We start from the raw sequence: 48,591 nt of genomic DNA on the forward strand, positions 1-48,591 counted from the left end.
CGCGCGCCGCCGCCCGCGGCCCGCGGCCGCCAGGCTGGCCGCGGGCGGCGCATATGCATAAGATGGGTCATGCCGTAACGGATTGAATTTATTCGACATGACCACTCCTCTCCTGATCACCGGAACCAGCAAGCGCGTCGGCTACGAATTGGCCCTGAGCCTGGCCGAGCGGGGTTACGACATCCTTTCGGTGAACCGCACCGACACCTCGCCGAAGCATCCGCGGATCGTCCATTTCCAGGCGGACCTGATGGACCGCACCCAGCGCGAGCGGCTTGTCGCCCATGTGCGAGCCCGCCACGAGGCGCTGCGCGGCATCGTCCACAACGCCTCGCAGTGGCTGGACGATAGCCTGGAAAACCTCGAGGCGATGTTGCGCCTGCACGTGGAGGCACCGTTCCAGCTGAACCTGGAGCTGGGCGACTGGCTGAAGAAGGCCGGCCGCGCCGACATCATCCATATCTGCGACGAGAGCGCCTCGCGTGGCAGCAAGAACCACGTCGCCTATGCCGCCAGCAAGGCCGCGCTGCAGAACATGACCCTCTCGTTCGCCGAGATGTACGCGCCGAACGTACGCGTTAACAGCATCTCGCCGGGCCTGCTGATCCTCAAGGAGGACAGCACCCCGGAATACGTCGAGAAAACCTTTCGCAAGGCGCTGCTGGAGTTCGAGCCCGGGGCCGAGCCGCTGATCCAGACCGTCGCGTACCTGCTCGAATCCAACTACACCACCGGCAGCAACGTCGTGATCAACGGCGGCCGGCACCTGAGGAAGGAAGCCCCGCTTGATTGATTCGAAGAAGATCATCTACCTGCCGCGCTGGATCAAGATCACCATCGTCACCGCGCTGTTCAGCTGCCTCGCCGCCTCCATCTACATCTCGCTGTCCTTCGTCGGCGTTCCCGACCGCAGCGACTGGATTCTGCTTTCGCTGTCGATGGCGCAGATCACCGCCACGGCGCTGGTAATCAGCATGGTGCTGATCTTCGGCGAGCGCGAAGCCAACCTGCAGTTCCTGGTGAGCAAGACCGAGCGCCTGCTGCTCAAGCAGCTGCCGTCGGTGCTGGAACGCATCGAGGACTCGAACGGCCACAAGCCGAAGGTGCAGGTCTCGAAGATGAACAACATCTTCGGCGCCAACTACCGCCTGGACACGCCGGGCGTCGCGACCAAGATGTGGATCGGCTTCAACGTGGACCGGATCATCATCGCCTACTTCCTGCCGGCCGCGCAGACCACCGACGAGGTGCGCGAAACCTTCCGCTACACCTTCGGCGGCGCCGAGTCGGTGGGCTACAAGGTCAATTACGAGGAAGCCACGATCAAGGACAGCGGCGAGCAGATCATCTCGATCTGGTGCACCTGGCCGGCGATCCAGGACAGTTCGCACCTCTCCACCGAGCTGTTGAGCAACCCGGAGAAGAAGCTGTTCATCATTCAGGACATCGCGATGATGACGCAGTCGTTCATCCGCACGGCCGAGCGCAACTCGGTCGGCATCCTCACCCGCTGCGACCCGGGCCCGCTCTAGACACTCATTCGGCGAACGCGACCGTGCTCATCAGGGCGATGCCGGCGCGGGCGTCCAGGCGGGTGTGCTGCACCACCACCGGCACGTCGGATTCGATCACGCTGGAGTAGTCGGTCTCGCGCGGCAGTGGCTGCGGGTCGTCGAGGTCGTCGTAGCGCACGTGCAGCGTGCGCCGCGCCGGCACTTTGAGGCGATACGGGCCAATGGGCTCGCGGTCGGCGAAGTACAGCGTGATGGCGACCTGCGCCGGCTGGTCGCCGGCATTCAGGATGCACGCCGCCTCGTGGCTGCGCAGGGTGCGGTCGTCGGGGTTCGGACCGAGTGGCGGCAGGTAGCCTTCGGCGATCACCCAGCGTTTCTTTCCAATGGACATGCGTACTCCCCATGGGATGCGATGCGCCCGCCCGAGCGGCAGGCACCTGATGTCCGGACCCGGCGGCGCGCGGCAAAGTTCCTCGCGAAGGCTGGCCGACGAGCCCGCCGAGCGAGGCTGGATGATCGTTCCGGGCCCGCGTTATCATCGCCACGCCTCACCGCCCGCCGCCTTGCGCCGGGCACCGATCAATCCGCCCGCGAGAATCGAGATGACCGAAGAACAACGCATCGAGCTCGAAGCCGCCGCTTTCCGTCAGTTGGTTCAGCACCTGCGCTCGCGCCCCGACGTGCAGAACATCGACCTGATGAACCTCGCCGGCTTCTGCCGCAACTGCCTGTCGAAATGGTACAAAGCCGCCGCCGACGACCTCTCCCTGGACGTCAGCCCGGAACAGGCACGCGAGGAGATCTACGGGATGCCTTACGCCGACTGGAAAGCTAAATACCAGAAGGAAGCCAGCGCCGAGCAGAAGGCCGCTTTCGACAAGGGAAACAAGGTATGACGCTGGACGACTTCCGCGCCGCCCTCGGCAGCGACGAACATCGCTTCGCCGACACCCTCGCCTTCATCGAGGCCAACTACCGGTTCAGCCCCAGCGCCTTCGTCAACGGCGCGGTAGAGAATGCCGAGGGGCAGAACGAGGGTTCCTGCAAGACCCTCGGCCTGGCGCAACTGGAAGCACTGAGCGACGAAGAAGCCCTGCGCGCGTTCGGCGAACACTACCGCAGCGTGCTGGCTAATCCGCAAGGCAGCGACCACGGCAACATCCGTGCGCTGATGAAAACCGGGCTGGCCGGCGTGCGTTTCGCCCGCCAGCCGTTGGCCCGTAAGGCCTGACGGTCCCGGCTCAGGCCTGGTCGAGGTAACGCTCTGCGTCCAGGGCGGCCATGCAACCGGCGCCGGCCGAGGTGATCGCCTGGCGATACACCGAATCGGCGACGTCGCCGGCGGCGAACACGCCCGGCAGGCTGGTCGCGGTGGCATTGCCGTCGCGCCCGCCGCCCACCACCAGATAGCCGTCGCGCAGCGCCAACTGGCCTTCGAACAGGCCGGTGTTGGGCGTATGGCCGATGGCGACGAACAGGCCGTCGACGGCAAGGTCTTCGCTGCCGCTGGCGGTTTTCAGACGCACGCCGGTGACGCCGCCGGCATCGCCCAGCACCTCTTCCACTTCCGCATGCAGCTTGAGCACGATGCGCCCTTCGGCGACACGGGCCTGCAATTTGTTCTGCAGGATCTTCTCGGCGCGGAAGCTGCCGCGCCGATGCACCAGGGTCACCTTGCTGGCGATGTTGGCCAGATACAGCGCTTCTTCCACGGCCGTGTTGCCGCCGCCGACCACCGCCACTTCGCGGTTGCGATAGAAGAAGCCGTCGCAGGTGGCGCAGGCCGACACGCCGCGGCCCATGAAGGCCTCTTCCGAGGGCAGGCCGAGGTAGCGCGCGCTGGCGCCGGTGGCGACGATCAGCGCATCGCAACTGTAGCTGCCATTGTCGCCGTGGAGGACGAAGGGCTTTCCAGCCAGGTCCACGCCATTGATGTGGTCGAAGACGATCTCGGTCTCGAAGCGCTCGGCGTGCTCCTGCATGCGCTGCATCAGCGCCGGGCCGGTGAGTCCGTGGGCATCGCCGGGCCAGTTGTCGACCTCGGTGGTGGTGGTCAGCTGCCCACCGGCCTGCAGGCCGGTGATCAGCAGCGGTTTGAGGTTGGCGCGGGCCGCGTAGACCGCCGCGGTGTAACCGGCGGGACCCGAGCCGAGAATGATCACCTTCGAATGACGATCGGCAGACATCACGGACTCCTCGAATAAAGCGGAGCCGCCAGGCAATAGGGGAAGACTCAACAGGCGGCTCCGAAAAAACACGCCGACCCGATGCACGTTTGCGCAGGGTTCGGCTCGAATGCGCTGGAGCCTATAGCCGCCTTCTGCTTGGGCAAAGTGGCGCTTTTCAATTTCCCCGATAGGCAGCGGCTATCGTATGTGGTGTCGCCGCTGTCCCAACAGGTCCGTCCCCTCCCATGAATCTGCGCAAGCGCCTGCTCTGGCTGTTCATCCCGACGCTCACCCTGACGCTGGTGGCCGTCGGCGCGCTCTCCGAACGGCTGTTGCTCAGCCATTTCGACCGCCAGGACAGCGCGCAACTGATGAGCAAGTCGCGCCACTTGCACGAACACATGGAGGCGGACATCTCCCGCCACCTGGACCTGCTGCGCAGCCTGGCCTGGTGGGACCTGACCTACACCTTCATCGAGCGACCGCGCGTCGACTACATCCGCAGCAACCTGCCGGCGGCGAGGCTGGCGAACCTCGACCTGGACTTCATGGTGTTCTTCGATCGCCAGCCGCGCATCGTCGCGCAGACCTGGCGCGCCCAGCAGTTGCTCGAAGTGACGGACCTGCTGCCCGAGGGCGGCAAAGGCCCGCGCAGCATGATCGGACTGCGCCAGGGCATCCTGCAGCGCAGCCGGCAGATGGGCAGCCTCGACTACGCCGGCGACGCCCAGCATGCGATGGGCCAGGTGATGGTCGTGCAGGGCGTGGCGCTGCTGCTGGTGAGTAGCCCGATCAGCGATAACCTGGGCAAGGCGCCGCCCAACGGGGTGGTGGTCGCCGGGCAGATCCTCGATCAGCGCCTTCTCGACGGTTTCCTCCAGGACGCGCCCGGCAGCCTGCGGGTGGTGCCGCTGGCCGGCGACACCACGGGCTGGCAGCAGCTGCGCCCGCGCAGTTCGCGCCAGGGCGAGATTCGCCTGAGCCCGCGGCGGGTGCTCGATGCGAGCACCCAGCAGGTAGACCTGCAGTTCTTCAATCCGCTGGGCGAGGCCGAGCTGCGTCTGCAGATCACCCAGCCACGTCTGCTCTACCAGCAGGGCCGCACGGCGGTGGGCTTCTTCCTTGGCCTGACGCTGCTGCTCCTGGTGGCTGCCCTGCTGCTCGCCTACACCGGCCTCGACCGCTGGGTGCTGCGGCGGGTACGCCGGCTCAACCAGGAAGTGGCGGCGATCGGCATCGACAGAGGCCGGCAGCGGCTGAGCGAACAGGGCGACGACGAACTGGGTCAGCTCGCCGGCGAACTCAACCACATGCTGGAGCGACTGGAACGCAGCGAGGAACGCGACAAGGCGATTCTCGACTCTATCCAGGAAGGCTATTTCGAGATCGCTCCGGGCGGCGAGATCCTCGCCGTCAACCGCAGCCTCGAGCGGCAGCTGGATTGCAGCCGCGAACAGCTGGTCGGCCATGCCATCGAGGAAATCCTCGATGCCGAGGTGGTCGAGCGCGCCCGCACCCTGATGCTCCAGAGCAAGGGCGAGCGCGCCAGCCTGATCTCGCCGTTCAAGCGCCGCGACGGCAGCCTGCGCTACTTCGAGACGCGCTTCTCCAACATCGAGGATGCCGACGGCCAGTACGCCGGCATCCGCGGCATCCTGCGCGATGTGAGTGATCTGGTGGCCTACCAGAACAGCCTGCTGGACATGGCCTACCGCGACCCGCTGACCGGCCTGGGCAACCGCAAGGCCTTCGACGAACACCTGCACGCGGCGCTGGAAAAGGCGCAGCAGGACGAGGCGCCGCTGGCGTTGCTGTTCATCGACCTGGACCGCTTCAAGGAAGTCAACGACCGTTTCGGCCATGACCTCGGCGACGCCCTGCTGACGGCCATCGCCGAACGCCTGCGCGGCGCGCTGCGCCACCCCGACCACTTCTACCGGCTGGGCGGCGACGAGTTCACCCTGCTGCTCGGTGGCGAGGACGCGAGCAGCGCGCTGGCGCTCGCCGAACGCCTGCTGCAGGTGCTCGAACCGGCCTTCGAACTCAACGGCCAGCGCGTGGACTTCGTCACGCCGAGCATCGGCATCGCGCTCTATCCGGACCACGCCCGCCAGCCGGACGAACTGATCAGGGCCGCCGACAGTGCCATGTATCAGGCCAAGCAACGGCGCAACCAGGTGTTCCTCTACCGGCCGCAGCCCGACGCGCGGTAACGCATCGTCGAAATTGCGCCGCAGCGGCCAGGCGGCGCCGCTGATAAGCTCGGCAGCCTTACCCTTGAGGAAGACGACATGGCGCTACCCGCCCTGAGTGGCCCGCAGTACCTGCGCGAAGGTTTGAGACTGGTGCTCAGCCCGGGCCTGCGGCTGTTCCTGCTGCTGCCGCTGACGATCAACGTGCTGCTGTTCGCCGGCCTGGTCGGCTTCGCCCTGACCCAGTTCAACGTCTGGGTCGAGACGCTGATGCCGAGCCTGCCGAGCTGGCTGGGCTTCCTCGAATACCTGCTCTGGCCGCTGTTCGTGACGCTCGTGCTGGTGATGATCTTCTTCAGCTTCACCCTGCTGGCGAACATCATCGCCGCGCCGTTCAACGGCTTCCTCGCGGAAAAGGTCGAAGTGGTGGTCCGCGGTCAGGACGACTTTCCACCGTTCCACTGGGGCGAGCTGGTGGCCATGCTGCCACGCACCCTGGGCCGCGAACTGCGCAAGCTGCGCTACTTCCTGCCGCGCGCGCTGGGCCTGCTGATCCTGTCCTTCATCCCGGTGCTGAACCTGGTGGCGACGCCGCTGTGGGTGCTGTTCGGCATCTGGATGATGGCCGTGCAATACATCGACTACCCGGCGGACAACAACAAGCTGGGCTTCGACGAAATGCTCGCCTGGCTGCGCGCCAAGCGCTGGCAGAGCCTGGGCTTCGGCGGCATCGTCTACGTCGCACTGCTGGTGCCGCTGCTCAACCTGCTGATCATGCCCGCCGCCGTGGCCGGCGCGACGCTGTTCTGGGTACGTGAGGGTGGCAAGGGCGAGATCGGCAACCCGGTCCGGCGCTAGACGCGGGCGTTCCGCGGCGTGTTGCGGCCGCCCCGCTTCAGCGGCGGGACGGCGCGAGGGGGCAGGAATCAGACCAGGCTGGTAAGGGCGTCGCGGCTGAACGGCAGGATGTCCTGCTGGCGGCCTTCGCGGACCTTCACCGCCCAGTCCGGGTCGACCAGCAGCGCGCGGCCGACGGCTACCAGATCGAACTCCTGATTGTTCAGGCGCTCCAGCAGGCTTTCGATACCGGCCGGCTGCGCGACCTTGTCGGTGTTGACCATGAACTGCAGGAACTCGCCGTCCAGGCCGACGCTGCCGACGGTGATGGTCGGCTTGCCGGTCAGCTTGCGGGTCCAGCCGGCGAGGTTGAGATCCGAACCCTCGAATTCAGGCTCCCAGAAACGCCGCGTAGAGCAGTGAAAGATGTCCACGCCGGTTTCGGACAGGGGCTTGAGGAACGCGCCCAGCTCCTCCGGCGTCTGCACCAGGCGGGCGTTGTAGTCCTGCTGCTTCCACTGCGAGAAACGGAAGATGATCGGGTAATCCGGGCCGACCGCGGCGCGCACCGCCTGGATCAGCTCGATGGCGAAACGCGAGCGCTGCGCGAGGTCGCCGCCGTACTCGTCGGTCCGCTGGTTGCTGCCTTCCCAGAAGAACTGGTCGACCAGATAGCCGTGGGCGCCATGGATTTCCACGCCATCCATGCCGATGGCCTTGGCGTCGCGCGCGGCCTGGGCGAAAGCGGCGATCACTTCGTCGATGTCGGCCTTGGTCATGCCGTGCACGATTTCCTGGCCGTCCTTGAGTTTTTCGCACGGGCCGTAGCCCGGCACGCTGGCGTCCGGTTCGGTGCCGAGCTTGCGCACGTTGCCCACGTGCCACAGTTGCGGAACGATCTTGCCGCCTTCGGCGTGCACCGCGTCGACCACCTGTTTCCAGCCGGCCAGGGCATCCTCGCCATAGAAGCGCGGCACGTGCGGATAGCCGTTGGCGGCCTTGTGCCCGACGGTGGTGCCCTCGGTGACGATCAGGCCGACGCCGGCGCCGGCACGACGGCGGTAATACTCGACGACCTTCGCATTGGGCACTCCGCCCGGCGAGAACGAGCGAGTCATCGGCGCCATCACCACGCGGGTGGGCAATTCGAGAGCGCCCAGGCGGAAGGGCTCGAACAGGGTGTGCAAGGGGGCGGACATGGGCGTTTCTCCTTCGGCCGGCCAGCTGACCGGTCGTCTCGTTTTCTGGGTTAAAAAATCAGGCCTGCAGCAGGCGCTCCAGGCGCACGATGAACGACTGGATCGGCTCGCCGCGGCTGCCGACCTTCAACTGCGTCAGCACGCCCTGCCAGGCATTGGCGATGAACGCGGCGAGGTTCTCGCAATCCTCGTCGGCCGGCAGTTCTCCGGCGGCCCGCGCCTGCTCCAGGCAGCCCTGGAGAATCTGCGCCGAGCGTTGCAGGATGGCGCCGACCTGGTTACCGATGGCTGGCGACAGCTCGGCCATCTCGAAACTCAGGCTGCCGATGAAGCAGTGGAACTGGAGTTTTTCCGGCCGGGCGAAATGCGCCAGCAACTCGCGGTAGTAACCGAGGATGCGCTCGCGCGGCGGCAGCGCCGGGTTCGCCAGCGCCTGGGCGTAGCGCTCCAGGCGCGGTAGGTAGAGGTACTCCAGCGCCTGCAGGGCGAAGTCTTCCTTGCTCGCGAAGTAGTGGTAGAACGATCCCTTGGGGATGCTCGCCGCCTGGACGATTTCCTGCACGCCGGTGCCGTGGTAGCCGCGACGCAGCATCACCTGCGCACCTTTGGCGAGGATCAGTTCACGCTTGTCGGAACGCGGGTTTGTGCTCATAGCGACGAGCATATGACCGGTCGTCTCGCGCGCCCATCACTATTGATGCAGATGATGAAGCGGGATCAGAGGTCATCGAGTGGCGGCCGTCGGCCGGCGCGAGGGAGGGTCAGGCCAGGGCTTTCTCGATGGCCTGGATCAGCGCCGGGTCATCCGGTGTGGTGCGCGGCGAGAAGCGCGCGAGCACGCGGCCATCCTTGCCGACGAGGAATTTCTCGAAGTTCCAGGTGATGTCGCCGGGAAACTCGGCGCCCTCGCCTGCCAGCAGGCCATACAGACGGTGCCGTCCCGGGCCGTTCACCTCGAGCTTGGCGCCCAGCGGGAAACTGACGTCGTAGTTGAGGCTGCAGAACGCGCGAATCTCGCTCTCGCTGTCCGGTTCCTGCCCGGCAAACTGGTTGCAGGGCAGGCCGAGCACGCTGAAGCCCTGGTCGCGGTACTGCCGATGGAGCTTCTCGAGGCCGGCGTATTGCGGCGTCAGCCCGCACCTGGAGGCGACGTTGACGACCAGCACGACTTTGCCTTTGAAGGGCGCCAGAGGCAGCGGACGACCTTCGAGGTCGAGCAGCTGCAGATCGTGGAAGACACTCATGACGAACTCCTGACGACGCCTTGCCGCCTTTTTCCGCGCCGAATAAAAAGGCGCCCGGAGGCGCCTTTCGATCGATGCCGATCAGTGATGATGACCGCCTTCGCCATGGATGTGGCCGTGGGCAATCTCCTCGGCGGAGGCGTCGCGAACGTCGACCACGGTAACATCGAAGTTCAGGCGCTGGCCGGCCAGAGGATGGTTGCCGTCGACGGTGACATCGTCGCCGTCGAGGTCACGGATGGTGACGATCTGCATGCCGCCGTCCGGGCCGGAGGCGTGGAACTGCATGCCGACTTCCAGCTCGTCGACGCCCTCGAACATGGCGCGGCTCAGGGTGGTGACCAGCTCGGCGCTGTACTCGCCATAGGCGTCTTCGGGTTCGATGGCGACCTTGACCTGGTCACCGATCTTCTTGCCTTCAAGGGCTTTTTCCAGACCGACTATGATGTTGCCTGCGCCTTGCAGGTAGGCGAGCGGCGCACCACCGGCGGAGCTGTCGATCACCTCGCCAGCGTCGTTTGTCAGGGTATAGTCGATGGAGACGGCCTTGTTGGCGGCGATCAGCATGGGGCGGGACCTTTGCAAAAGTATGATGAACGAACGAGTTTAACCGTCGCCCCGCGGGAAAGCGAACCCGGCGCTGACGGACGGGACCGCCCATACCTGCTTGATTTCCGTCAGGACGAGGACGGCCACTGGGTGGCAATCTTGTCCTGCGGTCACACCCAGCATCTGCGCCATCAACCGCCCTGGCAGTTGCGCGAATGGGTGCTCGACCCGGCACGACGCCTCGCTCAGCTAGGCCGTCCGTTTGCCTGCGGCTGGTGCCGCATCCAACAGACCGAACAGAGCAAGGATTCCTGAATGCCAGCACGCAATATCCTGGTCATCAACTGCGGCAGTTCCTCGATCAAGTTCGCCCTGGTCAACGAAGCACAGGAACATTTCCCCCTCAGTGGCCTGGCCGAACGCCTCGGCAGCGCGGATGCCGTGCTCCACTGGCAGCGTGATGGCGGCAAGGACAGCCTGGCGATCCCGAATGCCGACCACCGCATCGCCCTCGCCTATCTCCTGCCGATGGTGCAAGGCGCCGCTGGCGGACACCTGCACGGCATCGGCCATCGCGTGGTGCACGGCGGGGAATCCTTCACCCGTGCGCGCCGGCTGGACGACCAGGTGATCGCCACCATCGCCAGCATCGCGCCGCTGGCACCGCTGCACAATCCCGCCGCGCTGCAGGGAATCGAGGCGGCGCTGAAGCTGTTCCCGACCCTGCCGCAGGTCGCCGTGTTCGACACCGCGTTCCACCAGAGCATGCCCGAGCACGCCTACCGCTACGCCCTGCCGGAGGCGCTGTACCGCGAGCACGGCGTGCGCCGCTATGGCTTCCACGGCACCAGCCACCATTACGTCAGCCATCGCGGCGCGCAGATGGCCGGCCTGCCCTACGCCTCCAGCAGCTGGCTGGTGGCGCACCTGGGCAACGGCAGCTCGACCTGCGCCATCGTCAACGGCGAGAGCCGCGACACCAGCATGGGCCTGACGCCGCTCGAAGGCCTGGTGATGGGCACCCGCAGCGGCGACGTCGACCCCAACCTGCACAGCCACCTGGCGCGCAACCTGGGCTGGAACCTGGAAAAGATCGACCACATGCTGAACAACGACAGCGGCCTGCTCGGCCTGTCCGGCATGTCCAACGACATGCGCACGCTGGAGCAGGCCCGCGAACAGGGCCACCCCGGCGCGGCGCTGGCCATCGAGGTGTTCTGCTACCGCCTGGGCAAATCGCTGGCGAGCATGAGTTGCGCGCTGGAACGCCTCGACGGCGTGATTTTCACCGGCGGGATCGGCGAGAACTCGCCGCTGGTGCGCAGCAAGACCATCGCCCACCTCAAGCTGCTCGGCCTGGCCCTCGACGACGCGCAAAACGCACGCTGCGTGCGCGGCGTCGCCGGCCCGATCGAAGCCGCTGGCCACCCGCGGGTGCTGGTGGTGCCGACCAACGAGGAACGCCAGATCGCCCTGGAAACACTGGCTTCGCTCGGCTGATCAAGATGCTGCCGGCGAACCTCGCCTGCACGCTCCACCCGGTTTCAGGAGTACCGCCATGCACACCTTCTTCATCGCCCCGACCGGTTTTGGCGTCGGCCTCACCTCCATAAGCCTCGGGCTGGTCCGTGCGCTGGAGCGCGGCGGCCTCAAGGTCGGCTTCTTCAAGCCGATCGCCCAGCCGCATCCGGGCGACGAAGGCCCGGAGCGCTCCACGGAGCTCATCGCCCGCACCCACGGCCTGACGCCGCCGCAGCCGCTGGGCCAGGCGCACGTCGAGCACATGCTCGGCGACGGCCACCTCGACGAGCTGCTCGAGGAGATCGTCAGCCTCTATCAGCAGGCCGCGCAGGACAAGGACGTGGTGATCGTCGAAGGCATGGTGCCGACGCGCCAGGCCAGCTACGCGACGCGGGTCAACGCGCACCTGGCGCGCAGCCTCGATGCCGACGTGATCCTGGTTTCCGCGCCGGAGGATGAAACGCTGACCGAGATGTCCGACCGGATCGAGATCCAGGCCCAGCAGTTCGGCGGACCGAAGGACCCGAAGGTGCTCGGCGTGATCCTCAACAAGATCCGCAGCGACGACGGCATCGAGGGCTTCACCCGGCGCCTGCAGGAACACGCCCAGCTGTTGCGCAGCGAGGATTTCCGCCTGATCGGCTGCATCCCCTGGCAGGACGAACTGAACGCGCCGCGCACCCGCGACATCGCCGACCTGCTCGGCGCACGGGTGCTCAACGCCGGCGATTACGAGCAGCGGCGCATGCTCAAGATCGTGCTCTGCGCGCGTGCCGTGCCGAACACCGTGCAGTTGCTCAAACCGGGCGTGCTGGTGGTCACACCCGGCGATCGCGACGACATCATCCTCGCCGCCAGCCTCGCCAGCATGAACGGCGTACCGCTCGCCGGCCTGTTGCTGTGCAGCGATTTCCAGCCGGACCCGCGGATCATGGAGCTGTGCAAGAGCGCGCTGCATGGCGGCCTGCCGGTGCTCACGGTGTCCACCGGCTCCTACGACACCGCCACCAACCTCAACCGCATGAACAACGAGATTCCGGTGGATGATCGCGAGCGCGCGGAGAAGGTCACCGAGTTCGTCGCCGGGCACATCGAGCACGAGTTCCTCAAGCAGCGCTGCGGCGATCCGCGCGAGTTGCGCCTGTCGCCACCGGCGTTCCGCTATCAACTGGTCCGGCGCGCGCTGGCGGCGAACAAGCGCATCGTCCTGCCCGAAGGCGCCGAGCCGCGCACCGTGCAGGCGGCGGCGATCTGCCAGGCGCGCGGCATCGCCCGCTGCGTGCTGCTGGCCAAGCCCGAGGAAGTCCAGGCCGTCGCCCAGGCGCACGGCATCACGCTGCCGGCCGGGCTGGAGATTCTCGACCCGGACCTGATCCGCGGGCGCTACGTCGAACCGATGGTCGAACTGCGCAAGAACAAGGGCCTGAATGCGCCGATGGCCGAGCAGCAATTGGAAGACAGCGTGGTGCTGGCGACCATGATGCTGGCGCTGGACGAAGTCGACGGGCTGGTCTCCGGCGCCGTGCACACCACCGCCAGCACGATTCGCCCCGCGTTGCAGCTGATCAAGACCGCGCCGGGCTACAAGCTGGTGTCCTCGGTGTTCTTCATGCTGCTGCCCGACCAGGTAGTGGTCTACGGCGACTGCGCGGTGAATCCCGACCCGAGCGCCGCGGAGCTGGCCGAGATCGCCATCCAGAGCGCCGATTCGGCCGCTTCCTTCGGCATTTCGCCGCGGGTGGCGATGATCAGCTATTCCACCGGCGACTCCGGCAGTGGCGAGGAAGTGGAGAAAGTCCGCGAGGCGACCCGCATCGCCCGCGAGAACCGCCCCGACCTGCTGGTCGACGGCCCGCTGCAGTACGACGCCGCCGCCATCGAGAGCGTCGGCCGGCAGAAGGCGCCGAACAGCCAGGTCGCCGGTCGCGCCACCGTGTTCGTGTTCCCCGACCTGAACACCGGCAACACCACCTACAAGGCCGTGCAACGCAGCGCCGGGGTGATCAGCGTGGGGCCGATGCTGCAAGGCCTGCGCAAGCCGGTGAACGACCTTTCGCGCGGGGCGCTGGTGGACGACATCGTCTTCACCATCGCGCTTACCGCGATCCAGGCGGCCAGTCAGGAAGCCTGACAGCCGCCGCGAACGGCGCTGCAGGCCCGGCGCACCCACCGAAAGCCAGGCTTGCAGTTCACCCGGCAATCGTTACCCTTTACCGCCAACTGCCCGCCGGCGACCGATCGGCGGGCCCTTCGCCCCCTGCCGAGACGTGTCGGTTCCATGCTCAATTTTCTTCCTTCCTTCGTGCGCGGCATCCTCGCCGCGCTGCTGCTGGCCCTGAATACGCTGATCTGCTGCGTTCCGCTGTTCACCCTCACGCTGATCAAGCTGCTGTTGCCCTCCGAGGCGCTGCGCCGCGCGATGACCCCGGCGGTCAACTTCATCCACGAAGGGTGGATCAGCTGCAACAAGGGCTGGATGGCGCTGGTGCGGCGCACACGCTGGAACGTGGAGGGCCTCGACGGGCTGGATTACCAGCACTCCTACCTGGTCACCAGCAACCACCAGAGCTGGGTCGACATCCTGGTGCTGCAGCACCTGCTGAACCGGCGCATCCGCCCGATGAAGTTCTTCCTCAAGCAGGAGCTGATCTGGGTTCCGGTGATCGGAGCCTGCTGGTGGGCGCTGGATTTCCCGTTCATGAAGCGCTACAGCAAGGCCTACCTGGCCAAGCATCCGGAGAAGAAGGGCAAGGACCTGCAGACCACGCGGCGCACTTGCGCGAAATTCCGCCATACGCCGGTCGGCGTGTTCAACTTCCTCGAAGGCACGCGCTTTACCCGCGCCAAGCACGACGAGCAGGGATCGCCGTTCCGCTACCTGCTCAAGCCCAAGGCCGGTGGCATCGCCTTCGTACTGGATGCCATGGGCGAGCAACTGGAATCGATCGTCAACGTGACCATCCACTACCCCGAGGGCATTCCGGATTTCTGGACGCTGCTCAGCGGGCAGATCGGCGAAGTGGTGGTGCGCCTGCAGGAGCTGAAGATTCCCGCGGCCTTCATCGGCAGGAGCTACGACCAGGACGCAGCCTACCGCCTGGAGTTCCAGCAGTGGGTCAACGCGCTATGGGAAGAGAAGGACGAAGAGCTGGGGCGCCTGCACCAGCAGTTCGCCCCGGCAACACGCTGATCCGACCTAGTTGCTGATGCTGTGCGGCAGGTCGCGCCAGTCGATCTGCAGTGGAAACTCCCGGGCGGTGTCCACCGGCAGGCCGGGCGACACCAGGAAGCCTTGCATGATGTGACACTGGTGGTCGATCAGCCAGTCGCGTTGCGCGATGGTCTCGACGCCCTCGGCGATCACCTCGAGGCCGAGTTCGCGCCCCAGGTTGATGATCGTGCTGACCACCGCGGCGTCCTTCGGCGAGTCGAGCATGTTGGAGATGAAGAGCCGGTCGATCTTCAGCGTATCCAGTTCGAAATGGCGCAGGTAGGCGAGCGACGAGTAGCCGGTGCCGAAGTCGTCGATGGCGATCTTTACGCCCAGCAGGCGCAGCTGGCGCAACTGTTCGCGGGTGTTCTCCAGATCGGCCATCAACGCGCCTTCGGTCACCTCCACCTCGACCTGCGCCGGATTCAGCCCCTCCTGGTCGATCACTCGGCGAAGGTCGTCCACCAGCTGCGGCATGCCGAACTGCACCGGGCTGACGTTGAGGCTGACCACCAGTCCCTGGCTGAAGCTCGGCCAGGTCCGGCATTGCGATACACCCTGGCGGAAGATCCAGCCACCCAGGCGATTGATCAGCCGGGTTTCCTCAAGCAGCGGGATGAACACGCCGGGAGACACGCTGCCGGCGACCCGGTGCTGCCAGCGCAGCAACGCCTCGAAGCCGCGCAGGCGACCCGTATCGAGGTAGATCTGCGGCTGGTAGACCAGGGCGAACTCGTTCTGCTCGATGGCCACCCGCAGGCTTTCCTCGAGCATCAGCCGCGAACGCGCGCGGCCGTTCATTTCCGGTGAGAAAAAGCGGTACTGCTGGCGCCCCGCGCGCTTGGCCTCGTACATCGCCATGTCCGCTGCACGCAATATGGCGTCCACGCTGCGCCCACTGTCCGGGAAGCAGGCGATGCCGATGCTGGCGCCCAGGGTGACCTCCATGCCGTCGACCTTGTAGCGGATCGAGATGGCCTCGATCAGCTTCTCGGCGACCCGCGCGGCGTCCTCGGGGTGATCGAGGGAATCGAGCAAGGCCGTGAATTCGTCGCCGCCCATGCGCGCGAGGATGTCGTAGGGGCGCAGGCACTTCTGCAACTGGTCGGCGACGCGCTTGAGCACTTCATCGCCCGCCGCATGGCCGAGGGAGTCGTTGATGCGCTTGAAACCGTCGAGGTCGAGGTAGAGCACCGCCAAGTACTTGCCGTTGCGGTCGTTGCGAGCCAGGGCCGCTTCCAGCGCCTGGTCGAAGCCACGCCGGTTGGGCAACGCGGTCAGCGCATCGGTCACCGCCTGGGACTCGAGCTGCGCGTGCAGGCTGTGCACCACCGACATGTCGAGAACGATCACTACCATCGAGCGCTGCTGGCGCGACAGCGGCGAGCAGGACAAGGCGACCGGCAACAGCCCGTCGTTGACGATCCGCAGGAAGGCATCGTGGAGCCGGTAGACCATGCCGCGACGCCAGTGCTCGTAGATCTGCGACTCCTTCCAGTTGCCGTCCTGCAGCGCGGTGGTCTCGATATGATCGAGCAGGCGCGTGCCCTGCAGCTGGCTCACCTGGCAATGCAGCATCTGCGCGATGGCGGAATTGGCGAAGTCGATCATGCCTTCGTCGTTCACCACCAGGATGCCTTCGGCGGCGTTCTCCAGCACCGAAGCGTTGAAGGCGCGCTCGCTTTCCAGCTGTTGCGTGAGCAGTTGCAGGTCGCGGCGGCTGCGTTCGTGGTCCAGCAGCGAACTGACCTTGTGGCGCAGCACCTGGGGGTTGAAAGGCTTGTGGATGAAGTCCACGGCGCCGGTGGCGTAGCCGCGCATCACCGACTCGGAGGTGTGGTCCACCGCGGAGATGAAGATGATCGGGGTGAAGCGCGTGCGCGAGTTGCCGCGCATCAGCCGGGCGACCTCGAAGCCGTCCATTTCCGGCATCTGAACGTCCAGCAGCACCAGGCCGACGTCATCCTCCAGCAGGCATTGCAGCGCCTCGACGCCGGAAATGGCAGTACGCACATTCCAGTCGCCGTTCTGCAGCAGTGCCTTCATGGCTATCAGGTTGGCTTCGCGATCATCGACCACCAGCAGCGTCTGGGCTGCTGCGAAAGGAACCTTAGCGTGTGCCGAAGCCATTCTTCACTCCTTTGAAGACAAGGATTTACCAGTCGGCAGTCGATTTGGGCAAAGGGCGTGAACGGAGAACCAGGATCGTTGGCACATAAGGCACACCTGTTATCGAACTGCACTTTAGTTATCGGCGGTCGCGCTGACCGCACTTCTGAGGATAGCCGCTATTGTCTGACACAACGCTCTCGTCGACCGTTCCCGCGGGGCGGTCGACGGGCGGCTATTGGCCATTACGGTTGCGTGGTTATGGGACGCAGGTTGACTTCGACACGGCGGTTCTGCGCGCGGCCGCTGTCCGTCGCATTGCTCGCCACGGGCTGGTCCGGCCCGACGCCACGCGTGGTCAGGCGGGCCGCAGAGACGCCCTGGGCGGTCAGGTAGTCGGCGACGCTCTGCGCCCGGCGCTGCGAGAGGCTCATGTTGTAGGCATGCGAGCCGGTGCTGTCGGTATGGCCGACGATCTCGATGGTGTTCTGCTCGTACTGCTTGAACGAGGTCGCCAGGTTGTTCAACGGCGCGTAGAAGGCGCTGACGATCTCGGCCGAATCGGTGGCGAAGGTGATCGCCCCCGGCATGATCAGCTTGATGTCGTCGCCCTGGCGCTGCACTTCCACCCCGGTGCCTTCCATGCTGCGGCGCAGCTCGGCTTCCTGGCGATCAGCGTAGTAGCCGTAGCCGGCGCCTGCCGCGCCGGCCACTGCGGCACCGATCAGCGCGCCCTTGCCGCGGTGGTTATGGTCGATGGCGGCGCCCGCCACCGCACCGGCCAGCGCGCCGAGGCCGCCGTACTTGGCGGTGTGGTTGCTGCCGCCCGCGGAACCCTGGTTGTCGTAGGGGTTGGGCGAGGCGCAGCCGGCCATCAGGGCCAGAACTGTCGCACCGATTAACAGGCGGGGAACTTCGAACATGATTGCTCCTTCTTTACAGAACCAGGCCGGTTAGAGAGCCGGCCCCAGTGGAAATTCCCCCAGGGGACATCCCGAGGAGGATGCAACACGATGCCCATGACTACCGAGTATACAAATGTCGAGCCCACGCGCCGGGAGGTCGACGCCCTTCACGGAGCGACGCTGATCGAATTCGGCACCGGCTGGTGCGGTCACTGCCGCGCTGCCCAGCCTCTGCTCGCCGACGCCTTCACCGCGCACCCCGGCGTGCGCCACCTGAAGATCGAGGATGGCCAGGGCCGGCGCCTGGGTCGCTCGTTCAAGGTCAAGCTGTGGCCGACGCTGGTGTTCCTGCAGGACGGCGAGGAAGTCGCACGGCTGGTGCGCCCGACCGAGGCCGAGGAGATCGAGCGCGCGCTGACGCGCATCGAAGGCTGACTCAGCGCGGCGAGCGGTAGCTGCCCGGCGTGCGTCCGGTCCAGTTGCGGAAGGCGCGGCGAAAGTTGGACGGGTCGCTGAACCCCAGTAGGCCGGCGATCTCCTGCAACGGCAATTGCGTGGTGGTCAGGTATTGCAGCGCGAGACGCCTGCGCACGTCGTCGAGCACCGCCTGGTAGCGCGTTCCGCTGGCCGCGAGATGACGGCGCAGGCTGCGTCCGCTGATGTGCAGGGCCTTCGCGGCGCTTTCCAGATCGGGAAATTCGCCGGGGCGCGCCAGCAGCAGGCGCCGCAGGCGGGTCAGCAGCCCCTCGCCCAGATCCAGCGTCGCCAGCAGCGCCTCGCATTGCTCCTGGCACATGCGCAGCGCCGCCGGGTTGGCCAGCGCCATCGGCCGTTGTAGGTAGTGCAGCGGCAGCCTCAGGCAATGCTCGGCCTGGGCGAACGCCACGTCGGCGCCGCCGAACGCCGGGGCATAGCGTGCGGCGTAGTCCGGCGCGGCGTGGGCGAACCCGACCTGGACACCCTGCGGCGGCTCTCCCAGCAGGAAACAGGCGATGCGGTACAGACTGCTCAGCAGACTTTCCGCGGCGAATCGCGCCAGACCCGCCAGCGGCACGCCCTCGATGGCACTCAGCACCAGGTAGTCGCCCTCCTCGCGCACCTCCAGGTCGAAGGCCAGACCCAGCACCCGGTAATAGCGCAGGGCGAACTGGATCGCCGTGCCCAGGTCGGCGCTGGCCAGCACCGCATAGCCGAGGATGCCGTGGCTGGACAGGTTCAGCCGCTGCCCGAACAGCAGCCCCAGCGCCGGCTCGTCGCAGAGCTGCAACGCGGTGCTGGCCAGGCGGTAGAAATCGGCGAAGCCCAGCCTCCCGCTGACGCTGGCGAGCGCTTCGGCACGCAGCCCGGCGGCCGTCAGCAGGCGCTCGCGCGCCACACCCCGTTCGGCCGCGAGATCCAGCAGCGCTTCGGCGTAGGCCAGGGGCAACTGGTCGCTGCCCGCGTCGAGGGCGCGGCGCAGCGTCATGGGCGCGCCCTGGCCGGATATGACCGCTCGATTGGCAGGTAGCGACCTGTGCGCCACGCGCGCGCCTGGCGATAGTGAAGGCCCATCCCGTTCCAGGAGTACCGATCATGGCCAGCAGCACGCCGGAAGGACTGCAGATTCGCCCGCGGCACCTCGACTTCGACCTGCCCGACCCGTTGCCGCGCCACTGGCACAGTGGCGACGCGTTCAAGAGTCACCTGTTCGACGCCATGTCCGTGCTGTTTCCCGATGGCGAACGTTTCTTCATCGACTCGGTGAGGCAGTTTCGCGACCAGATCACCGATCCGACACTGAAGGAACAGATTCGCGGCTTCATCGGCCAGGAAGGTCATCACAGCCGCGAACACCTGCAGTACAGCCAGCGCCTGCGCGACCTGGGCTACGCCATCGAGCCGATCGAACGGCGTGCCCGCGGGCGCATTCGCTACGCGCAGAAACGCCTTTCGCCGCAGCGCCAACTGGCAGCCACCGCGGCCCTGGAGCACATCACCGCGATCATGGCGGACCAGGTGCTGCGCGAACCCGAGTGCCTGCGCGGCGCCGAGGCGAACATGGCACGGCTGTGGCGCTGGCACGCGCTGGAGGAAACCGAGCACAAGGCAGTGGCGTTCGACGTCTACCAGCAGGTCTGCGGCAGCCGCCGGCTGCTGCGCCGGGCGATGCGGCTGGCCACGCTGTTCTTCCTGCTCGACACCACCCGCGGCCTGGTGCACATGCTCAGGCGCGACGGCCTGCTGTGGAACTGGCAGGTATGGCGCGACGGCCTGCGGTGGATGTGGGGCAGGAACGGCGTGTTCAGGCCGCTGCTGCGCACCTACCGGGACTTCTTCGATAGCGGCTTCCACCCCTGGCAGCACGACAACCTCGAACTGCTGCAGCGGGTCCAGGAAGAATTCGATCCGCAACCTCACGCCGCCTGATCTCCCGGCCCTCATCCGCGCAGGAAGCGCAGTGCGTCCATCGCACTGCGCTCGGGCACTTCCTCCATGGGAATGTGCCCGACGCCTTCGTAGGTGATCACCTGCAACCCCGGCAGGTCGCGGCGCCAGAGGTCGACGTGGCGCGGCGAAATCCAGCGATCGCTTTCGCCCCACATCAGCAGCGTTGGCGCCTCGATCCTCGCCACCCGCGCCGGCGTGTCGTGCAGCTCATCGCGGTTGACCCGCAGCAGCAGGCGGAAGATCTCCACCATCGCACGCCGGTTGCCGGGGCGCCGGGTCAGGTCGTAATAACGATCGACCACACCGGGCGCGATGCGCTCGGGGTCGCCGTAGACTTCCTTGATGCCCTGTGCGATCAGCGCGCGCGGCATCCACAGCGGAATCGTCAGGTGGGCGCCGGGCAGCGCGGCGGAGGCAATCATCCACGGGACCTTCCTCATCGGGTAGCCGGCGCTGTCGATCAGCAGCAGCTTGTCCACCCGTTGCGGCGCCTGCAGGGCGAAGTTCCAGGCGACGTGACCGCCGAGCGAATTGCCGGCGATATGCGCGCGGCGGATGCCCAGGTGGTCCAGCAGCAGGCCGAGCACGCGCACCAGTCGCTCCGCGGAATAGCCACCGTCGCGGGGCGCCCCGGTGAGGCCGAAGCCGGGCAGGTCGAAGCGGACCAGGCGGTAGTGCGGAGCGAGCTCGGCGACCCAGCCGTCCCAGGTATGCAACGAGGACACCACGCCATGGATCAGCACCAGGACCGGCTTGTCGCGGCTGCCTTCGTCGCGGTAATGCACCTCGAAGCCGTCCAGCGCGACGAACCTCGAGCCGCTTTCCGCGCTGGCATAACGGGCTTTAAGACGCTCCAGCGACAAGGCGCCGAAACCCAGGCGGGACAAACCGGAGGCTACCGGAGGCAGTAGTGAGTAGGCGGACGCAGGCATGGCAGTTCCCTCTTGGCAGGCTCCATCACAGCACGCGGCACCGCGCGAACGTGCCCAACTTTGGTTCGGCAGGTCGCCGCCGGGCAAGCATGAAGGGGCGTTACGAAAACCGACGCGCGCGGATCAGCTCAGCAGGCCGAGCGTCTTCGCCTGGGCCACGGCCTGGGTACGCCGCTCGACGCCGAGCTTGGCGTTGATGTGGCGGGCGTGGGTCTTCACGGTGTGCAGCGAGATGAACAGCTGGTCGCTGATCTCCTGATTGGAGCAGCCCTGGGCGATCAGCTGGAGCACCGCCAGCTCGCGCGAGCTGAGCGCGTCGGCGAGCGCCGTCGCCACGCCGGCCACGGCTTCGCTGGGCGCCGGAATGGCCGCTGAAATCGCCCCGCGAATCGGGCAGCCCGGCCGCTCGCGGAGCCGTTCGCGAAGCCATTCCGGCCGCTGCACGAACAGCTCGTTGAAGGGCAGTAAGGCGCCGCCCGCCGCGCCGGCCAGGCTTTCGCCGAACTGCTGGCGTGCTTCGCCCTCACGGCCGCCGGCGAGCATCAGCAGGGTCAGCTGCACCTGGGCGATCACCGCCACCAGTTGCCCGCCCTCGGTCTGCGCCCGGGTGCACAGCGCGCGCAGGCGGCGTTCGGCGGCCTGCATCTGGCCCTGGTGACGCTCCAGCGCCGCGCATTGCAGCTCGATGAACAGCGGCAACTGCGGATGACACTCGGGGGCCGCCGCCGGCTGCTCGCCGCCGTAGGTTTCCGCCAGGCGCTCGAGCCAGGATTGCGCCAGCTCCAGTTGCCCCTGGGCCAGCCAGAGCTCGCACTTCACCAGGGTGATCATCGCCAGGTAGTACACCGGCGGAATGTCCCAGATGTGCATCAGCCGCTCGGCCTCGGCCAACTGGACGAAGGCCTCCGGCAGGTTGCCGTTGCGCCCCTCCAGGGTGGCCAGTACGCAATAGCCGATCAGCACGCTGACGTCGCGGCAGGCGCGCGCCTCGCCGATGCCGCCCACCAGCCGCGTGCGCGCCTGTTGCGGCTGCAGGCCCAGCGAGAGCAGGTGACCCTCGTAGATCGTCAGCCGCGCGCGCACCGCGTACAGCCGTTGCGCGGGCAGCCCGTGCAGACGTTGCAGGCCCTGGCGCACTTCATCCAGCGCGCGCACCACTTCCCCCCGCGCCTGCAGGATGCGCGCACGGTCGTAATGCGCCAGTGCCTCGAACAGCGGGTTGCCCACACGCTGGGCGATTTCCAGCGCCTCGCGATTGAGCCCGCGCGCGCGCCACAGGTCGCCCTTGACCACGGCGATGTTGGCCAGCGTCGACAGGCACATCAGGCGCTGCCCGTACCGTTGCTGCGGTAGCCCGCCGACCGCCTCGCTGCAATAGCGCTCGGCCAGCGCGATGTCGCCCCGGCCGCGCGCGATCACGCCTTTGAGCGCCTGCCATTGAGCCAGCAGCCCACGCTGGCTGGGCGCATCCGGCGCGGGCAGGAAGCGCGACAGGTTGTCGGCCAGCTCTTCCGCCGCGTCCAGCTGGCAGGCCAGCGCCAGCGCCCAGCCATACAGCAGGATCAGCCGCGAGGTACTCACCAGCAGGCTGTCCGGCAGGTCCATCTTCCAGCGCAGCAGCATGGCGACGTTCTGCTCGGCGAGCAGCCGCTCCTCGGAAAGGTTCTGCACCAGGTTCGCCGCAACGTCCGGCTGGCCGGCGCGTAGCGCCTGCTCCACCGCTTCGTCGAGCATGCCCTGGGCGTTGAACCAGCGGCAGGCGCGCAGGTGCAAGCCGGTCTGCGGCACATGAGTGGTCGCCTGCTGCACCCGCAGCAGGTCGGAGAACAGGTGGTGGTAGCGGAACCAGTGGCCGTTTTCGTCCAGCGGCACGAGGAACACCTGGTGCGCCTGCAGGTGCTGGAGGATCGCTGCGCTATCATGGCTTTCGCGCACCGCATCGCACAGCTCGGCGCAGAAGCGGTCCAGGCAGGCCGTCTCGTAGAGGAACGCCTGCACCTCCGCCGGCTGGCGCTCGATCACCTCTTCCAGCAAGTAATCGCGGATCAGGCTGTCGGCACCGTGCGGCCCCTGGCCGAGGTCCCTTGGCCCGCTGGCGTCCTGGCTGGCGAGCAGCCACAGACGCAGCCCGGCGACCCAGCCCTCGCTGCGCTGCAACAGGTTTTCCAGCACGACACCGTCGATACGCGCGCCCTGGCTGCCCAGCAGCGCGGCGGTTTCCTCGGCGGTCAGGCGCAGGTCCTGTTCGTTCAGCTCGAGCAACTGGCGCGACAGGCGCAGGCGCGCCAGGTGCCAGTCGGGACGCTGGCGGCTGGTGACCAGCAGCAGCAGCCCCGCGGGCTGATGATTGAGCAGGAACTGCAGGCAGCGATCGAGCACCGCACCCTTCGCCAGGTGATAGTCGTCCAGCGCCAGCAACACCGGTCGCGCCGGATCGAGACGCTCGGCCAGTTCGTCGAGCAGACCGTCGAGGCATTGCTCGAAGGCGAACGGCTGGTGCCGCTGGCGCGTCTTCAGCAGGGTCAGGGCCTCGTCGCCGAGCGCGGGAAAGAACTGTCGCAGCCCTTCGATCATCCGTTCGAGGAAACGGCCTGGATCACTGTCGCGGCGACTCAGCGCCAGCCACAGGCTGCGCCATTCGCGCGGCAACTCCTGGCAGAACTCGATCGCCAGCGAACTCTTGCCGAACCCGGCCGGCGCGCTGACCAGCAGCAGGCGGCCCCCCAGACCTTCGGCCAGGCGCTGGCAAAGCCGCGGGCGCGGCACGTAGCCGGCCGGCAACGGCGGACGAAAGAAACGGCCGTCGGTCGGAGCGCAGGAGTCGGTGCCGGGCAGAATGGGCGTTTGAAGGACAGTCATCGCGGGCGAAGCGCTATCTCGAATAATTGTGCATGCAGACTAGCCCCTTGGACCGGGCATTTGAAGCGGCCGGATAAATCACGCAAAAGAAAAAGCCGGCCCAGGGGCCGGCTTCATCGTTCACGCCCGCGCCTAGCGAACGCCCGCCTGGCGCAGGGCCGCCGGGGTGAAGTCGCTTTCCGACGCCGAGTAGCTGAAGTCGTAGGACTGCTTCTCTTCGTTCTTCATGCCCAGCGCCAGGTAGCGGCCGGACTGCAGGTCGTACAGGGTTTCCAGGGTGTACCAGGGCACCTGCACGTTGTAGTAGTACTGCGAGTGCGCCTCGGCGACACGCCACAGGCTGTCGCGACCGTCGTAGTGGTCGATCACCGCGGCTTGCCAGGTATCTTCGTCGATGAAGAAGTCACGCTTGGCATAGATGTGGCGCTCGCCTGATTTCAGGGTCGCGGTCACGTGCCATACGCGGTGCAGCTCGTAGCGGGTCAGGTCCTGGTTGATGTGGCCAGCCTTGATGATGTCGGCGTATTTCAACTCGGGCGAGTCCAGCTTGTAGCTGTTGTACGGAATGTACAGCTCCTGCTTGCCGACCAGTTTCCAGTCATAGCGGTCCGGCGCACCGTTGAACATGTCGAGGTTATCGGAGGTACGCAGGCCATCAGCGGCGGTGCCCGGACCGTCGTAGGACACCTGCGGCGCGCGACGCACGCGGCGCTGGCCGGCGTTGTACAGCCAGGCCAGACGCGGCTCCTTCACCTGGTCGAGAGTTTCGTGCACCAGCAGCACGTTGCCGGCCAGGCGCGACGGCGCGGTCACCCGCTGCTTGAAATAGAACAGCACGTTGCTCGGCTTGCTCGGATCGTAATCCTTGAGCTGGTCGCGGAAGACGAACTCGTCCTGGAAGTAGACCAGCGAGTAGGAGCCGTTCGGCTGCGGCGTGGCCTGGGTCACCAGACGGCGCACGCTGCCGCCGCGATAGCGGGTGATGTGGTTCCAGATGACTTCCAGACCGTTCTGCGGAATCGGGAAGGGGTTGGCGGTCTGGAAGTTCTCCAGGCCGTTGCCGCCCTGCACCAGGTTGGTCTTGGTGGCATTCGCCTTGGTCGCGGCCAGCACCTTCTCGGGCAGGGTCGCGCTGCGGTGGGTCGGGTAGACCGGCATCTTGAAGGTATCGGGGTAGCGCTTGAACATCGCCAACTGGCCGGGGCTGAGCTTGGCCTTGTACTGCTCGACGTTCTGCGCGGTGATGGTGAACAGCGGCTTCTCGTTGGCGTACGGATCGGCGAGGAAGCCTTTGGCGTCCACGGTACCGGCGTTGGTCGGCAGGCCACCGGTCCAGGCCGGGATCGATCCGTCGGCGTTGCCGGCGCGCTCGGCGCCCACTGGTGTCAGGGTGGTATCCAGCTTCGCCGCCTGGTCGGCGGAGACCGCCGCCATCACGCTGGTAGCCAGCAGCGACAACGCCAGAACGCCGGTTTGCAGGAGATTTCTAGTCGTTTTCATTGTTATGTACATCCTCTTCTTATTCTGTCGCTTAGAAGTTCATGCCAACGCTGAGCGAAACGAAGTCGCGGTCGGTCTGGGTGTTGTAGTCGCCACCGAAGAAGTTGGTGTAAGCCAGGCTGGCGGTGTAGGTGTTCTGGTATTCGGCATCGACCCCAAGGCTGACAGCCTTGCGGCCTTCCTCGAAGTTGCCGCCAGGGCCCGGGGAATAGCCCTTGACGTCATGCGACCAGGCCACATTGGGGCGCAGGTTCACACCCGCGAAGACATCGTTGTAGTCCCAGACGGCGCGAGCGCGGTAGCCCCAGGAGTTGGAAGTAGTAAAACCGTCGTCGTTGCAGTATTTACTCGCGTTTTTCTGCGAGCCACCTGCCAGCGTACCGGCGTTCAGAGATTCGCATCGGCCATTGGGCAGCTCGCCCGGACCGTAGATAGGATCACGTCCGTAGCGGACGTCAGACGTGCTTTCCAGACCGCCTACGTGCGTAAGGCCAATCTCACCTACCAACGTCAGCCGCTCTGCACCCATCACTTGATCGAAGAAGTGAGTGAAGGTCGTCTGCAACTGGGTTATTTCCTTGCGGTTGTAGCCGTGCGTCGTACCGCCTGGCGTCGCCTGGACCAGGGAAACGGTAGGGTCGACGATGGTCAGGCCGCCGTAGAGAATGTCCGTTGTATTGATCTGCACGGGGGCATTGGGGCGATAGCTGATTTCGCCGCTCCACGCGGTGCCAGTAGGCAGCGTGGTGGAGAAGCTCAGACCATAGAGGCGAATATCCTCCGGATACTCCATGAAGTAGCTGGAATTACCCGCGACGATCAGCGGAGCGATGGACGTAGCCACCCCAGGAATGGCGCCTACCGGGACACCAGCTCCGCCCAATTGCGCGCCCAGACCGCCGGGGTTGCCCGGACTGAGCAGCGCCAAAGTACTTAGCCCAGCCGCATTGCCGCTGAAAATCGGCGCGCGGCTATGATAGTTCATGAAATAGGCGCCGAATTCGGTATCGAGCGGTACAGAAAAGTAGCGGAATGCCGTACCCCACTGACCGCTGTCACGGGCGTCATCATCCGGGCCGCGACGAACGAGAACACCCTCCTGCGAAGAACCGAAGTCCACGCCATTGTTGCCCAGAACAGCCAGTACAGCAGGTGACAGCGCGCCCAGGCTTGCAGCCAGATCTTCCTGATTGCGAAGCAAGGCAAGATTGGTATCGCACCCATCGGCGACCACATCGGGCTGGGAGAAGAAAGTGCCGCAGTTGTCGACGACGGTCTGATCCCACTCCAGTTGGTAGAACGCTTCCATCGACAGGTTATCGGTCAGGCTCTGCGAGACGTAGAACATGTTGACCGGAATAAGGCCTTCCTTGACCTCCGCACCCGGCCGACGGAACGCGGAAACGTCGATGGGGTTGATCGAGTTGATGCCATTCTGGATGAAGGTGCTCTCACCCCAACTGACCACCTGCTTGCCGAGGCGAACGGAGCCCGGCAGTTCGGCGATGTTGTAGTTGTGGTAGATGAAGGCGTCGAGGATCTGACCGCCGGAGGACTTCGCGCCTTCCTTACGGTTGGAGTCGCTGATGTTCTTGAATTCGCGGTTCTCGTCCTTCAACTCGAAGTCGTACCAGTACTTGCCGCGCACGAACACGCCGGTATCGCCGTACTTGAGTTCGAGGTCGTGGATACCCTTGAAGATCTTCGAGAAGGTCTCGCCGCGCTTGAAGTTCAGGTGGCTGTCGTCGGAGGTTTGCGACAGGCCGCGACCCCCATTGTTGACACCGATCAGGTCGGCGTCGGGTTTGGCCGTGGACCAGCTGGCGCCCACCGAGAGGGACGAATCGAACTGGCCTTCGATTTCACCGATGTTGAACGAAACGCCGAATGCAGGAGCGGCGATTGTGGAAGCGAGGCTCACGGCCAGAGGCAGCTTGGCCAGACGCCAGGTCTGTTTGATCTTTTGCATCGACGCTACTCCATTGTGTTTTTGTTATGGATGGTGCGGAGTGACTATAGCCAGCGGGTAGTACTGCTTGATCCCTCGAAAGTGTGATTTGCAGGTCCCTCCACGTCCCCGTCCCGCCCGTTTTCAAAGGGTTCCTCGAGCCGGGGTGATGTCGAAGAGCAATTACCAAGCCAAACGCTTGTTTGACTGATCGGTCACGTTGCTACCCGCGGCTACATGCAGCCTACAAGGTCGATAAAAACTCGCTTCCGGCCGCCTGCCAGGTAGCGATGTCCAAGCGGATACGCTTCTTGTCCAGCTTTCCCACACTGGTCTTGGGAATATCGGTAACAAGGCCGATCTGTGAGGGAATCGCCCACTTGTTGATGTGTCCCTGCTCTACGAAAGGTTTGAGGTGGTCCTTCAGCGTCCGTGCGTCGAACGCGCACCCTTCGCGAACGACGATCAGCGCGAACGGGCGCTCGCCCCACTGCGGATCGGGCACGCCGACCACTGCCACTTCGCGTACCGCCGGATCACGGCTGATCAGATCCTCGAGGGTCAGGGAAGAAATCCATTCGCCACCGGTCTTGATCACGTCCTTTATGCGGTCGCGGATGTCGATCACGCCCATGCCGTCCACGGTCGCCACGTCGCCGGTGTGCATCCAGCCGCCTTCCCACAACGCTTCGCTCTTCTCGGCTTCGTTGAAGTAGCCCTGCGTCAGCCAGGGTGCGCGCAGCACCAGTTCGCCCTGGGATTCGCCATCGGCAGGAAGGAAAAGCCCGTCGCCATCGACCAATGCGGCCTCGACCAGGGGCACCGGGACACCGGCCTTGATCCGGTAGGTGATGCGCTCATCCTCGTTGCCAGCGCGCAGCTCTTCGTTGAGGTGGGCGCAGGAGATCAGCGGGCAGGTCTCGGACATGCCGTAGGCCGCGGTGAGCTGGATGCCTCGCGCCTGAGCACTGTCGTAGAGCGCCCGGGTTAGCGCGCTGCCGCCGATGATGATCTTCCACCCGGCGAAATCCACGCCCTTCGCCGCCCGGGCGTTGAGCACCATCTGCAGGATGGTCGGCACGCAGTGGGAGAAGGTCACCTTCTCGCGCTTCCACAACTCGACCAGCAGTTCCGGGTCGTAGCGCCCCGGATAGACCTGCTTCACCCCGAGCATGGTCGCCACGTAGGGCAAACCCCACGCATGCACGTGGAACATCGGCGTAATCGGCATATAGACGTCGTCCGTGCCCATCAGGCGAATACTGTCCAGCGCGCCGACGGTGGTGCCCAGCGCGAGGGTGTGCAGCACCAGTTGCCGGTGACTGAAATAGACCCCCTTGGGATTGCCCGTGGTGCCGGTGGTGTAGAAGGTCGTGGCTACCGAGTTCTCGTCGAAATCGGGGAAGTCGTAATGCGGCGCGGCCTGCGCGAGCAGCCCTTCGTACTCGCCGATCAGCCCGGGCAGCTCGGCCTCCTGCTCGTCGCCATCAGTGAGCAGCAGGGTGCGCTGCACTGTCGTCAGCTGCGCGGCGATGCTTTGGTAGAGCGGCACGAACTCGGCGTTGACCAGTACGAAGCGGTCCTCGGCGTGGTTCATGGTGTACAGGATCTGCTCGGCGGACAGGCGAATGTTGATGGTGTGCAGCACCGCCCCGATCATCGGGATGGCGAACATGCACTCGAGATAGCGATGACTGTCCCAGTCCATCACCGCGACGGTGTCGCCTGCCTTCACACCCGCCGCGCTGAGCACGTTGGCCAGCCGCGCGACGCGCTCGTTGAAGGTGGCATAGCTGTAGCGCAGTGTGTCGCGATAGACGATCTCGCGAGTCTTCTCGTAGCGGATGCCGGACAGCAGCAGGCTCTTGATCAGCAAGGGATAGGCGTGCGCGTTCTGCGCAGGAGGGATGATACGGGTCTGCAACATGAGGCACCTGTTCGCGAATTTTGTTGTTATGCCGTGCACTCTAGGGTGGCGATGCGCCGGACAAATCAGTCAAAAGAATGATTTCCGGCTCCCGGCGAGGACGAAAAAGCGGCGCCTGGCATCGCTCAGCCAGCCGCCCGGCCGTTACTGGTACATCCGCGTGCGCGGCAACAGCCATTCGGGTTTTCAGCTCTGGTAGGCTGGGCGTCTTTGTCCATCACACGCCAAAACCAAGGTACAAGCTGATGCAAAACAGCAGCGCCGTGTTCCTCGACCACACCTCCCTCGACCTGGGCGACCTCGACCTCGCACCGCTGCGTCAGGTTTTCGCCGGGCTGACCCTGCACGAGAAAACCACGCCCGCGCAGGTGATCGAGCGCCTGCAGGGCCACAGCGTGGCGATCAGCAACAAGGTGCCGCTGGATGCCGCTACCTTCGCCGCCTGCCCCGACCTGAAGCTGGTGCTGGTGGCCGCCACCGGAACCAACAACGTCGACCTCGCCGCCGCCCGCGCGCATGGCGTCACCGTGTGCAACTGCCAGGGTTACGGCACGCCGTCGGTGGCGCAGCACACGCTGTTGCTGCTGCTCGCCCTGGCGACCCGTCTGCAGGATTACCAGGCCGCCGTACGCGCCGGGCGCTGGCAGCAGTCGGAGCAGTTCTGCCTGCTGGATTTCCCGATCGTCGAACTGGCGGGCAAAACCCTCGGCCTGCTCGGCCATGGCGAACTCGGCAGCGCCGTCGCCCGCCTCGCCGAAGCCTTCGGCATGCGCGTGCTGATCGGCCAGTTGCCCGGGCGCCCGCTGCGCGAGGGTCGCCTGCCGCTGGATGAACTGCTGCCGCAGATCGATGCGCTGACCCTGCATTGCCCGCTGACCGAGCAGACCCGCGACCTGATCGGCGCCGAACAGATCGCCCTGATGAAACCGGGTGCCTTCCTCGTCAACACCGGGCGCGGCGGCCTGGTCAACGAGCCGGCCCTCGCCGCCGCGCTGCGCAGCGGCCATCTCGGCGGCGCCGCCACCGACGTGCTCACCGTGGAACCGCCGAAGAACGGTAACCCGCTGCTCGACGCGGACATTCCCCGGCTGATCGTCACCCCGCACAGCGCCTGGGGCAGCCGCGAAGCCCGCCAACGCATCGTCGGCCAGTTGGCGGAGAACGCCGAAGCATTCTTCAAGGGCGCCACCATGCGCGTGGTCGGCTAAGCTAGCCGCTTTTTCCCTGGGGGACGCATGGATCCGCGAAGTGAAGTACTGCTGCGCCAGGACGGGCTGTTCGGCGGGCGCGTGCTGCTAGCCGGTCTTCCGGCCGACGATCTGCTCGGCTCGCTGCCGGCTGCCCGCGGCTGGAGCTGGCATGCCGGCGACCAGTCGGCACTCGAGGCTCGGTTTGCCGGGCGCAGCCACTTCGGCGTCGAAGTGCCGGCGACGGACTTCGACAGCGCGGTGCTGTTCCTGCCGAAATCCCGTGAACTCGCCGACTACCTGCTGCAGGCACTGGCAGCCCGACTGCCAGGCGCCGCGCTCTATCTCGTCGGCGAGAAGCGCGGCGGCATCGAACGTGCCGGCAAGCAGCAACTGGCCGCCTACGGCAACCCGCGCAAGCTGGACAGCGCCCGTCACTGCCAGCTGTGGCAAGTCAGCGTGGAAACCCCGCCGCCTGCGCCGGACCTGAATGCCCTGGCGCAGACCTTCAGCCTGCCGCTGGCGGAGGGACCGCTGCAGGTGGTCAGCCTGCCGGGCGTGTTCAGCCACGGTCGCCTGGATCGCGGCAGCGCCCTGCTGCTGCAGCACCTGGACGGCCTGCCGAGCGGTCCGCTGCTGGATTTCGGCTGCGGTGCCGGGGTGATCGGCGCCACGCTGAAACGGCGCTATCCGGACAGCGCGGTGACGCTGCTGGACGTCGATGCCTTCGCCGTCGCCAGCAGCCGGCTCACGCTGGCGGCGAACGGGCTGGACGCCGAAGTGATCGCAGGCGACGGCATTCGCTGCGCGCCCCGCGAACTGGCGGCGATCATCAGCAATCCGCCCTTCCACCAGGGCGTGCACACCGACTACCAGGCCACCGAAACCCTGCTGCGCGAGGCGGCCAGCCACCTGCTCGGCAAGGGTCAGATGCGCCTCGTGGCGAACAGCTTCCTGCGCTATGCGCCGCTGATCGAGCAGCACCTGGGCGCCTGCCGCACGCTGGCCGAAGGCGACGGATTTCGCGTGTACCAGGCCAACCGCGGCTAGCCTCGCGTGCGCCGCGCGGGGCGTCGTGCGCAGAGGCTTCCTGCGGTACATCGAAACAGGCACCTGCGGCGCTTGCCCGGACGGCAACGCTTGGGCACAATGCGCCCCGTCCTAGGGGAGTAGTCTCCCGCGAGCCGCTGCTCGCCCGGCACGCATCAACATGCTTGGTCCACAGACCATGGTGCGTGCGACCCGGAATCCAGCCGCCCGGCTGCGTTTCCAGGTTCGACAAGACCTATGACACGTACACCTTACCCGGGGCGGGAAGGCGGTGCGTGTCATGGTGAATTTGTCGACCCGCCCCTCAGGAAGCTGCTTTGCTGGAATCCCTGTTGGTCCCCACCCTGATCGTTGCGCTGGCGGAAATCGGCGACAAGACGCAATTGCTCGCCTTGCTGCTCGCCGCACGTTTCCGCCGCCCCTGGCCGATCATCTGGGGCATGGTGGCGGCCACCCTGGCCAACCACTTCGTCGCCGGCTACGTCGGCAACCTGGTCGCCGGGTTCTTCTCCCCGGCAGTGCTGCACAGCATCCTCGCGCTGTCCTTCGCTGCAGTCGCGGTGTGGACGCTGATCCCCGACAAGCTGGACGACGACGAAGACTCCAAGCTCAAGCGCTACGGACCGTTCCTGACGACGCTGATCGCCTTCTTCCTCGCCGAGATGGGCGACAAGACGCAGATCGCCACGGTGATGCTGGCCGCGCAGTACCCACACTTCCTGCTGGTGGTGCTCGGCACCACGATGGGCATGCTGGTGGCCAATGTGCCGGTGGTGCTGGCCGGCAACTTCGCCGCCGATCGCCTGCCGCTGACTCTGATCCATCGCCTCGCCGCCGCCTGCTTCGCCGTTCTCGCGCTGTTCGCCGGCTACAAGGCGCTGCAATTGGCCGGGTGGCTGTAGCACAGCTTCCTCGGTTTAAAATGCCCGCGACAATTGCGCCAGGGAGTGCGCCATGCAGCGGGAAGAAATGAAACGGGTGGTTCGCCGGCACATCGAACTGAGCTGGAACAAGGGCCATCTGCACCTGATTGGCCACCTGCACAGTCCGAATTTCCTCTACAAGAGCTCCTTCGTCGGACACGCGCTGAACGGCGAAGGCTTCATCGCCATGGTGGAGCAGATTCGCGACGCCATGCCGGACCTTGAAGTGATCATCGAGGACTGCGTCGCGGAGGGCGACCAGGTGGCCACCTGGAGCACGCTGATCGGCTGCATCGCCAAACCGGCGCTCGGTTATCCGCCGAGCGACAAGGTCCTGGCGATTTCCGCGATGGCCTTCTGGCGCTTCGACCGCATGGGCCAGATCGAGGAAATCTGCACGATGTTCGACATGGAGAGCTTTCGCGCGCAGCTGGGGTTGGAAGTCCGCTCGTTCGCCGAGAAGGCATTGCCCTGAGAGCGGATCAGCGCGCCGTCCTGGCCAGTTCCGCGCGTAACGCCTCGACCAGCGTCTGCACGTCGTAGGGTTTCGACAGCACGGTGAAGCCGTAGTCGCTCGGCGCACGCTCGGTGTAGCCGGTGGCGAGGACGATCGGCAGGTTCGGCTCCTGTTCGCGCAGGGCCTGCGCCAGGCCGATGCCGTCCAGCGTGCCGGGCATGACGATGTCGGAGAAGACGATGTCGAAACGCGGCTTGCCCGCTCCGCCGCGCCGCTCGCGGTAGCGCTGCAGGGCCTCGTCGGCATTGCCGACCACCTCGACCCTGAACCCCAGCTCGCGCAACGCGGGAGCGACCACGTCGCGCACCAGCGGGTCGTCGTCGACCAGCAGCACGCGGGCCGAATGCACGTCGGGCCGGGGGCCGGCGCTCGCCTCTAGGGGCACGCCGCCCTCCTCCTGGCTCAATGGCAACAACACTCGGACCCGCGTGCCTTCACCCGGCGCGCTCTGCAGCAGCACCGTGCCGTGCGCCTGGCTGGCGAAGCCGTACACCTGCGCCAGGCCGAGCCCGGTGCCTTCGCCGACATTCTTGGTGGTGAAGAACGGCTCGAAGGCCTTGGACATCACCTCCTCGCTCATGCCCTCGCCGCTGTCGACGATGCACAGCTCGGCATAGGCGCCGGCGGCGAGACCCTCGATCTCGCCCTCAACGACCGCGCGCTGCGCCAGGGAAAGCGTGACCTTGCCGCCGCGTGGCATCGCATCGCGGGCGTTGAAGACCAGGTTGAGCACCGCCAGCTCGCACTGCAGCGGGTCGATGAACACCGGCCAGGGGCGCTCGGGCAGCTCGAGCGTCAGGCCGATGCGGCTCGGCAGCGCGCCGTCGAGCAGGTCGCCCATCTCGGTGATCAGTAGGCGCAGGTCGACGTGCCGGGTCTCTTCGACCTTGTGCCGACCGAACGCCATCAACTGGCGGGTCAGCTTGGTGCCGCGCACCACCGACTTGTTGCAGGCCTCGATGGCCTTCTTCGCCCGTGGGTCGGTGGAGGCCATGTCGGCCAGTTGCAGGCCGATGGTCAGGGTCTGCAGCAGGTTGTTGAAGTCATGGGCGATGCCGCCGGTGAGACGGCCGAGGGCCTCGAGCTTCTGCGTCTGCTGCATGGCCTTCTGCGATCGTTCGACCTGCTCCACCGCCGCCGCAACCCGCGCGCTCATTTCCGCGCTGGCGTTCTGGATGCGTTCGCTGGCCTGGGCCAGCACCACCGCCGTGCGGTCGATTTCGGACATCCCGGTGGACGCCGGATGCACCGCCTCGCCGCGGCCCATGGCCTGGGCGGTGGCGTCGAGCATGCGCAGCGGCCGGGTGATCCGCCGGCCGACCCAGAACGCCAGCAGCGTGGCGACGCCGATCAGCAACAGGGCGAAGACGCCGACGACGGTCATCGCCCGCACCGCGCTCTGGCGTACCTCGCTGATGGGCAGGCCGATGATCACCGACCAGCCGGATTCCGGCGAGCGGGCGTAGAAGGACAGCAGAGGGATGCCGTCCAGCGACACGGTTTCCCTGAACCCCTCCTCGCTGCCCCCCAGCGCCTCGGCGATCGGCCCGGTGGTGTGCTTGCCGATGAACTTCTCCGGGGAGATGTTGCGCGCCACTATCCGGCCGCTGCCATCCACCACTGTACCGAGCCAGCCCTTGGGCAGGTTCTGGTCCAACAGCACATCGTTGATCTGGCTGGCGAACGAGCCCATGGAGAGGAAATAGCGAAGGGTGCCGTCGATGTAGATCGGGCGGCGGACCGAAAAGCTGTACTGCTTGCCGATCGGCGCCATGTAAAGGTTGGTGACATCGAATTCCGCCGCCGGATCGTCCAGCGGAGCGGCGAGGAAGGGCGTGTGCGGCAGCTCGGCGCCGAACGGCATGCGCGTGTTGAGCAACTGCTGGCCCTGGGTATCGACGAGGATGATCGAGTTTTCCCACGAGTCGGCGACGTCGCGGGCGGTGGTGTAAAAGCGTTCCAGGTCGGCGAGCGACAGCGAGGGAACGCTGCTCAGGGTACGGATGATCGCATTGCGCTGGGCGATGTCGCGGTCCACCGCCAGCGCCAGCGCGCGGGTGGTCTCGCGCATGCTCTGAGCAACGCGAGCGCGCTGATCCTGATAGACATAGCCGATGGCGAGAAGCGAGGCGATCAGCGTGGGGGCGAGAACCGCCATCACCAGCAGAGTGAGTTTGAAGCGAATCGACACGATAGGGTGACCGCAGCAGGCGGCCCCAGGTTCAACGTGGCCGAATGCGCCAAGCATAGAGGCGAACCCGCGCCCGGCGGAAGCTCCCAGCGCCCAATCATTGGTTTTTATTCTCGCCGGAGCTCGCCAGCAGGCGCTTGTGCGGGCCGGTCCGGCTGAGTAACGTGGCGGCACTTCGAGGAGACCCGCATGCCCGCCCGCTACTGGATCTACGCCCTGCTGCCGCTGTTCGCCGGCTGCGTCTACAACCCCGCCAACGATGGCGCGCCGAAGCCGCCGGTGCGCCTGCAGGGCGAACTCAACCTGGTCGATGGCCAGATGCTGCTGCGCCCGTGCCAGGAACAGCGCCACTTCGCCGTAACGGACGCCGCCGGCATCGGCCTGCTGGAGGACGCCCGCGAGCTGCTCGGCGGCGGCAGTGGGCCGCTGTTCGCCGATCTGAGCGGGTTCTACGGTGCGTCACGGGTCGACGGTACAGACGGCGAGTTCAAAGTCGAGCAGCGCTATCGCCTGCAGAACGACGCGCACGGCTGCGAAAACCCCAACTACCCGCGCCTGCTGCTGCACGCCGGCGGCCAGCAGCCGGACTGGAGCGTCGAGGTCGGCGAGCGCGGGCTGATGCTCGAACGCAGCGGCCAGCCGGCACAGGCGCTGCCGTATCTGGAGGAGCAGCTTCCCGAGGGCCGCCTCAACCTGACCAGCGAGGCCAACGGTCAGCGCCTCGAACTGTGGATCGCCCCGCAACGCTGCGTGGATGCGAAGACCGGCGCGGTGCAGAGCCTCTCCGCCGAATTGCGCGTGGACGGGCAGGTCCAGCGCGGCTGCGCCTACTTCGGCGGCGCCCGCACGCAGTAACGCTGCAGCCCGCGACGGCTGCCGGCTGCGGCGTACCGGCACCGGGCGCGTTCACATCGCGCGACATTTTCGCAATGCGCCGGCCGCTCAGCGGCGCCATTCTCTGCCGAACACGAGTAGTCTCGAAGGGCCTAAGCAGGTGTCAGCCACTTACCCGAAAAGGACATAGCTCATGTTGCGCATTGCCATCAATGGTTACGGCCGTATCGGCCGCGCCCTGGTTCGCTCGCTCTATGAACGCGGTCTGCAGGACCGCATTCGGCTGGAGGCGATCAACGATCTCGGCGACTACAACACCCTCGCCCACCTGACCCGTTTCGACTCCACCTTCGGCCGCTTCCACGGCGAGGTCGGGCTAGACGGCGACAAGATGCGAATCCAGGGCCAGGACATCCAGCTACTCAGCGTGCGCTCACCGGCCGAGCTGCCGTGGACCGGCCTGGGCGTCGATGTGGTGCTCGAATGCACCGGCAAGATGAAGACCCGCGAACTGGCGGCCCAGCACTTCACCGCCGGCGCCAAGCGCGTGCTGCTCTCGCATCCGATGGACAGCGCCGACCTGACCGTGGTCTACGGCGTCAACCACGACAAGCTCGGCGAGCAGACCATCGTTTCCAACGCCTCATGCACCACCAATTGCCTGGCGCCGCTGGCCAAGGTGCTGCACGACGCAGTGGGCATCCGCCAGGGCCTGATGACCACCATCCACAGCTACACCAACGACCAGAACCTGCTCGACAAGGAGCACAAGGACCTCTACCGCTCGCGTGCCGCCGCGCTGTCGATGATTCCCACCAGCACCGGCGCGGCCAAGGCCATCGGCCTGGTGCTGCCGGAGCTGGCCGGGCGCCTCGACGGCATGTCGGTGCGCGTACCGACGCCGAACGTGTCGCTGGTCGACCTGACCTTCACCGCCGAACGGCCGACCGACGTCGCCGCCGTCAATGCCGCCCTGCAGGCCGGCGCTGCGGCGCTGCCGCCCGGCGTGATGGAATGCAACGAGCTGCCGCTGGTGTCGCACGACTTCAACGGTTACCCGGTGTCCTGCGTGGTCGACCTCAACCACACCCGCGTGCAGGGCGACATGGTCAAGGTGATGGCCTGGTACGACAACGAGTGGGCGTTCTCCAACCGCATGCTGGACGTGCTGCTGGAGTGGACCGGGGCCTGATCGCCCGCGCTACGCCAACCGATACACGCAGACGGTCGTCCGCCCCGAACCCTCGGGGCGGCGGTCGGGATCGGCGTAGGTGTCCACCTCGACGAAACCGGCCTTGCGCATCATTCCCGCCGAGGCGGCGTTCTCCTCGTGGCGATCGATGTACACCGCATCGACGCCCTGGCTCTCCAGCCGGCGCAGCGCTGCGCCCAGCAACAGCGAACCCAGGCCTTTCCCCGCAAATCCCGGATGCACGGCGGCTTCGCTGATGTAGCCGTGAGGGCGGTCGCGCGACTCAGCGGGCTGGTAGCGGGCGAAGTAGCGCGAGGTCTGGAAGCTCACGAAGCCGGCCAGCTCGCCGTCGACCCACGCCATCAGCGCTTCCACCTTGCCCTCCGCCAGCCCGGCGAAGTGCTCGCGCAGCGGCCGCTCGGGCAGGTAGTTCCAGGGGTTTCGCGCGTGCTCGAAGAGAAACGCCAGCAGCCGTTCCGCGTCGGCGGATGTGGCGTTTTCGAGGCGTGGGTTCATGGTGGTCTCCTGCCGCAGGGCTCAGTCGAGGATGCCGCTCGGCGTCGGCGGCGTGTTGCGCCACTGGCTGAGGGCGACACCGGCGAACACCAACACCACCGCGACAATCTGGATCGCATTGAGCCGCTCGCCGAGCAGCAGCACGGCGAAGATCAGCGTGAACACCGGGATCAGGTTGGTGAAGCCCGAGGCCTGCGCTGCCGGCAGCCGGCTGACGCCGAAATTGAACAGACCGTAGGCACCGACCGTGACGACGATTCCGAGGTAAGCCACCGCGGCCAGTCCGGTGGCGCTGAAGTGGCTTGGCCAGGGCTCGTGCCAGGCCGCCAGCGGCAGGAAGAACAGCGCGCCAATGAACGCCTGCAGCGCGGTGAGCAGGAACGGCGAGTAACGCTCGGCCAGGTGCTTGACCAGCAGCGTGTAGCCGGCGGCGCTGAGCATGGCGAGGAACTCGAAGACGTTGCCCAGCAGGGGCGCGCTGGCGTGCTCGTCGGACTCGCCGGCCAGGCTCAGCCAAACCGCGCCGAGCATGGCGACGAAGAAGCCCGCCCACATGCTGCGGCTGATCTTCTCGCGCAGGAAGAAAAACGCACCGATCGCCACCAGCAACGGCAGCAGCGCGGTGACCATCCCGGCCTGGGCCGCGCTGGTGTGCTGCAGGGCGATGGACTCGAAGATGAAGTACAGGCACGGCTCGCAGACGGCCAGGCCGAGCAGATACTTCCAGTCGCCGGTCTGGTAGCGCATCTTGCCGCGCCAGCGCCAGGCGAGCAGGAACACCAGGCTGCCGAGCGCCATGCGGCCGAAGATCACCCACAGCGGCGGCAGCTCGGCGAAGGCGATCTTCAGGCCGATGAAGGCACTGGCCCAGAGCGCGGTCGCCAGAATCAGGCAACCCACCGCCACTCCCTTTCCCTGCCCCGCCATAACCTGCTCCCGTGAAAAAAGGCCGTCAGTCTAACGGCGGCGGTTTGGCGGGCACAGGCACAGCGAGCCAGCAAAACTGTGCGCCTGTCAGTCTTCCCCGGGCTGGCCGCGGGTGCGCTCGACCAGCCTGACCTTCTGCTGCAGCGCCGCCCGCGCCAGCATGTGCGCGCTGACCGGCGCGGTGATGAACAGGAAGATCGCCAGCAACAGCTCTTGCAGGCTGAGCCGGTGCTCGCTGCCGGCGAAGAACAGCATCGAGGCGATGATCAGGCTACCCACGCCCAGCGTCGTCGCCTTGGTCGGCCCGTGCAGGCGGGTGAAGAAGTCCGGCAGCCGGTACAGGCCGATGGCGCCGATCAGGGCGAAGCTGCAGCCGAGCAGCAACAGCGCCGATACCGCGATTTCGATCCAGATGTTCATGTCGTCTCCCGCAAGGTCATAGGGACCTCGTCCGCCCCGTCAATCGATGATGTCGCCATGCAGCAGGTGCTTGCCCAGCGCCACGGTGGTGACGAAACCCATCACCGCGATGAGCAGCGCGACCTCGAAGAAGGTGCCGCTGCGCAGCCAGATGCCGAGCAGGACGATCAGCGCCAGCGCGTTGATCGACAGTGTATCCAGCGCCAGCACGCGATCCGGCATGTCCGGGCCCTCGATCAGGCGCAGCAGGTTGAGCACCACGGCGAGCGCTTGCATCGCCAGGCACAGCGGAATCACGTAGGCGAACATTCGAATATCTCCAGCAACGGGGCTTCGTAGCGGCTCTTCACCTGCGCCACCAGGTCGTCGGCATCCTCGAGATCGAGCACATGCAGCAACAGCCGGGTGTGATCGGGACTGAGGCCGGCGGACACGGTGCCCGGCGTCAGCGACAGCACGCTGGAGAGCACCGCGAGGACGAACTCGTCGCGAATCTCGATGGGCACCTCGACGAAGGCCGGGCGCAACCGCTCGCGCCGGCCGAGCACCAGCCGCGCCACATGCAGGTTGGCGATGACGATGTCGTAGAACACCAGCAGGGTGAAACCCACCAGCTTCGCCGGTTTGCGCAGGTGTGGCATCTCGAGCAGGAAAGGCCGGCAGAGCAGCGGGATGGCGACGCCAAGCAGGCCGCCCAGGAGGAGCTGGCCAAGATCCAGGCTGTTGGTCAGCAACAGCCACATGACGATCAGCAGCAGGCTCAGGCCCGGCTGCGGTAACAACCGCTTCATGCGCCACCTCCGACGATCCGCATGTAGGGCGCCAGGTCCAGCAGCTGTTCCGCCGTCGCCTGCAAATAAGCCTGCAGCGGCCCGCCAGCCAGCACCAACAGCGGCGCGCCGAGCAGCAGCCCGCTGCTGGCGATCAGGCGCAGCGGGTCGTGCTCGACCATCGCCGACGGCTGCCCGCTTGCGCGCCAGAACAGCGTACTGCCGGCCCGGCTCAGCGCCACCAGCGCGCAGAGCCCTCCCGTCAGCAGCACCGTCCACAGCATCAGCGCCGGGTAACCCATCGGCGCCGCGCGCAACAGCAGCAATTTGCCGATGAACCCGGAGAACGGCGGCAGCCCGGCGATGGCGATGGCGCCGACGAAGAACAACCCGCCGAGCAGCAACGGCTGCTGCAGCGCCGGCCCGGCCGTCAGCGCGCCGGCCTGCTCGCCACGCTGGCGGGCGATGAGGTCGGCGAGCAGGAACAGCCCGGCGGAAATCCAGGTGCTGTGAATCAGGTAGTACAGCAGCGCGGCGATGGACGCCGGCGAGCCCAGCGCGATGCCGGCCAGCAAGGTGCCGACCGAGAGGATCATCAGGTAACCCAGCAGCATCTGCAGCGTGCGCGCACCCAGCGCACCGAGTGCCCCACCGATCACAGTGAGCAGCGCCAGCGGCCACAACCAGTCGCGCGCCAGGTTGGCCAGTTCGCCGGCCTCGCTCCCATAAAGCAGGGTGAACACCCGCAGGATCGCGTAGAGCCCGACCTTGGTCATGATCGCGAACAGCGCCGCCACCGGCGCGGTGGCGCTGGCATAGGCACGCGGCAGCCAGAAGTACAGCGGCAGGACCGCCGCCTTCAGGGCGAACACCACCAGCAGGAGGAAGCCGGCCGCGGCCAGCAACGGGGTTTCGCTGGCACCGGCCTGGCCGATGCGCAGCGCCAGGTCGGCCATGTTCAGGGTGCCTGTGAGACCGTAGAGGGTGCCGACACCGAGCAGGAAGAACGATGAGCCGAGCAGGTTGAGCAGCACGTAATGCATGCCCGCCCGCACCCGCTGCGCGCCGCCGCCGTGCAGCAACAGGCAGTAGGAGGCGATCAGCAGGATCTCGAAGAAGACGAACAGGTTGAACAGATCGCCGGTCAGGAAGGCGCCGTTGATGCCCATCAGCTGGAACTGCAGCAGCGCGTGGAAGTCGCTGCCCCGCTCGTCGTCGCCGCGGCAGGCGTAGAGCGCGACGAAGCCGGCCAGCACCGCAGTTACCACCAGCATCAGCGCGCTCAGCCGGTCGAGCAGCAGGACGATGCCGAACGGCGGCTGCCAGCCGCCCAGCGCATACAGGCGCAGCTGGCCGTCGCTGGCCTGCGCCAGCAACAGGATGCTCAGCGGCAGCAGCAGCCAGGTGGCGCCCAGCGACACGCCGCGGCGCAGGCCCAGCGGCATCCGCGCGGCGGCCAGCAACAGCGCGCCGACGAACATGGGCAGGAGGATCGGCAGGATCAGCGCATGCTTCATTCGCGCGGCTCCTCGCCATCCACGTGATCGGACTTCACCTCGCCGAGCGCGCGCAGCGACAGCACCACGACGAAAGCGGTCATGGCGAAACCGATGACGATGGCGGTCAGCACCAGGGCCTGGGGCACCGGGTCGGCGTACTCGCCGGTCTTGCCGAGCACCGCCGGAATGCCGCTCTTCAAGCGGCCCATGCCGAACAGGAAGAGGTTCACCGCGTAGGAAATCAGGGTCAGGCCCATCACCACCGGGAACACCCGCGCGCGCAGCAACAGGTAGACGCCGCAGGCGGTGAGCACGCCAAGGGTGACGGCGAACAGGGCTTCCATCAGAGCACCTCCTGGCTGCTTTCGTCCTGGCTGACGTGGCCGATGTTGGACAGGATCAGCAGGGTGGCGCCGAGCACCGTGAGGTACACGCCGAGGTCGAAGAACAGCGCGCTGGCCAACTCCACCTCGCCGATCAACGGGATTTCGAAGTGGCCGAACGCGCTGGTGAGGAATTCGTGACCGAACGCCCAGCTGCCGACGCCGCAGAGGCCGGCGATGAGGATTCCGCTGCCGGCCAGCGCATGCAGGCTCCACGGCAGCCGCTGCTGGGTCCAGCCGACGCCGTGGGCGATGTACTGCAGGATCAGTGCGACCGCAGTGATCAGCCCGGCGATGAAACCGCCCCCCGGCTGGTTGTGGCCGCGCAGGAAGATGTACGCCGAGACCAGCAGCGCCAGCGGCAGCATCACCCGCGACAGGCTGTCGAGGATCATCGGGTGGCTGTCGGTCGACCAGCGCCGGCCGTTGCGATCGTGCAGCGGATGCGGCAGGTGCAGGCCGCGCAGCAGGCCGTAGACGCCCACCGCGGCGATCGCCAGCACGCAGATTTCGCCCATCGTGTCGAAGCCGCGGAAGTCCACCAGGATCACGTTGACCACGTTGCTGCCGCCCCCGCCGGTCAACGCGTTCTCCAGGAAGAACGAGGCGATGCCGTCGTAGGGGCGGGTCATCACCGCGAACGCCAGCAGCGCCACGAGAATGCCGGCGCCGCTGGCCAGGATCAGGTCGCGGAAGGCGCGCAGGCTGCTGGATTCCGCCGGCGTGCGATCGGGCATGAAGAACAGCGCCAGTACCAGCAGGATCAGCGTCACCAGCTCGACGCTGAGCTGGGTCAGGGCCAGGTCCGGCGCCGAGTAGCGGGCAAAGGTCAGGGTCACCAGCAGGCCGGCGACGCTGAGGATCATCAGCGCTGGCAGCCGGCGGCGATGGAAGCCGACGGTGAGCAGCCCGCTGAGCATCAGGATGCCCAGGCCAAGCACGCTGATCGGGTCCAGTGGCGACAGGCGCTCGCCGCCTTCCAGCGCATGCAGCGGCCCCAGCGCGACCGCCACGCAGAGCAACGCACTACCCAGCATCAGTGCCAGGTAGCGCTGCAGCGAGCCGTTCTCCAGCCACTCCGCGAGGCGTCGGGCCGTCCTCACACCGGCCTGTACCAGCCCCTCGAACACGGCTTTCGAATCGATCGCCGGCAGCCCGTCGTACCAGCGGTACAAGGGTCGCCGGAAGACGTAGACCGCCACTCCGCCCGCCAGCGCGACGACGCTCATCGCCAGCGGCAGGTTGAAGCCGTGCCAGATTGCCAGGCTGTACCCGGGCAGTTCGCCGCCGAGGCTGGAGGCGGCCGCCGCGGCCAGCAGGGGCGCCACGGTGTAGCCGGGCAGCATGCCCACCAGCAGGCACAGCAGCACCAGCACCTCCACCGGAATCTTCATGAAGCGCGGTGGCTCGTGCGGCGGGTAGATCGGCAGGTCGCGCGGCGCGCCGTTGAAGAACACGTCGTGGATGAAGCGCAGCGAATAGGCCACCGAGAACACCCCGGCCAGCGTCGCCGCGATGGGAATCACCCAGTTGAAACCGCCCAGCAGGTTCTGCCCGAGGGTCTGACTGAAGAACATTTCCTTGCTGAGGAAGCCGTTGAGCAGTGGCACCCCGGCCATCGCCAGGCAGGCCACCATTGCCAGCACGGCGGTGTGCGGCATGAACCTCCAGAGGCCGGCCAGGCGGCGCAGGTCGCGACTGCCGGTCTCGTGGTCGATGATTCCCGCGGCCATGAACAGCGACGCCTTGAAGGTGGCGTGGTTGATGATGTGGAAGATCGCCGCGACGTTGGACAGGTCGCTGTCGAGCCCGAACAGCAGGGTGATCAGGCCAAGGTGGCTGATCGTCGAATAGGCCAGCAGGCCCTTGAGGTCGTGCTGGAACAGCGCCATCACCGAACCGAACAACAGCGTCGCCATGCCGGTCAGGCCGACCAGGTAGAACCACCAGTCGGTCCCCGACAGCGCCGGATACAGACGCGCAAGCAGGAACACGCCGGCCTTGACCATGGTCGCCGAGTGCAGGTACGCGGAGACGGGCGTCGGCGCAGCCATCGCCTGCGGCAGCCAGAAATGGAACGGGAACTGCGCTGACTTGGTGAACGCGCCGAGCAGCACCAGGATCAACGCCACGGGATAGAGTGCGTGGGCGCGAATCCGGTCACCCGCCGCGAGCACATTGGGCAGCTCGAAGCTGCCGACGATCTGCCCGATCAGCAGAATGCCGGCGAGCAGCGCCAGGCCGCCGAAACCGGTCACCGTCAGCGCCATGCGGGCACCTTTACGCGCCTCGCCGGAGCCGCTCCAGAAGCCGATCAGAAGGAACGACGAAAGGCTGGTCAGCTCCCAGAACAGCAGCATCAGCAGGAGGTTGTCGGCCAGTACGACGCCGAGCATGGCACCCATGAACAGCAACAGAAAGGCGAAGAAACGCCCCATGGGCTCGCTTCTCGCCAGGTAGTAGCGGGCGTAGAGGATCACCAGCAGGCCGATGCCGAGGATCAGCAGCGCGAAGAGAAAGCCCAGGCCGTCGAGGCGCAGGCTGAGGTCCAGGCCCAGCGCCGGCATCCATTCCAGCCGGTAGACGAGGTGCTCGCCGGCGAACACAGCAGGGTACTGCGCCAGCAGCAAGGCCAGCGCGACGAAGGGAGCGACGGCGGCGCCGAGGGCACTGACCGGACGCCCACTGCGGCCCACGAACGCACTCAGCAGTACGCCAATGAACGGCAAGGCGATGATCAGCGCTAGCACCATGAGCGGGTCCTTTGTTCCAGTCGCGCGGGTGGCCTTCGATTATCCGTAACTATCGATCCAGCGTCATGGATATAAGTATTACTAAAACTGAACGCGCCACCGCCGGCCCCGCGAAAAGCCGATACGCGCCGAGGTTAGGCTGCATAAGCTCGATTTGATTCCGGCGAATTCGCCGAGGGAAGGGAAAGAGGAGAACGGAGCGAGGAAAACACCGCCCGGCCGGCAGGCGAGGCCTGGGCGGGCGGCGAATGAGGAGGGAAAATCAGGGGCTGACGCGGCTGGTACCGTCCACGGTGAGGATGCGCACGCGCTGGCCAACGCGGAACACCTGGTTCGGCTCGACCTCCTGGACGTAGGCACGCATGCTGCCGTCGTCTTCACGCACGGTGATCTCGACGCCCTGGGTCTTGGTGAGTCCCTCTTCCGCCGCGGAGCCGAGCAGGCCGCCCGCCACCGCACCGATCACCGCCGCGACCAGGCTGCCGCGACCACCACCGACGCCGCTACCGGCGACACCACCGACGACCGCGCCGGCACCCGCGCCGATCGGGGTCTTGGTGCCTTCGATCTTCACCGGACGCAGGGCTTCGATGCTGCCCATGCGCACGGTCTGCACGACGCGCGCTTCGTCGCGGGAATAGGTGTCGCCAGTCAGGCTGGAAGTACAACCGCCCAGAGCCAGGCTCATGGCGGTGAACGAAGCGATCAGGGCAGGCTTGAACATGACAAATCTCCAAAAGGACATGGTCTTGTAGACCGCTCGCCGCTCCACATGTCACGGCGAGTGCCCACGATTCTACGTTTTTTCGGTTTTGCGCGACAGCGCGGGCGGTGGCCGCCGCGACACTGACGACCTTTGCCAGGTGGGCCTCATCCGCTAGTCTGGCCGGCTTTTACCCGAGACGACGTCATGGATTACTTCATCATCGCGGTGGTTACGCTGGCCGGCCTTTACTTCCACTGGTGGCTCTATGTGCGCATCCGCCGCTGGACCGATCGCGACCTGGCGCTGTCCCTCGGCGGAGACGACAAGGACAAGCGCGACTACATGCTGCAACGCCTGCAACAGGCACGCGGCGAAGGGATCAAGCGCCGCGACCTGCCGCAGTGGCTGCAGCGGGCCGCCGACGACTACCGTCGCGACTGAGCCAGTCGCCAGAGTCGGGCGACGTCCGCCGCGCGCGCGCGCAACTGCACCGCCGCCTCGGCCATAGCCTGCTCCAGCGGCATCGGCCCCGGCACCAGGCTGAACGCGGCATCGATGCCCACCTCGTAGAGTTTCTGATAGCCGTCACCGAGACTGCCGGCTATCGCCACCACCGGCACGCCCGCCGCCTTCGCGACCCTTGCCACGCCCATGGGGGTCTTGCCGTGCAGGCTCTGCGCATCCAGCCGACCCTCGCCGGTGATCACCAGATCGGCGCCCTGCATGGCCTCGGCCAGGCCGCTGAGTTCGGCGACGACCTCGACCCCCGGACGAAAACGCGCCGCCAGGAACGCCCGCGCCGCGAAACCCAGGCCACCCGCCGCACCGACACCGGGAGACTCGGCGTGATCCTCGCCCAGCGCCCGCGCGGCCACCGCGCCAAAGCGCCGCAGGGCGGCGTCCAGTTCCTGAACGTGCTGCGCCGTGGCGCCCTTTTGCGGACCGAACACCGCCGAGGCGCCCCGCGGCCCGCACAGCGGGTTGTCGACATCGGCGGCGACTTCCACCTGCACCTGCGCAAGGCGTGCGTCCAGACCGTCGAGATAAATCCGGTCGAGCCTGGCCAGGGCGGCGCCGCCCTCCTCCAGGTCGTGCCCTTCGGCATCGAGGAAACGCACACCCAGGGCGCGCAGCAAGCCGCTGCCGCCATCGTTGGTGGCGCTGCCGCCCAGGCCGAGGATGATCCGCCTGGCACCCGCGTCGAGCGCTGCGCGAATCAGTTCCCCGGTGCCAAAACTCGAGGTGATCCGCGCATCGCGTTGAGCCGGCGCCAGCAGATGCAGGCCACTGGCCGACGCCATCTCGATCACCGCGGTGTCGTCCTCGAGCCAGCCCCAGTGCGCGCTCACCGCCTCGCCGAGCGGGCCACGCACGAGCGACTCGCGGCGCTCGCCACCGGTGGCGGCCAGCAGGGCGTCCACCGTGCCTTCGCCACCGTCGGCCATCGGTTTGGTGACGATCTCGGCGTCCGCATAGACCTGCAGCCAACCTCTGGCGATGGCCGCAGCGACGGCGTCGGCGCTGAGGCTTTCCTTGAACGAATCGGGAGCGATGACGATTTTCATGGGGTACCTCGCGGCCGGGCCACCACCCGCAGGTGGCCCGGTTATTACGGTTCGAAGGATAACGCGGGGGTCAGAGCAGGATCAGGCTGAGCAGCCAGACAGTGACGATGCCGGTAACACCCTGTACCAGCGTAGCCATGGTGACGGCGCGGTAGGCGGTGCTGACTTTCATCCGGCTGAACTGGGAAACCACCCAGAAGAAGCTGTCGTTGGCGTGCGACACGGTCATCGACCCGGCGCCGATGGCCATGACGGTGAGGACGCGGCCCATTTCGCTGTCCAGGCCGAGGTTGCCGAGCAGCGGCGTCATCATCGCCGAGGTGGTGACCAGCGCCACCGTAGTGGAACCCTGCGCCGATTTCAGCGCCGCTGCGACCACGAAGGGCATGAACAGGCCGATGCCCAGGGTCGACAGAGTCTCACCCAGGTAGGTGGCCAGCGGGGTGACCTTGAGGATCGCGCCGAACGCGCCACCGGCACCGGTGATCAGCAGGATCGGCGCGGCCGAGACGATGCCCTCGGCGACGAAGTCATGGAACTGCTGGCGCTTGCCGTCGCCCTTGAGCAGGCTGCAGGCAAGTGCCAGGCCGACCAGCAGGGCGATCACCGGCAGACCGACGAAATTCAGCACGTTGTACAGCAGGCCGTCGCCGAGCGGCTTGCTGGGGAAGGCCGCGACCGAGCCCAGGCAGATCAGCGCGATCGGCACGAAGATCGGCGCGAACGCCTGCCAGGCGCTGGGCAGCGTGCCGTAGCGGGCCTTCAGCTGTTCGAAATCGACGCCGTCGTCGAGCAGTTCGCTCGGCGCTTCGTCCAGCAGTTGCTTGTCGTCGGCATGCAGATAGAGGTTGGCCCAGAGCATCCCGGCCAGCGCGGTGACCAGCGCGACCAGCAGGCCGACGCCGATCACCAGGCCCAGCGAACCTTCCAGACCGAGGTTGCCGGCGGCGGCGATCGGCCCCGGGGTCGGCGGCACGAAGGTGTGCGTCGCGTAGAGACCGGTTGCCAGCGCCACGCTCATCGACACCACCGAGACCTTCATGCGTGCGGCCAGAGCGTTCTTCAGCGAGTTGAGGATGACGTAGCCGGAGTCGCAGAACACGGGGATCGATACCAGGTATCCGATGATCGACACGGTGAGGGTAGGAAAGCGCTCGCCGAGCAGCTTGATCACCGATTCGGCCATGGTGATGGCCGCGCCGCTGCGCTCGAGGATCACGCCGATGATGGTACCTAGTACGATGACGATGCCGATGTAGCCGAGGATGCTGCCAAAACCGGTGGTTATGGTCTTGACGATGTCACCGGTGGGGAGCTGGTAGGCGAAACCGGCGATCAACGCGGCGCCGAGCAGAGCGAGAAAAGGGTGCAGCTTGAATCGGGTGGTGGCAAGCACGATGAACACGATCAGTGCCACCAGGATCAGGACGAGTCCCATGACCATTTTCCTCAGATTTTTTTGTTATCGAGTGGGGATATCCCCTGCCATGCCGTGATGCGCCGCGCTGCTGGCGGGCACCGAAGACGGCAAGCCTCCATTCTCACCGATGCGGCGCTCTGCGCGCCTTGGTCGTCCGCACAATATACCGGCGACGAACGAGCGATATGAGGGTCATCTGCACAACCAGCCAACAGGGTTAGACCAGCCCCAGCCCCAGCGAGAGGTACAGGCGCTGGTCCAGTCGAAGCGGGTCCAGCCCGCTGATGGTGGCGATCCGCTCGAGCCGGTAGCGCAGGGTGTTGCGGTGGATGCCCAGGCGGTCGGCGCAGACCTGCACCTGCCCCAGGCAAGCGCACCAGGCGTCCAGGGTGGCCTGCAGCGTGCCGCTGGTGTCCTCCGCCAACAGTTTGCGCAGCGGCTCCAGCCAGCCGTCGAGTAACCAGTTGCCGCGCTGGCTGTAGAGGAACACCGGCAGGCGCAGCTGGTCGAGGTCGAGCAGGCGCTGCGCCGGATGCCGTGCCCGCGCATAGCCTTGCAAGTCGCGCAGCGCGATACCGGCTTCGCGCAAGTCGGCGAGTGTCGCCAGCGGCCCGCTGACCATCAGGCGTGCGAGCCCCCAGCCACGCGGGTCGGCGCGCCGCATCCAGGCCGAGATCGGAAGAGCGGGTCAGCAGG

General features: G+C 66.5%; 46 protein-coding genes and 1 riboswitch. Of the genes, 19 read left to right on the plus strand and 27 right to left on the minus strand.

Going from position 1 to position 48,591, the window contains the following annotated elements; genetic code table 11:
• The first annotated feature begins 97 nt into the window (after nucleotides 1-97).
• Both folM and B2X67_RS03300 read left to right on the plus strand, forming a co-directional pair.
• On the plus strand, nucleotides 98-793 hold the full coding sequence (gene folM, locus B2X67_RS03295; protein WP_282343282.1) for a dihydromonapterin reductase: 696 nt from the start codon (nucleotides 98-100) through the stop codon (nucleotides 791-793).
• Nucleotides 786-1,532: a hypothetical protein gene (locus B2X67_RS03300; RefSeq protein WP_273231959.1), complete on the plus strand. Its 747-nt coding sequence runs from the start codon at nucleotides 786-788 to the stop codon at nucleotides 1,530-1,532. The genes folM and B2X67_RS03300 overlap by 8 nt, the downstream gene beginning before the upstream one ends.
• Nucleotides 1,533-1,536: 4 nt before the next feature.
• On the opposite strand, the gene B2X67_RS03305 is transcribed toward B2X67_RS03300, so the two are convergent.
• On the minus strand, nucleotides 1,537-1,905 hold the full coding sequence (locus B2X67_RS03305; protein WP_282343285.1) for a sensory rhodopsin transducer: 369 nt from the start codon (nucleotides 1,903-1,905) through the stop codon (nucleotides 1,537-1,539).
• Between the two features lie 211 nt (nucleotides 1,906-2,116).
• Here B2X67_RS03305 and B2X67_RS03310 point away from each other — a divergent pair, with 211 nt between their 5' ends.
• Nucleotides 2,117-2,410 (plus strand): DUF1244 domain-containing protein, encoded by a 294-nt coding sequence (locus B2X67_RS03310; RefSeq protein WP_282343286.1) that lies wholly within the window; start codon nucleotides 2,117-2,119, stop codon nucleotides 2,408-2,410.
• Nucleotides 2,407-2,745 (plus strand): HopJ type III effector protein, encoded by a 339-nt coding sequence (locus B2X67_RS03315; RefSeq protein WP_282343288.1) that lies wholly within the window; start codon nucleotides 2,407-2,409, stop codon nucleotides 2,743-2,745. Before B2X67_RS03310 ends, B2X67_RS03315 begins: the two co-directional genes overlap by 4 nt.
• A 10-nt stretch (nucleotides 2,746-2,755) precedes the next feature.
• On the opposite strand, the gene trxB is transcribed toward B2X67_RS03315, so the two are convergent.
• Nucleotides 2,756-3,700 carry a thioredoxin-disulfide reductase gene (gene trxB / locus B2X67_RS03320; RefSeq protein ID WP_090226888.1) on the minus strand — a complete coding sequence of 315 codons (945 nt, stop codon included), beginning with the start codon at nucleotides 3,698-3,700 and terminating at the stop codon, nucleotides 2,756-2,758.
• A 227-nt stretch (nucleotides 3,701-3,927) separates the two neighbouring features.
• On the opposite strand from trxB, the gene B2X67_RS03325 reads away from it, so the two are divergent.
• Both B2X67_RS03325 and cysZ read left to right on the plus strand, forming a co-directional pair.
• Entirely contained in the window at nucleotides 3,928-5,895 is a 1,968-nt protein-coding gene (locus B2X67_RS03325) for a sensor domain-containing diguanylate cyclase (protein ID WP_286784603.1), read from the plus strand.
• Nucleotides 5,896-5,973: 78 nt separating this feature from the next.
• Nucleotides 5,974-6,732, plus strand: coding sequence for a sulfate transporter CysZ (cysZ, locus tag B2X67_RS03330; protein ID WP_282343295.1), 759 nt, complete (start codon nucleotides 5,974-5,976; stop codon nucleotides 6,730-6,732).
• A 68-nt stretch (nucleotides 6,733-6,800) separates the two neighbouring features.
• Here the strand turns inward: cysZ and B2X67_RS03335 are convergent, their stop codons facing one another.
• The 4 genes from B2X67_RS03335 to B2X67_RS03350 all read right to left on the minus strand — a co-directional run bounded on the left by B2X67_RS03335 (nucleotide 6,801) and on the right by B2X67_RS03350 (nucleotide 9,721).
• Nucleotides 6,801-7,910, minus strand: coding sequence for an NADH:flavin oxidoreductase (locus B2X67_RS03335; protein ID WP_286784604.1), 1,110 nt, complete (start codon nucleotides 7,908-7,910; stop codon nucleotides 6,801-6,803).
• Nucleotides 7,911-7,968: 58 nt separating this feature from the next.
• Entirely contained in the window at nucleotides 7,969-8,574 is a 606-nt protein-coding gene (locus tag B2X67_RS03340) for a TetR/AcrR family transcriptional regulator (protein ID WP_282343299.1), read from the minus strand.
• Nucleotides 8,575-8,671: 97 nt separating this feature from the next.
• Complete coding sequence (locus B2X67_RS03345) at nucleotides 8,672-9,154, minus strand: glutathione peroxidase (RefSeq protein ID WP_090227445.1); 483 nt, start codon at nucleotides 9,152-9,154, stop codon at nucleotides 8,672-8,674.
• Nucleotides 9,155-9,235: 81 nt separating this feature from the next.
• Nucleotides 9,236-9,721 (minus strand): FKBP-type peptidyl-prolyl cis-trans isomerase, encoded by a 486-nt coding sequence (locus B2X67_RS03350; protein ID WP_286784605.1) that lies wholly within the window; start codon nucleotides 9,719-9,721, stop codon nucleotides 9,236-9,238.
• A gap of 132 nt (nucleotides 9,722-9,853) precedes the next feature.
• Here B2X67_RS03350 and B2X67_RS20780 point away from each other — a divergent pair, with 132 nt between their 5' ends.
• From B2X67_RS20780 to B2X67_RS03370, 4 genes are all read left to right on the plus strand, one after another.
• Nucleotides 9,854-10,018, plus strand: coding sequence for a DUF3565 domain-containing protein (locus B2X67_RS20780; RefSeq protein ID WP_376747811.1), 165 nt, complete (start codon nucleotides 9,854-9,856; stop codon nucleotides 10,016-10,018).
• Complete coding sequence (locus tag B2X67_RS03360) at nucleotides 10,019-11,203, plus strand: acetate kinase (RefSeq protein WP_286784606.1); 1,185 nt, start codon at nucleotides 10,019-10,021, stop codon at nucleotides 11,201-11,203.
• A 58-nt stretch (nucleotides 11,204-11,261) separates the two neighbouring features.
• On the plus strand, nucleotides 11,262-13,355 hold the full coding sequence (gene pta / locus B2X67_RS03365; protein WP_286784607.1) for a phosphate acetyltransferase: 2,094 nt from the start codon (nucleotides 11,262-11,264) through the stop codon (nucleotides 13,353-13,355).
• Between the two features lie 147 nt (nucleotides 13,356-13,502).
• Nucleotides 13,503-14,414 (plus strand): acyltransferase, encoded by a 912-nt coding sequence (locus B2X67_RS03370; RefSeq protein WP_286784608.1) that lies wholly within the window; start codon nucleotides 13,503-13,505, stop codon nucleotides 14,412-14,414.
• A gap of 6 nt (nucleotides 14,415-14,420) precedes the next feature.
• Here B2X67_RS03370 and B2X67_RS03375 read toward each other — a convergent pair whose 3' ends face one another.
• Both B2X67_RS03375 and B2X67_RS03380 read right to left on the minus strand, forming a co-directional pair.
• Nucleotides 14,421-16,565, minus strand: a complete 2,145-nt coding sequence (locus B2X67_RS03375; RefSeq protein WP_286784609.1) for a putative bifunctional diguanylate cyclase/phosphodiesterase — start codon at nucleotides 16,563-16,565, stop codon at nucleotides 14,421-14,423.
• A gap of 224 nt (nucleotides 16,566-16,789) precedes the next feature.
• The gene (locus B2X67_RS03380) at nucleotides 16,790-17,467 is read right to left on the minus strand and encodes an OmpA family protein (RefSeq protein WP_286784610.1); all 678 of its coding nucleotides are present in this window, start codon (nucleotides 17,465-17,467) and stop codon (nucleotides 16,790-16,792) included.
• A gap of 90 nt (nucleotides 17,468-17,557) precedes the next feature.
• Between B2X67_RS03380 and B2X67_RS03385 the strand changes: the two genes are divergently transcribed.
• Nucleotides 17,558-17,884, plus strand: coding sequence for a thioredoxin family protein (locus tag B2X67_RS03385; protein ID WP_090226858.1), 327 nt, complete (start codon nucleotides 17,558-17,560; stop codon nucleotides 17,882-17,884).
• Between the two features lies 1 nt (nucleotide 17,885).
• Here B2X67_RS03385 and B2X67_RS03390 read toward each other — a convergent pair whose 3' ends face one another.
• The gene (locus B2X67_RS03390) at nucleotides 17,886-18,908 is read right to left on the minus strand and encodes an AraC family transcriptional regulator (protein WP_286784629.1); all 1,023 of its coding nucleotides are present in this window, start codon (nucleotides 18,906-18,908) and stop codon (nucleotides 17,886-17,888) included.
• 113 nt (nucleotides 18,909-19,021) lie between these two features.
• On the opposite strand from B2X67_RS03390, the gene B2X67_RS03395 reads away from it, so the two are divergent.
• Entirely contained in the window at nucleotides 19,022-19,855 is an 834-nt protein-coding gene (locus B2X67_RS03395) for a metal-dependent hydrolase (RefSeq protein WP_286784611.1), read from the plus strand.
• A gap of 11 nt (nucleotides 19,856-19,866) precedes the next feature.
• Here B2X67_RS03395 and B2X67_RS03400 read toward each other — a convergent pair whose 3' ends face one another.
• The 5 genes from B2X67_RS03400 to B2X67_RS03420 form a co-directional block, all read right to left on the minus strand.
• Nucleotides 19,867-20,808, minus strand: a complete 942-nt coding sequence (locus B2X67_RS03400; protein WP_286784612.1) for an alpha/beta fold hydrolase — start codon at nucleotides 20,806-20,808, stop codon at nucleotides 19,867-19,869.
• 123 nt (nucleotides 20,809-20,931) lie between these two features.
• Complete coding sequence (locus tag B2X67_RS03405) at nucleotides 20,932-23,667, minus strand: LuxR C-terminal-related transcriptional regulator (protein WP_286784613.1); 2,736 nt, start codon at nucleotides 23,665-23,667, stop codon at nucleotides 20,932-20,934.
• Nucleotides 23,668-23,799: 132 nt separating this feature from the next.
• On the minus strand, nucleotides 23,800-25,167 hold the full coding sequence (locus B2X67_RS03410) for a DUF1329 domain-containing protein (protein WP_286784614.1): 1,368 nt from the start codon (nucleotides 25,165-25,167) through the stop codon (nucleotides 23,800-23,802).
• A 31-nt stretch (nucleotides 25,168-25,198) separates the two neighbouring features.
• Nucleotides 25,199-27,136, minus strand: coding sequence for a DUF1302 domain-containing protein (locus tag B2X67_RS03415; protein ID WP_273231914.1), 1,938 nt, complete (start codon nucleotides 27,134-27,136; stop codon nucleotides 25,199-25,201).
• 223 nt (nucleotides 27,137-27,359) lie between these two features.
• Nucleotides 27,360-29,042, minus strand: a complete 1,683-nt coding sequence (locus B2X67_RS03420) for a fatty acid--CoA ligase (RefSeq protein ID WP_286784615.1) — start codon at nucleotides 29,040-29,042, stop codon at nucleotides 27,360-27,362.
• Nucleotides 29,043-29,287: 245 nt separating this feature from the next.
• Here B2X67_RS03420 and B2X67_RS03425 point away from each other — a divergent pair, with 245 nt between their 5' ends.
• The 4 genes from B2X67_RS03425 to B2X67_RS03440 all read left to right on the plus strand — a co-directional run bounded on the left by B2X67_RS03425 (nucleotide 29,288) and on the right by B2X67_RS03440 (nucleotide 32,677).
• Nucleotides 29,288-30,250 (plus strand): 2-hydroxyacid dehydrogenase, encoded by a 963-nt coding sequence (locus tag B2X67_RS03425; RefSeq protein ID WP_286784616.1) that lies wholly within the window; start codon nucleotides 29,288-29,290, stop codon nucleotides 30,248-30,250.
• A gap of 27 nt (nucleotides 30,251-30,277) precedes the next feature.
• A complete protein-coding gene (locus tag B2X67_RS03430; protein ID WP_286784617.1) occupies nucleotides 30,278-31,279 on the plus strand; it encodes a class I SAM-dependent methyltransferase in 1,002 nt (333 codons plus the stop codon).
• Between the two features lie 102 nt (nucleotides 31,280-31,381).
• Nucleotides 31,382-31,515: riboswitch (yybP-ykoY riboswitch) on the plus strand.
• Between the two features lie 84 nt (nucleotides 31,516-31,599).
• Nucleotides 31,600-32,181, plus strand: a complete 582-nt coding sequence (locus B2X67_RS03435; RefSeq protein ID WP_286784630.1) for a TMEM165/GDT1 family protein — start codon at nucleotides 31,600-31,602, stop codon at nucleotides 32,179-32,181.
• A gap of 52 nt (nucleotides 32,182-32,233) precedes the next feature.
• Nucleotides 32,234-32,677 (plus strand): ester cyclase, encoded by a 444-nt coding sequence (locus B2X67_RS03440; protein ID WP_273231904.1) that lies wholly within the window; start codon nucleotides 32,234-32,236, stop codon nucleotides 32,675-32,677.
• 7 nt (nucleotides 32,678-32,684) lie between these two features.
• Here B2X67_RS03440 and B2X67_RS03445 read toward each other — a convergent pair whose 3' ends face one another.
• Nucleotides 32,685-34,910 (minus strand): ATP-binding protein, encoded by a 2,226-nt coding sequence (locus B2X67_RS03445; RefSeq protein ID WP_286784618.1) that lies wholly within the window; start codon nucleotides 34,908-34,910, stop codon nucleotides 32,685-32,687.
• A 189-nt stretch (nucleotides 34,911-35,099) separates the two neighbouring features.
• On the opposite strand from B2X67_RS03445, the gene B2X67_RS03450 reads away from it, so the two are divergent.
• Nucleotides 35,100-35,765 (plus strand): COG3650 family protein, encoded by a 666-nt coding sequence (locus tag B2X67_RS03450; RefSeq protein WP_286784619.1) that lies wholly within the window; start codon nucleotides 35,100-35,102, stop codon nucleotides 35,763-35,765.
• 172 nt (nucleotides 35,766-35,937) lie between these two features.
• Entirely contained in the window at nucleotides 35,938-36,936 is a 999-nt protein-coding gene (gene gap / locus B2X67_RS03455) for a type I glyceraldehyde-3-phosphate dehydrogenase (protein ID WP_282343336.1), read from the plus strand.
• Between the two features lie 9 nt (nucleotides 36,937-36,945).
• Here the strand turns inward: gap and B2X67_RS03460 are convergent, their stop codons facing one another.
• From B2X67_RS03460 to B2X67_RS03500, 9 genes are all read right to left on the minus strand, one after another.
• Nucleotides 36,946-37,452 (minus strand): GNAT family N-acetyltransferase, encoded by a 507-nt coding sequence (locus B2X67_RS03460; RefSeq protein ID WP_286784620.1) that lies wholly within the window; start codon nucleotides 37,450-37,452, stop codon nucleotides 36,946-36,948.
• Nucleotides 37,453-37,473: 21 nt separating this feature from the next.
• Entirely contained in the window at nucleotides 37,474-38,379 is a 906-nt protein-coding gene (locus B2X67_RS03465; RefSeq protein WP_286784621.1) for a DMT family transporter, read from the minus strand.
• A gap of 87 nt (nucleotides 38,380-38,466) precedes the next feature.
• Complete coding sequence (locus B2X67_RS03470; protein WP_282339671.1) at nucleotides 38,467-38,799, minus strand: Na+/H+ antiporter subunit G; 333 nt, start codon at nucleotides 38,797-38,799, stop codon at nucleotides 38,467-38,469.
• 39 nt (nucleotides 38,800-38,838) lie between these two features.
• Complete coding sequence (locus B2X67_RS03475; protein WP_282339673.1) at nucleotides 38,839-39,108, minus strand: K+/H+ antiporter subunit F; 270 nt, start codon at nucleotides 39,106-39,108, stop codon at nucleotides 38,839-38,841.
• Complete coding sequence (locus B2X67_RS03480; protein WP_286784622.1) at nucleotides 39,093-39,590, minus strand: Na+/H+ antiporter subunit E; 498 nt, start codon at nucleotides 39,588-39,590, stop codon at nucleotides 39,093-39,095. Before B2X67_RS03480 ends, B2X67_RS03475 begins: the two co-directional genes overlap by 16 nt.
• Nucleotides 39,587-41,086: a monovalent cation/H+ antiporter subunit D gene (locus tag B2X67_RS03485; protein ID WP_286784623.1), complete on the minus strand. Its 1,500-nt coding sequence runs from the start codon at nucleotides 41,084-41,086 to the stop codon at nucleotides 39,587-39,589. Before B2X67_RS03485 ends, B2X67_RS03480 begins: the two co-directional genes overlap by 4 nt.
• Complete coding sequence (locus B2X67_RS03490) at nucleotides 41,083-41,412, minus strand: Na+/H+ antiporter subunit C (RefSeq protein ID WP_286784624.1); 330 nt, start codon at nucleotides 41,410-41,412, stop codon at nucleotides 41,083-41,085. The genes B2X67_RS03485 and B2X67_RS03490 overlap by 4 nt, the downstream gene beginning before the upstream one ends.
• Entirely contained in the window at nucleotides 41,412-44,204 is a 2,793-nt protein-coding gene (locus B2X67_RS03495) for a monovalent cation/H+ antiporter subunit A (protein ID WP_286784625.1), read from the minus strand. The genes B2X67_RS03490 and B2X67_RS03495 overlap by 1 nt, the downstream gene beginning before the upstream one ends.
• Nucleotides 44,205-44,466: 262 nt before the next feature.
• Entirely contained in the window at nucleotides 44,467-44,928 is a 462-nt protein-coding gene (locus B2X67_RS03500; protein ID WP_273231877.1) for a glycine zipper 2TM domain-containing protein, read from the minus strand.
• 186 nt (nucleotides 44,929-45,114) lie between these two features.
• Between B2X67_RS03500 and B2X67_RS03505 the strand changes: the two genes are divergently transcribed.
• On the plus strand, nucleotides 45,115-45,351 hold the full coding sequence (locus B2X67_RS03505) for a hypothetical protein (protein WP_282339686.1): 237 nt from the start codon (nucleotides 45,115-45,117) through the stop codon (nucleotides 45,349-45,351).
• Here the strand turns inward: B2X67_RS03505 and B2X67_RS03510 are convergent.
• The 3 genes from B2X67_RS03510 to B2X67_RS03520 all read right to left on the minus strand — a co-directional run bounded on the left by B2X67_RS03510 (nucleotide 45,336) and on the right by B2X67_RS03520 (nucleotide 48,559).
• Nucleotides 45,336-46,475, minus strand: coding sequence for a glycerate kinase (locus B2X67_RS03510; RefSeq protein WP_286784626.1), 1,140 nt, complete (start codon nucleotides 46,473-46,475; stop codon nucleotides 45,336-45,338). The genes B2X67_RS03505 and B2X67_RS03510 overlap by 16 nt on opposite strands.
• Nucleotides 46,476-46,545: 70 nt before the next feature.
• Nucleotides 46,546-47,913 carry a GntP family permease gene (locus B2X67_RS03515; protein WP_286784627.1) on the minus strand — a complete coding sequence of 456 codons (1,368 nt, stop codon included), beginning with the start codon at nucleotides 47,911-47,913 and terminating at the stop codon, nucleotides 46,546-46,548.
• Between the two features lie 199 nt (nucleotides 47,914-48,112).
• On the minus strand, nucleotides 48,113-48,559 hold the full coding sequence (locus tag B2X67_RS03520) for a PucR family transcriptional regulator (RefSeq protein ID WP_286784628.1): 447 nt from the start codon (nucleotides 48,557-48,559) through the stop codon (nucleotides 48,113-48,115).
• Nucleotides 48,560-48,591 lie beyond the last annotated feature (32 nt).

This window comes from Pseudomonas sp. UBA3153 (genome assembly GCF_002364635.1).
GTDB lineage: Bacteria > Pseudomonadota > Gammaproteobacteria > Pseudomonadales > Pseudomonadaceae > Pseudomonas_O > Pseudomonas_O kuykendallii.

What these genes read in the sequence shown, in the direction of transcription:
- B2X67_RS03305 (WP_282343285.1), bottom strand. Translation starts at nt 1,905, where the DNA reads ATGTCCATTGGAAAGAAACGCTGGGTGATCGCCGAAGGCTACCTGCCG.
- gap (WP_282343336.1), top strand. Translation starts at nt 35,938, where the DNA reads ATGTTGCGCATTGCCATCAATGGTTACGGCCGTATCGGCCGCGCCCTG.
- B2X67_RS03480 (WP_286784622.1), bottom strand. Translation starts at nt 39,590, where the DNA reads ATGAAGCGGTTGTTACCGCAGCCGGGCCTGAGCCTGCTGCTGATCGTC.
- B2X67_RS03350 (WP_286784605.1), bottom strand. Translation starts at nt 9,721, where the DNA reads ATGCTGATCGCCGCCAACAAGGCCGTCTCCATCGACTATACCCTGACA.
- B2X67_RS03465 (WP_286784621.1), bottom strand. Translation starts at nt 38,379, where the DNA reads ATGGCGGGGCAGGGAAAGGGAGTGGCGGTGGGTTGCCTGATTCTGGCG.
- B2X67_RS03380 (WP_286784610.1), bottom strand. Translation starts at nt 17,467, where the DNA reads ATGTTCGAAGTTCCCCGCCTGTTAATCGGTGCGACAGTTCTGGCCCTG.
- B2X67_RS03485 (WP_286784623.1), bottom strand. Translation starts at nt 41,086, where the DNA reads ATGAAGCATGCGCTGATCCTGCCGATCCTCCTGCCCATGTTCGTCGGC.
- B2X67_RS03475 (WP_282339673.1), bottom strand. Translation starts at nt 39,108, where the DNA reads ATGTTCGCCTACGTGATTCCGCTGTGCCTGGCGATGCAAGCGCTCGCC.
- B2X67_RS03520 (WP_286784628.1), bottom strand. Translation starts at nt 48,559, where the DNA reads ATGCGGCGCGCCGACCCGCGTGGCTGGGGGCTCGCACGCCTGATGGTC.
- B2X67_RS03400 (WP_286784612.1), bottom strand. Translation starts at nt 20,808, where the DNA reads ATGCCTGCGTCCGCCTACTCACTACTGCCTCCGGTAGCCTCCGGTTTG.
- B2X67_RS03420 (WP_286784615.1), bottom strand. Translation starts at nt 29,042, where the DNA reads ATGTTGCAGACCCGTATCATCCCTCCTGCGCAGAACGCGCACGCCTAT.
- B2X67_RS03515 (WP_286784627.1), bottom strand. Translation starts at nt 47,913, where the DNA reads ATGGGACTCGTCCTGATCCTGGTGGCACTGATCGTGTTCATCGTGCTT.
- B2X67_RS03505 (WP_282339686.1), top strand. Translation starts at nt 45,115, where the DNA reads ATGGATTACTTCATCATCGCGGTGGTTACGCTGGCCGGCCTTTACTTC.
- B2X67_RS03345 (WP_090227445.1), bottom strand. Translation starts at nt 9,154, where the DNA reads ATGAGTGTCTTCCACGATCTGCAGCTGCTCGACCTCGAAGGTCGTCCG.
- B2X67_RS03310 (WP_282343286.1), top strand. Translation starts at nt 2,117, where the DNA reads ATGACCGAAGAACAACGCATCGAGCTCGAAGCCGCCGCTTTCCGTCAG.
- B2X67_RS03440 (WP_273231904.1), top strand. Translation starts at nt 32,234, where the DNA reads ATGCAGCGGGAAGAAATGAAACGGGTGGTTCGCCGGCACATCGAACTG.
- B2X67_RS03430 (WP_286784617.1), top strand. Translation starts at nt 30,278, where the DNA reads ATGGATCCGCGAAGTGAAGTACTGCTGCGCCAGGACGGGCTGTTCGGC.
- trxB (WP_090226888.1), bottom strand. Translation starts at nt 3,700, where the DNA reads ATGTCTGCCGATCGTCATTCGAAGGTGATCATTCTCGGCTCGGGTCCC.
- B2X67_RS03490 (WP_286784624.1), bottom strand. Translation starts at nt 41,412, where the DNA reads ATGGAAGCCCTGTTCGCCGTCACCCTTGGCGTGCTCACCGCCTGCGGC.
- B2X67_RS03370 (WP_286784608.1), top strand. Translation starts at nt 13,503, where the DNA reads ATGCTCAATTTTCTTCCTTCCTTCGTGCGCGGCATCCTCGCCGCGCTG.
- B2X67_RS03405 (WP_286784613.1), bottom strand. Translation starts at nt 23,667, where the DNA reads ATGACTGTCCTTCAAACGCCCATTCTGCCCGGCACCGACTCCTGCGCT.
- B2X67_RS03375 (WP_286784609.1), bottom strand. Translation starts at nt 16,565, where the DNA reads ATGGCTTCGGCACACGCTAAGGTTCCTTTCGCAGCAGCCCAGACGCTG.
- B2X67_RS03470 (WP_282339671.1), bottom strand. Translation starts at nt 38,799, where the DNA reads ATGAACATCTGGATCGAAATCGCGGTATCGGCGCTGTTGCTGCTCGGC.
- B2X67_RS03510 (WP_286784626.1), bottom strand. Translation starts at nt 46,475, where the DNA reads ATGAAAATCGTCATCGCTCCCGATTCGTTCAAGGAAAGCCTCAGCGCC.
- B2X67_RS03360 (WP_286784606.1), top strand. Translation starts at nt 10,019, where the DNA reads ATGCCAGCACGCAATATCCTGGTCATCAACTGCGGCAGTTCCTCGATC.
- B2X67_RS03395 (WP_286784611.1), top strand. Translation starts at nt 19,022, where the DNA reads ATGGCCAGCAGCACGCCGGAAGGACTGCAGATTCGCCCGCGGCACCTC.
- B2X67_RS03335 (WP_286784604.1), bottom strand. Translation starts at nt 7,910, where the DNA reads ATGTCCGCCCCCTTGCACACCCTGTTCGAGCCCTTCCGCCTGGGCGCT.
- B2X67_RS03460 (WP_286784620.1), bottom strand. Translation starts at nt 37,452, where the DNA reads ATGAACCCACGCCTCGAAAACGCCACATCCGCCGACGCGGAACGGCTG.
- B2X67_RS03500 (WP_273231877.1), bottom strand. Translation starts at nt 44,928, where the DNA reads ATGTTCAAGCCTGCCCTGATCGCTTCGTTCACCGCCATGAGCCTGGCT.
- B2X67_RS03425 (WP_286784616.1), top strand. Translation starts at nt 29,288, where the DNA reads ATGCAAAACAGCAGCGCCGTGTTCCTCGACCACACCTCCCTCGACCTG.
- folM (WP_282343282.1), top strand. Translation starts at nt 98, where the DNA reads ATGACCACTCCTCTCCTGATCACCGGAACCAGCAAGCGCGTCGGCTAC.
- B2X67_RS03415 (WP_273231914.1), bottom strand. Translation starts at nt 27,136, where the DNA reads ATGCAAAAGATCAAACAGACCTGGCGTCTGGCCAAGCTGCCTCTGGCC.
- B2X67_RS03340 (WP_282343299.1), bottom strand. Translation starts at nt 8,574, where the DNA reads ATGCTCGTCGCTATGAGCACAAACCCGCGTTCCGACAAGCGTGAACTG.
- B2X67_RS03385 (WP_090226858.1), top strand. Translation starts at nt 17,558, where the DNA reads ATGCCCATGACTACCGAGTATACAAATGTCGAGCCCACGCGCCGGGAG.
- B2X67_RS03495 (WP_286784625.1), bottom strand. Translation starts at nt 44,204, where the DNA reads ATGGTGCTAGCGCTGATCATCGCCTTGCCGTTCATTGGCGTACTGCTG.
- B2X67_RS03450 (WP_286784619.1), top strand. Translation starts at nt 35,100, where the DNA reads ATGCCCGCCCGCTACTGGATCTACGCCCTGCTGCCGCTGTTCGCCGGC.
- B2X67_RS03315 (WP_282343288.1), top strand. Translation starts at nt 2,407, where the DNA reads ATGACGCTGGACGACTTCCGCGCCGCCCTCGGCAGCGACGAACATCGC.
- B2X67_RS03325 (WP_286784603.1), top strand. Translation starts at nt 3,928, where the DNA reads ATGAATCTGCGCAAGCGCCTGCTCTGGCTGTTCATCCCGACGCTCACC.
- B2X67_RS03410 (WP_286784614.1), bottom strand. Translation starts at nt 25,167, where the DNA reads ATGAAAACGACTAGAAATCTCCTGCAAACCGGCGTTCTGGCGTTGTCG.
- cysZ (WP_282343295.1), top strand. Translation starts at nt 5,974, where the DNA reads ATGGCGCTACCCGCCCTGAGTGGCCCGCAGTACCTGCGCGAAGGTTTG.
- pta (WP_286784607.1), top strand. Translation starts at nt 11,262, where the DNA reads ATGCACACCTTCTTCATCGCCCCGACCGGTTTTGGCGTCGGCCTCACC.